General features: G+C 46.6%; 41 protein-coding genes and 1 pseudogene (1 of these 42 running past the window's edge). 18 read left to right on the plus strand and 24 right to left on the minus strand.

Annotation, left to right across the window (positions count from 1 at the left end; all coding sequences use genetic code 11):
* Positions 1-372 precede the first annotated feature (372 nt).
* Entirely contained in the window at positions 373-1569 is a 1197-nt protein-coding gene (locus QUB35_RS17025; protein WP_333142982.1) for a GNAT family N-acetyltransferase, read from the minus strand.
* 278 nt (positions 1570-1847) lie between these two features.
* A complete protein-coding gene (locus QUB35_RS39185; RefSeq protein WP_445252120.1) occupies positions 1848-2864 on the minus strand; it encodes a RibD family protein in 1017 nt (338 codons plus the stop codon).
* Between the two features lie 110 nt (positions 2865-2974).
* On the opposite strand from QUB35_RS39185, the gene QUB35_RS17040 reads away from it, so the two are divergent.
* On the plus strand, positions 2975-3130 hold the full coding sequence (locus QUB35_RS17040; RefSeq protein WP_333142983.1) for a hypothetical protein: 156 nt from the start codon (positions 2975-2977) through the stop codon (positions 3128-3130).
* Between the two features lie 10 nt (positions 3131-3140).
* Here the strand turns inward: QUB35_RS17040 and QUB35_RS17045 are convergent, their stop codons facing one another.
* From QUB35_RS17045 to QUB35_RS17060, 4 genes and pseudogenes are all read right to left on the minus strand, one after another.
* Positions 3141-3470 carry a XisI protein gene (locus tag QUB35_RS17045; protein ID WP_333142984.1) on the minus strand — a complete coding sequence of 110 codons (330 nt, stop codon included), beginning with the start codon at positions 3468-3470 and terminating at the stop codon, positions 3141-3143.
* Positions 3458-3880, minus strand: a pseudogene (locus QUB35_RS17050) (element excision factor XisH family protein). The gene QUB35_RS17045 and the pseudogene QUB35_RS17050 overlap by 13 nt, the downstream one beginning before the upstream one ends.
* 61 nt (positions 3881-3941) lie before the next feature.
* The gene (locus QUB35_RS17055) at positions 3942-5894 is read right to left on the minus strand and encodes a WD40 repeat domain-containing protein (protein ID WP_333142985.1); all 1953 of its coding nucleotides are present in this window, start codon (positions 5892-5894) and stop codon (positions 3942-3944) included.
* A complete protein-coding gene (locus tag QUB35_RS17060) occupies positions 5891-7939 on the minus strand; it encodes an ATP-binding protein (RefSeq protein WP_333142986.1) in 2049 nt (682 codons plus the stop codon). The genes QUB35_RS17055 and QUB35_RS17060 overlap by 4 nt, the downstream gene beginning before the upstream one ends.
* A 660-nt stretch (positions 7940-8599) precedes the next feature.
* Between QUB35_RS17060 and QUB35_RS17065 the strand changes: the two genes are divergently transcribed.
* The 4 genes from QUB35_RS17065 to mdh all read left to right on the plus strand — a co-directional run bounded on the left by QUB35_RS17065 (position 8600) and on the right by mdh (position 11425).
* A complete protein-coding gene (locus tag QUB35_RS17065; protein ID WP_333053993.1) occupies positions 8600-8980 on the plus strand; it encodes a photosystem I reaction center subunit IV in 381 nt (126 codons plus the stop codon).
* 2 nt (positions 8981-8982) lie between these two features.
* Positions 8983-9945 (plus strand): DNA-formamidopyrimidine glycosylase, encoded by a 963-nt coding sequence (locus tag QUB35_RS17070; protein WP_333142987.1) that lies wholly within the window; start codon positions 8983-8985, stop codon positions 9943-9945.
* Between the two features lie 187 nt (positions 9946-10132).
* Positions 10133-10348 (plus strand): NAD(P)H-quinone oxidoreductase subunit O, encoded by a 216-nt coding sequence (locus QUB35_RS17075; protein WP_015178120.1) that lies wholly within the window; start codon positions 10133-10135, stop codon positions 10346-10348.
* 123 nt (positions 10349-10471) lie between these two features.
* Complete coding sequence (gene mdh / locus QUB35_RS17080) at positions 10472-11425, plus strand: malate dehydrogenase (RefSeq protein WP_333142988.1); 954 nt, start codon at positions 10472-10474, stop codon at positions 11423-11425.
* A 128-nt stretch (positions 11426-11553) separates the two neighbouring features.
* Here mdh and QUB35_RS17085 read toward each other — a convergent pair whose 3' ends face one another.
* On the minus strand, positions 11554-11874 hold the full coding sequence (locus QUB35_RS17085; RefSeq protein ID WP_333142989.1) for a hypothetical protein: 321 nt from the start codon (positions 11872-11874) through the stop codon (positions 11554-11556).
* 1078 nt (positions 11875-12952) lie between these two features.
* Between QUB35_RS17085 and QUB35_RS17090 the strand changes: the two genes are divergently transcribed.
* From QUB35_RS17090 to QUB35_RS17100, 3 genes are all read left to right on the plus strand, one after another.
* On the plus strand, positions 12953-17512 hold the full coding sequence (locus QUB35_RS17090; protein ID WP_333142990.1) for a PAS domain S-box protein: 4560 nt from the start codon (positions 12953-12955) through the stop codon (positions 17510-17512).
* Between the two features lie 181 nt (positions 17513-17693).
* Positions 17694-17975, plus strand: a complete 282-nt coding sequence (locus QUB35_RS17095) for a DUF433 domain-containing protein (protein ID WP_333133610.1) — start codon at positions 17694-17696, stop codon at positions 17973-17975.
* Positions 17972-18319: a DUF5615 family PIN-like protein gene (locus QUB35_RS17100; protein WP_333142991.1), complete on the plus strand. Its 348-nt coding sequence runs from the start codon at positions 17972-17974 to the stop codon at positions 18317-18319. The genes QUB35_RS17095 and QUB35_RS17100 overlap by 4 nt, the downstream gene beginning before the upstream one ends.
* A 50-nt stretch (positions 18320-18369) precedes the next feature.
* On the opposite strand, the gene QUB35_RS17105 is transcribed toward QUB35_RS17100, so the two are convergent.
* The gene (locus tag QUB35_RS17105; RefSeq protein WP_333142992.1) at positions 18370-22482 is read right to left on the minus strand and encodes an EAL domain-containing protein; all 4113 of its coding nucleotides are present in this window, start codon (positions 22480-22482) and stop codon (positions 18370-18372) included.
* 464 nt (positions 22483-22946) lie between these two features.
* Between QUB35_RS17105 and acnB the strand changes: the two genes are divergently transcribed.
* From acnB to QUB35_RS17125, 4 genes are all read left to right on the plus strand, one after another.
* The gene (gene acnB / locus QUB35_RS17110; protein ID WP_333142993.1) at positions 22947-25562 is read left to right on the plus strand and encodes a bifunctional aconitate hydratase 2/2-methylisocitrate dehydratase; all 2616 of its coding nucleotides are present in this window, start codon (positions 22947-22949) and stop codon (positions 25560-25562) included.
* A gap of 70 nt (positions 25563-25632) precedes the next feature.
* Positions 25633-26046, plus strand: coding sequence for a hypothetical protein (locus QUB35_RS17115; RefSeq protein WP_333142994.1), 414 nt, complete (start codon positions 25633-25635; stop codon positions 26044-26046).
* Positions 26043-26498, plus strand: coding sequence for a nucleic acid-binding protein (locus QUB35_RS17120; RefSeq protein WP_333142995.1), 456 nt, complete (start codon positions 26043-26045; stop codon positions 26496-26498). Before QUB35_RS17115 ends, QUB35_RS17120 begins: the two co-directional genes overlap by 4 nt.
* Positions 26499-26583: 85 nt before the next feature.
* Positions 26584-26964 (plus strand): cupin domain-containing protein, encoded by a 381-nt coding sequence (locus tag QUB35_RS17125; RefSeq protein WP_445252002.1) that lies wholly within the window; start codon positions 26584-26586, stop codon positions 26962-26964.
* A gap of 413 nt (positions 26965-27377) precedes the next feature.
* On the opposite strand, the gene QUB35_RS17130 is transcribed toward QUB35_RS17125, so the two are convergent.
* From QUB35_RS17130 to QUB35_RS17145, 4 genes are all read right to left on the minus strand, one after another.
* Positions 27378-28037, minus strand: coding sequence for a pentapeptide repeat-containing protein (locus tag QUB35_RS17130; RefSeq protein WP_333142996.1), 660 nt, complete (start codon positions 28035-28037; stop codon positions 27378-27380).
* Between the two features lie 161 nt (positions 28038-28198).
* Positions 28199-29848 carry an ABC transporter substrate-binding protein gene (locus QUB35_RS17135; RefSeq protein ID WP_333142997.1) on the minus strand — a complete coding sequence of 550 codons (1650 nt, stop codon included), beginning with the start codon at positions 29846-29848 and terminating at the stop codon, positions 28199-28201.
* Positions 29849-30156: 308 nt separating this feature from the next.
* Positions 30157-34995 carry a PAS domain S-box protein gene (locus QUB35_RS17140; protein ID WP_333142998.1) on the minus strand — a complete coding sequence of 1613 codons (4839 nt, stop codon included), beginning with the start codon at positions 34993-34995 and terminating at the stop codon, positions 30157-30159.
* Positions 34996-35092: 97 nt separating this feature from the next.
* On the minus strand, positions 35093-35227 hold the full coding sequence (locus QUB35_RS17145; RefSeq protein WP_333104598.1) for a helix-turn-helix transcriptional regulator: 135 nt from the start codon (positions 35225-35227) through the stop codon (positions 35093-35095).
* A gap of 301 nt (positions 35228-35528) precedes the next feature.
* Here QUB35_RS17145 and QUB35_RS17150 point away from each other — a divergent pair, with 301 nt between their 5' ends.
* A complete protein-coding gene (locus QUB35_RS17150; protein ID WP_333142999.1) occupies positions 35529-36662 on the plus strand; it encodes a transposase in 1134 nt (377 codons plus the stop codon).
* A 328-nt stretch (positions 36663-36990) separates the two neighbouring features.
* Here QUB35_RS17150 and QUB35_RS17155 read toward each other — a convergent pair whose 3' ends face one another.
* The 4 genes from QUB35_RS17155 to QUB35_RS17170 all read right to left on the minus strand — a co-directional run bounded on the left by QUB35_RS17155 (position 36991) and on the right by QUB35_RS17170 (position 41860).
* Positions 36991-38466, minus strand: coding sequence for an adenylate/guanylate cyclase domain-containing protein (locus tag QUB35_RS17155; RefSeq protein ID WP_333143000.1), 1476 nt, complete (start codon positions 38464-38466; stop codon positions 36991-36993).
* Between the two features lie 70 nt (positions 38467-38536).
* Positions 38537-38881 (minus strand): slr1659 superfamily regulator, encoded by a 345-nt coding sequence (locus tag QUB35_RS17160; RefSeq protein WP_333143026.1) that lies wholly within the window; start codon positions 38879-38881, stop codon positions 38537-38539.
* A 349-nt stretch (positions 38882-39230) separates the two neighbouring features.
* Positions 39231-39809: a DUF6272 family protein gene (locus QUB35_RS17165; RefSeq protein ID WP_333143001.1), complete on the minus strand. Its 579-nt coding sequence runs from the start codon at positions 39807-39809 to the stop codon at positions 39231-39233.
* Positions 39810-39886: 77 nt separating this feature from the next.
* Positions 39887-41860 carry a SpoIIE family protein phosphatase gene (locus QUB35_RS17170; RefSeq protein WP_333143002.1) on the minus strand — a complete coding sequence of 658 codons (1974 nt, stop codon included), beginning with the start codon at positions 41858-41860 and terminating at the stop codon, positions 39887-39889.
* Positions 41861-42395: 535 nt separating this feature from the next.
* Between QUB35_RS17170 and QUB35_RS17175 the strand changes: the two genes are divergently transcribed.
* The gene (locus QUB35_RS17175) at positions 42396-42980 is read left to right on the plus strand and encodes a hypothetical protein (RefSeq protein WP_333143003.1); all 585 of its coding nucleotides are present in this window, start codon (positions 42396-42398) and stop codon (positions 42978-42980) included.
* A gap of 253 nt (positions 42981-43233) precedes the next feature.
* On the opposite strand, the gene mnmA is transcribed toward QUB35_RS17175, so the two are convergent.
* Entirely contained in the window at positions 43234-44325 is a 1092-nt protein-coding gene (gene mnmA, locus QUB35_RS17180; protein ID WP_333143004.1) for a tRNA 2-thiouridine(34) synthase MnmA, read from the minus strand.
* Positions 44326-44440: 115 nt separating this feature from the next.
* Here mnmA and QUB35_RS17185 point away from each other — a divergent pair, with 115 nt between their 5' ends.
* Entirely contained in the window at positions 44441-46093 is a 1653-nt protein-coding gene (locus QUB35_RS17185) for an NAD(P)H-hydrate dehydratase (RefSeq protein WP_333143005.1), read from the plus strand.
* Positions 46094-46499: 406 nt separating this feature from the next.
* Positions 46500-47030, plus strand: coding sequence for a peptidoglycan-binding protein (locus QUB35_RS17190; protein WP_333143006.1), 531 nt, complete (start codon positions 46500-46502; stop codon positions 47028-47030).
* 557 nt (positions 47031-47587) lie between these two features.
* Here the strand turns inward: QUB35_RS17190 and QUB35_RS17195 are convergent.
* The 5 genes from QUB35_RS17195 to QUB35_RS17215 all read right to left on the minus strand — a co-directional run bounded on the left by QUB35_RS17195 (position 47588) and on the right by QUB35_RS17215 (position 53756).
* Positions 47588-48061 carry a TerB family tellurite resistance protein gene (locus tag QUB35_RS17195; protein ID WP_333143007.1) on the minus strand — a complete coding sequence of 158 codons (474 nt, stop codon included), beginning with the start codon at positions 48059-48061 and terminating at the stop codon, positions 47588-47590.
* Positions 48062-48268: 207 nt separating this feature from the next.
* Positions 48269-50170, minus strand: coding sequence for a M61 family metallopeptidase (locus QUB35_RS17200; RefSeq protein WP_333143008.1), 1902 nt, complete (start codon positions 50168-50170; stop codon positions 48269-48271).
* Entirely contained in the window at positions 50167-50847 is a 681-nt protein-coding gene (locus QUB35_RS17205; protein ID WP_333104596.1) for a Crp/Fnr family transcriptional regulator, read from the minus strand. The genes QUB35_RS17200 and QUB35_RS17205 overlap by 4 nt, the downstream gene beginning before the upstream one ends.
* A gap of 566 nt (positions 50848-51413) precedes the next feature.
* Positions 51414-52274, minus strand: a complete 861-nt coding sequence (locus QUB35_RS17210; RefSeq protein WP_333143009.1) for an inositol monophosphatase family protein — start codon at positions 52272-52274, stop codon at positions 51414-51416.
* 93 nt (positions 52275-52367) lie between these two features.
* Entirely contained in the window at positions 52368-53756 is a 1389-nt protein-coding gene (locus QUB35_RS17215; RefSeq protein WP_333143010.1) for a transposase, read from the minus strand.
* A 398-nt stretch (positions 53757-54154) separates the two neighbouring features.
* Between QUB35_RS17215 and QUB35_RS17220 the strand changes: the two genes are divergently transcribed.
* Positions 54155-54289, plus strand: a complete 135-nt coding sequence (locus QUB35_RS17220; RefSeq protein WP_333143011.1) for a hypothetical protein — start codon at positions 54155-54157, stop codon at positions 54287-54289.
* Between the two features lie 27 nt (positions 54290-54316).
* Positions 54317-54448 (plus strand): hypothetical protein, encoded by a 132-nt coding sequence (locus QUB35_RS17225; RefSeq protein ID WP_333143012.1) that lies wholly within the window; start codon positions 54317-54319, stop codon positions 54446-54448.
* A gap of 359 nt (positions 54449-54807) precedes the next feature.
* Here QUB35_RS17225 and QUB35_RS17230 read toward each other — a convergent pair whose 3' ends face one another.
* Both QUB35_RS17230 and QUB35_RS17235 read right to left on the minus strand, forming a co-directional pair.
* A complete protein-coding gene (locus tag QUB35_RS17230; RefSeq protein WP_333143013.1) occupies positions 54808-56736 on the minus strand; it encodes an alpha-amylase family glycosyl hydrolase in 1929 nt (642 codons plus the stop codon).
* 288 nt (positions 56737-57024) lie between these two features.
* Positions 57025-57671, minus strand: partial view of an Rpn family recombination-promoting nuclease/putative transposase gene (locus QUB35_RS17235; RefSeq protein WP_333143014.1) — the 3' portion only. The gene runs 271 nt beyond the window's last position; only the last 647 of its 918 coding nucleotides appear in the window; the start codon falls outside the window, past its right edge — the gene reads right to left on this strand; the stop codon is at positions 57025-57027.

A 57671-nucleotide genomic window follows, 5' to 3' on the forward strand; every position in this document is an offset into this window, starting at 1 on the left:
ACTGTTGACTGTTGACTGTTGACTGTTGACTGTTGACTGTTGACTGTTGACTGTTGACTGTTGACTGTTGACTGTTACCATTCGTGTCAACTTAAGAATAAAATCCATAATAAATATCGTTTATAGTTGAGTTTCGATCCCCCCTAACCCCCCTTAATAAGGGGAGTAGGGGGTGGGACAAGAGTATTCTTACGTCCCCTCTAACTCCCATTAATAAAGGGGGAAGAGCATTCAAATTTCCCCTTCTTAAGGGGGATTTAGGGGGATCGAAACTTCGATACAAACGAGATAGACACAGGGTTTTAGTATTAGGTTGACACCGATGGGCTGTTACTAATTCCCAATTTCCAATTCCAAATTCCCAGTCAACCGTCACTCGCCGAGTAACAACGGAGGTAACTTAGTAAAAGGTAAATCCTCGTTGATTGCATCAATTTCTTCTTGTTCTCTTTCGTTGATTTGACCGATATAAGACTTGAGAATTTGGGCAAGACGGTTGTTATAAAATCGGTGCAAACTATAATTTGGCGTAGCTGGAAAGCCGCGCCGTTTTTTGTGCCGCCCGCCGGCACCGGGATCGAAGCTTTGGATGCCCCGATCGATCGCCCATTCGATCGGCGTATAGTAACAAGCATCGAAGTGCAAGCAGTCGATTTCCTGCAAACTGCCCCAATAACGCCCGTACAGTCGATCGCCCTTATACAAACAAAAAGACATACCCATCGGCTGTCTGTCATCTTCCTTGTCGTAGGCGGCTACAAATAAAACTCGATCGCGATAATTGTGGTGCAACTGTTCAAAAAATCGCTTAGTCAGATACTTGCTTCCCCACCAACCAAATTTGTCGCAAGTATTCTCATAAAAAGCATACATTTGACCAAACATGGCTTGGGGAATTTCATCGCCAGTCAGCGTTTTTACCAACAAACCAGCTTGGTCAACTGCTTTGCGTTCGCGCTTGATATTGCGGCGCTGGTTAGCATTAAATGCGCCTAAATAATTGTCAAAATTTTGATAGCCTTGATTTTGCCAAATATAGCTGTGGTGCAGCCAACTGCTGAAACCGTGGCGTTCCATTCTTTCGCGCCATTCGGGATCGACATAAAGGAAATTGCAGCCGGAGATATTATGGCGATCGCAAAAATGGTCGATCGCGCTTACCATTACTCCCGTTAATTCGTCTTCATCTTCCCCCTCGGCAATCAAAAACCGATAGCCTTCAGCCGGAGTAAACGGCGTCATTCCCATCAATTTGGGATAATATTGAACACCCAAACGTTGAGCTAAATCCGCCCACTGATTATCGAATACAAATTCGCCGTAACTGTGGCTTTTGACATAAAGTGGCGCGCAAGCAATCAACTGTTTGTCTCGCCACACAGTCAAGTGATGCGGTAGCCAACCGGTTTTACCTGTCGCACTGCCCGAGACTTCGAGATTGTTAAGCCAATCCCATTCCAGAAATGGAGTTTTTAGTGGCATCGCCAAGGCATCCCACGACGCTTGCGGGATTTCGCCTATTTTGCTAATCCAGGCTACAGAATATTGAGGCTTTGGCTGTTTCAGCATAGGGAGACTTGTGCGTAGAGCGATCGAACTTTATTTAACTTAATATAATTATTCGATCGCTGGGAAAGCTCAATGGCAACTGGTGTCAACTGAATGTTGAAACCTGACAAATCTCGCTTTTGTCCGAGACCCGATCCCCCTAAATCCCCCTTAAGAAGGGGGACTTTGAGTGCTTCCGGTTCCCCCCTTCGTAGGGGCGGTGCCCCCGTGCCCGCCCTTGGCTAGGGGGGATCGGAGGGCTTAATCGTCAAACCCTAGTCTCGGAGTACGTTTGAGCTTTAGTTAGTTCGATCGACCCGATAATGCAAAAATACCTCTTGTCCCACCTGTTTAACCGCCAAAAGCTCCAATTTCGGAGCTAAATCTGCCAAAAAACCCTCTCCCTCCACAGGTGTCGGTGCATCCGCCCCACCCAAAATTAACGGGCACACCGTCAGCCAAAGTTCGTCTACCAAGCCTGCAGCCAGCACAGACGCTACCAGTTTTCCCCCGCCCAGAATCGCCAAGCGTTTGATACCGAAGCTTGCTAGCTGTTGAAACGCATCAATCCAATCAATCTCTCCACCTGCGGTTTTCGCATAGATAATTCGATCGAATTGAGATGTTGCACCATTCTCAATAAGCTTTTTATGAACAGGCAAGATGCCTGTTCCACAAGAAAGTTCATCTCTTGTGGAACGGTCATCTCTTGTGGAACGGGCATCTCTTGTGGAACGGGCATCTTGCCCGTTATTGAGAATGGTGCCAGATGTGCGATCGAACTTACTGTTCTCAATAAGGCTTTGATTAACAGGCAAGATGCCTGTTCCACAAGAAATTTCATCTCTTGTGGAACGGGCATCTCTTGTGGAACGGGCATCTTGCCCGTTATTGAGAATGGTGCCAGATGTGCGATCGAACTTACTGTCTTTCGTCGGAACAGGTGACGGCAATGCCGTTTCCCTACTGTCTTGCCCCGTCAGCAGCCACCGAGGCACCGGTTGCTGGAAAAATCGCAAGTTTGGGTCAAATTGGGGCGATCGCGAACACACTATTTGCACAGGTTGTGGGGGCTTCCCTTGCAGTTCCCTCTGTTTGACCAATTCCGGCGAAATTACTCTCATCGTCGTTCCATAAGCCTGTAAAGTGCCGTTGCCGAACAAAACGGCGTCACTTGCTGCTACTTGCTGTTCGAGGTGGGCTTTGTCGTTGGCAGAACCGAATCTCGCGGGCGATCGTACTGCATCGGCAATTTTACCGTCGGCACTGATCGCGAGTATTACTGTTGCGTAAGGTCGATCGATTTTATCTGTCATTAATTTATCAGTCCTGGACGCACCGGTGCTCAGAAACCGGGTTTTTTAGCAAAATCTTTCGTTGTCGCCCACATATCAGGTAAAAAACCCGGTTTCTTTGGGAAAAATGCGTGAGTCCTGTTTCTCAAATTTTCAACATGATAACGGCAAAAGAGGACGCGGCGGTGCCGTTTCCCTATCCCAAAAGTGCGATCGGCCGTTTGCCCAAAAGTGCGCGCGATCGTAGCTATCCCGTAGGGAATCGCCCGTTTACCAAAATTTGCTAAAAATCTCAAATCAATTGACTGCGTATTCTGTAAACTTTCGGGTAAAAGGCGACTTAAAAGCAAGTACGATATCGGTTTTTGGCACTCCGAATTCTACTAATTCTTGAGCAATTCCTGTATCTGTTCTATCCTGCTGAATCCAGATTTTATCATTTTTGAGTTCGATGTGAACTGAAATGCCGTAGACTCTCGATCCGTCGTTCCAGCCTGCGAGAATCACCAGGGAATTTCCGCTTTCTCGATCGCGAATAATTTTTACTTCTGTTCCTTCTCGTACCACCATGTCACAGAAGCTGTTGAGAATTTTTTCGATCGCTTCAGTATAGTTTAATCTCTCCATAGCACAAATTCCTCCAAATCGGGACGAAAAATAATTAGCTTGATATCGTATTCTTCTACTCGTCTTTGAATGAATCTCAATCTAAATAATTCCTCGTAGGTTTCTAAAGGAACTGCTAAATATACTATAAAATCTGGCATAATATCTCTCAATGCCGATCGACAGTTGAGAAATTGACCGAGAGCAGCATGAAATTGATAGAAGTCCGATCGGTCTTGAAAGCTCTTAACTTCCACAGCTATTTTGCGACCTTCTTTTTCTACAGTGATTAATTTTTATGCTGTCATATCGATAAACATGGCTAGACCTTCGTCATCGACTTGCACCCGAAAGTTTTCACGAATAACTATCGATCCATCTTTTTGTAAAGCAGCTTTGACAGTATCGTGAAAAATATCTTTAGCAGGCATTTAAAAACTCCATTGCTCTCATTCTCTATTTGAGAGCGCCCCTACAAACACAAAAATTCGATTATCGCCCGCCGCTAACTCCCTCCAATCGCAGGAAATGCACCCGACCTGACTTATCGCCCGCTACAACTATCACTCCATCAGGCGCAAAAGCACAGCAATTAAACTCAGTTTCTCCCCTGAAACTAGCAATTTCTTTACCTGTGAGCAAATCCCAGACTTTCAGGGTTTCATCCTTGGAAGCCGAAATCGCTGTTTTACCGTCGGGCGCGATCGCCACTGCACTTACCGCGTCACTATGACCCGTGAGAGTTTTCAGTTGTGAGCCTGTCTCGGTGTCCCAGATTTTCAGGGTTCGATCATCGGAAGCCGAAATCGCTGTTTTACCGTCGGGCGCGATCGCCACTGCTAGTACCGCGCTACTATGACCCGTGAGAGTTTTGAGTTCAGAGCCTGTCTCGGTGTCCCAGATTTGCAGGGTATCATCGGAAGCCGAAATCGCTGTTTTACCATCGGGTGCGATCGCCACTGCTGTTACCCCGGAACTATGACCCGTGAGAGTTTTCAGTTGTGAGCCTGTCTCGGTGTCCCAGATTTTCAGGGTTTGATCCCATGAAGCCGAAATCGCTGTTTTACCGTCGGGTGCGATCGCCACTGCTGTTACCCAGGAACTATGATCCGTGAGAGTTTTCAGTTTCCGGCCTGTCTCGGTGTCCCAGATTTTCAGGGTATAATCCCCGGAATCGGAAATCGCTGTTTTACCGTCGGGCGCGATCGCCACTGCACTTACCGCGTCACTATGACTCGTGATAGTTTTCAGTTGTGAGCCTGTCTCGGTGTCCCAGATTTTCAGGGTTTGATCCCATGAAGCCGAAATCGCTGTTTTACCGTCGGGTGCGATCGCCACTGCTAGTACCGCGCTACTATGATCCGTGAGAGTTTTCAGTTCAGAGCCACTCTCGGTGTCCCAGATTTTCAGGGTTTGATCATCGGAAGCCGAAATCGCTGTTTTACCGTCTGGTGCGATCGCCACTGCTGTTACCCCGGAACTATGACCCGTGAGAGTTTTGAGTTCAGAGCCTGTCTCGGTGTCCCAGATTTTCAGGGTATCATCGGAAGCCGAAATCGCTGTTTTACCGTCTGGTGCGATCGCCACTGCTGTTACCCCGGAACTATGACCCATGAGAGTTTTCTGTTCAGAGCCACTCTCGGTGTCCCAGATTTTCAGGGTTGTATCCCATGAAGCCGAAATCGCTGTTTTACCGTCTGGTGCGATCGCCACTGCTGTTATCGCGAAACTAGAACCCGTGATAGTTTTCAGTTGTGAGCCTGTCTCGGTGTCCCAGATTTTCAGGGTTGTATCCCATGAAGCCGAAATCGCTGTTTTACCGTCTGGTGCGATCGCCACTGCTGTTACCCTGGAACTATGACCCGTGAGAGTTTTCTGTTCAGAGCCACTCTCGGTGTCCCAGATTTTCAGGGTTTCATCCTTGGAAGCGGAAATCGCTGTTTTACCGTCTGGTGCGATCGCCACTGCTGTTACCCTGGAACTATGACCGGCAAGCGTCCGCAGCGCACCCTCATTTGCCCTTTCCAGATTAGGCTTCAAAGGCCACAGGCAGGAACTATTTCTCGACTGCTTAGCTTGTTTCACGACCCCCTGAATTTCAGGTGTTTCAAAATCCACCAACCGACTCCACAAATGCCCTGCAAGCTGCGTTTTATCCTTCTCCAAAACGTGCGCCGACTTGCGAATTGCCCCTTGAATCAATCTCAGAGTTTCACCTTGCCCATCCGACAGCAACACATCAGAAATTTTCGCCAAATCGTAATCATCAATTAGCGCTTGTACCCCCAACAATTCCAGTTTCATCTCAATAAAACCGAAATCCGTCAACCAAGCACAATAACGGTCAACCTTCCCCCGTTTCGCAAATCTCTTCGGTTGGTATTTCAACAGCAAATCTCGATCTTCCTGACACTGCTGCGCCAACCACACACCTAAATCGCTCATATCGGCGCTCCTCCTGCAAAGTTATCGCTAATATCATCGTTAATATCTTCCAGTGTTATACCCGCCGACTGCACAGTTTCATCTGCTTCGAGAAACTGCCGAAAACTGTTGTGATAGATAGTGTATCGAGTTTCCTTTCCTACTTTCTCCTGTCGCAAAAACGAATTCCATTTTCCGAGTACCTGCTGTACTTTCATAACATTATTTTCGCCGGCCGATTTAGCCAACCAGCGACCAGAAACTGGTTCCTCTGCTTGCGACAGAAAGTAGATAATTCTAACCTTCAATTCCAGCAGAAGATCGTCTTCCCTGCCCATCATCTGTCCCCAGTGTTTTTGATAATATTCCTGCAAGCCCGCTGGTAAATCATTTAAACTCACATCATTGTAAGTACCGCCTTCAATCTCATCGAGGATGTAGCGGAGGTAGATAAATTTCTTTTCGCTTTTCTGGGCTACCGCCGTCACAAACTCTTCCCGCTGCAAACTCTGACGCTCAATCCAATTCTGAATAGACTCGCTTTTCTCGGTACGTTTTGCCAGATAAGCCTTGACATCAGCAAAACTTTCGGCGCTGTACTCCATCAAATCAAAAACTTTGCGGTTTCCTGTCGGCATCGGCAGAAATTCCGGCCGCTTGGAGACAATAAAATAAACGTTATCCGGCAAATCATTGGGTAAATATAGAACATTGCTGCCGCTACTTTGCAAATTTAAATCGACTTCATCCAGCGCATCCACCACAAAAATTAACTTTTTTTCTCTGCTCGACTTAGCGCTAACTTCCCCCAACAACCTCCCTAGAAAATTGCCGTTTTCCAGCGCATTTTCCGGCAAATACGGGTACTTTTCTTTGAGGTTAAAGCCTTCTATTAACTGAGTGCAGGCATTTTCCAAAAAAGTTTTAGCGCTGATAATCCCATCCGATCGCGAATTGAAATGAGTAACGCAGCGTCGTTTCAGCATCTCCACGCATTTTGCCATAATTGCGCTTTTCCCGACACCAGGTTCCGCTTCTAAAACAAAATAGCCCTTCGGATTCTTATCCAAAAACTCATTAATTTTTTCAAACACAAATTTGCGGCCGGTAAAGTCTTTAATTCTGTCCTGAATAATCGTCTCGGACTTAAAAGAAATCGGCAAACTCGGCGCAGCAGGATCGATATATCTTTGCAGCAAGGCCCGCACCTGCGCCAAATCGGATCGGATCTCACTTTGCATAGATTCCAATTTTACCATCACTTGACAAATCTGCTGCTTAGTTGCTACCGCCTCCAACTTATCGATAATCTCCCGATTTTGCAGCTTCAAATCCTTGAGATCCGCCAAAGCAATTTGGTGCAGATTCAACAGCATCGCCGCAAACTTTTCTCCTCCCTTGGCTGCATCTTGTTTCAGCACTTCCCGGTACGCCTTCGGAAATGTTTCGTACAGTCTTTGCGCCACAAATTCCACGATTTCTGCATCAAAGGATTTCCCCTCACTGGCCGCGAATTCCCCGATGAATCTTGCCCAATCTTCCGGTGTCAATCCCGTAACTCGATCGAACTCCGCAGCATCCGCCGAAAAAATCAGAGTCAGTTGGTCTTCAGAAATATTTAAACCCCTTGACAAATCAACCCCTTCTGTGTTAATATTCAGCCAATATTCAGGAGTTTTTTCGGCTAATCGATCTAAATCCCTGGCAGACGAATTTTTACTAAGGGCGATCGCAATTAATTCATCTGACGAAGCAACATCTTTCAAAAGATAGGCGATCGCCTCACCCGCCGCCTCAATCAAATCGCGATTGTCAAGAATATTCGGATTTTTTCCCAACTTTTCGGCGATCAGATTTCCCAAGTCGTTAGCCGCCATATTCCCCGCTATACCGCCCGCGATCGTTGCTAATATCGAAATGCCCCCAACGGTTGGATTGGCCATCATACCCAATGCTGCTGTCACTCCCGGATTGGCGATCGCGCTGGCAATCATTGGCGCAACACCCATCACCGCACTCCATCCAAGAACCCTAACTTTAGTATTAGCTAAATCAACTAACGACATACTGTAAATATTCCCCGCGCTTTGCAATACTTTAGCGCGACAATATAATTAAATACAAGGTTAATTAATCTCACCTCTTGCACCATTCTTAGGAACAGGCAAGATGCCTGTTCCACAATGATTCTTAAGAACAGGCAAGATGCCTGTTCCACAAAAACTAAATTTTCTTGTGGGGTGGGCGTCTCGCCCGCCCCAAAATACAATCAGCCCGCCCCAAAATACAATCAGCCCGCCCCAAAATACAATCAGCCCGCCCCAAAATACAATCAGCCCGCCCCAAAAATACAATTGTATATTCAGTCGTCTTTAGACGACTTTAGCTATGAGACAGGGGTTTAAAACCCCTGGCGACCCCCGCAACAACCTAACGGGCCCGACAACCTCCTCACACCCCCGTAACAAACTCGCCACCCCACAACAATTTGTAAATTTTTTTATAGATCCGATCGCACAGCTTGTATTTAACGGATAATGTCTGTTTATTTATTTTGCAACCCCAGCGATCGCCCTAGCAAAGTATTTACTTTTCTTTACAAACAGCAGCTCAAAAAACGGCGCGACAGGTAAAAATTTCGTTGCAGACTTCAAATGCGTCGCGCGATCGACTAGAGTAAAAAAAATGGCTTTATCCGTTTATTCATCGCAAAGGAAACAAAGCTCATGGTTCAACGCGGTTCTACAGTTCGGATTCTCCGCAAAGAATCCTTCTGGTATCAAGAAGTGGGCACCGTTGCTACGGTAGACCAAAGCGGCATTAAATACCCAGTTATCGTTCGCTTTAACAGCGTAAATTATGCAGGCGTCAACACCAACAACTTCGCCCAAAGCGAATTAGTGGAAGTGTCAGCACCCAAAGCAAAAGCGAAAACAGGGACTCCAGTAGCTTCCGGCGGCAAACAAACCACGCTGGACGAGAAAACCCGGAAAACCGGCAGCGGAGGAGCCCCCCAGCAGCCGAAAACTTCGACGGACAGCAAACCGGGCGCCGAAGTGACCGGCAGCGTCGAAGGTTCGCCAAATCAAGGAACAGAACAACGCTAATTGTGCCAGAACTGCCAGAAGTTGAAACTATTTGCCGGGGATTGAATCAAGCAACCCTCGATCGAGAAATGTTGGGCGGGGACGTGTTGTTAAACAGCACGATCGCCCGCTCAATCTCTGCGACCGATTTTTTGACACAACTCAAAGGAAAGTCGATCGCCCGCTGGTACAGACGCGGCAAATATCTACTGGCAGAACTATCTCAATTCCCAGAAGGAGAAAGGGAAAGGGGGAGAGAGGGAGAGGGGGAGAGGGGGAGAGTGGGAGAATTTCTTGCCCAAACTCCAAACTCTTCCCGAACGCCTTCTTTCTCCCCCTCCCTTTTGCCTTCAAAAGCCGGCTGGTTGGGCGTTCACTTGCGGATGACGGGACAACTGCTGTGGGTGAACCGATCCGAACCCCTGCAAAAACACGCGCGAGTACGGCTGTTTTTTGAGGGAAACCAAGAATTGCGGTTTGTAGACCAGCGCACCTTCGGGCAAATGTGGTATGTGCCGGCAGAAACCGAGGTTTCGGGCACAGTCATCGGTCTGAAACTCTTAGGCCCTGAACCGTTTTCAGACGAATTTACAACCGAATATTTTGCCCGCAAGCTGCATCGGCGGGCGCGACCCATAAAAACAGCTTTGCTAGACCAGGCACTGATAGCTGGTTTGGGCAATATTTACGCAGACGAAACTTTGTTTTTGTCGGGAGTGATGCCCACAACTCTGTGCGCGGATTTGACCGCAGAGCAAATTGGGCGCATCCATACAGCTATTATTCAAGTTTTACAGAAGGCGATCGCATCCGGTGGCACCACTTTTAGCAATTTTCTCAACGTCCAAGGTGTCAACGGCAACTACGGCGGCGTCGCTTGGGTGTACAATCGCGCCGGTCAACCCTGCCGCACTTGCTCGGCAACCATCGAACGTATAAAATTAGCAGGGCGATCGACTCATTTTTGCCCCATTTGTCAGACATAAAAAGCAGTCAATGGATTTTAGGCTTTAGATTTTAGATTTTAGATTTACCCCACGAATCGCACCCCTTTATTCCTTAGTCCGCGTAGGCGGACTTTGTTTGTTTAGTAGCGATTTCAATCGCCGAGTGACTTTGCAGCCAAATCTAGATTAAAATTTGTATAGTTTTTTAAACTAAACAAAGCAAGTTATGGCAATCAAGAAAGGCAGTATAGTTCGCGCTGTACGCGAAAAATTGGAAAACAGTCTAGAAGCCAAAGCCAGCGACCAGCGCTTTTCCTCCTATATATTTGAAACAAAGGGCGAAGTGATGGATGTTCGCGGCGACTATGCCTTCGTCAAATTTGGCAAAGTTCCCACCCCGAATATTTGGCTGCGGGTAGACCAACTCGAAGATTTTAAGTAACTCACCAAAACTCAACCTCACTGTTCTTAATGTAGCGAAGGGTGCACACCGCGCACCTTTCCCCAATTAAGCTGATTGCTAAAATCTAAAATCTAAAATCTAAAATCTAACATCTAAAATCAAATGAATTCTCCATCAACCCGCGTATCAATTATCGGTGCAGGCAAAGTCGGCAGCACCTTAGCCCAACGAATTGCCGAGAAAAATCTGGCAGATGTAGTATTGCTAGATATTGTGGAGGGTTGGCCGCAGGGCGTTGCTTTGGATTTGATGGAAGCTAGGGGAGTCGAACACCACGATCGCCAAATTGTCGGTACAAATGATTATACAGATACGGCAAACTCAAATATCATAGTAATTGCCGCCGGAGTGCCCCGCAAACCCGGTATCAATCGGGAAGATTTAATTAAAATCAATGCTGGAATTGTCACCGAAGCCACAAAACAGGCGATCGAGCATTCTCCAGAAGCAATCTTAATCACAGTCACAAATCCCCTAGATATCATGACTTATTTAGCGTGGGAAGCTGCAGATTTGCCCAAACACCGAGTCATGGGGATGGGGGGAGTTCTCGACTCCGCCCGCTTTCAAACTTTTATTGCAATGGAATTGGGCGTTTCAAATGCTCAAGTCAATGCCACTGTCATCGGTTCTCATGGCGATTTGATGGTTCCTTTGCCCCGCTATTCTACTGTCAACGGTATTCCCATCAATCAACTTATGGATGCTGGGGCGATCGATCGACTCGTACAGCGGACTCGCCACGGCGGCGCAGAAATTGTAGAATTGATGAAGACTGGTAGTGCTTATTTTGCACCCGCATCTGCTGTCTGTTTGATGGTAGAATCTATTTTATTTAATCAGTCGCGACTCTTGCCTTGCTGCGTTTATTTGCACGGCGAATACGGCGTGCAAGATATCTTTTTAGGAGCTCCCTGCCGCTTGGGATATCAGGGAGTGGAACAAATAGTGGAACTTGAACTCAGCGATACCGAAAGATCAGCCTTTATCAAGTCGGGCAAATTGGTTGCCCAAAATATTGAGGAAGCCAGGGCAATATTGAAAACGGCTTCTTAAGCTTGTAGCTGTTGGTTGAGCACAGCAGCCTGCTCGCCACTTCAATATAATAATTTATATTGAGTGTGACAGTGGGATAGCTCTTTCGGAAGTTGGCTTATCTGGTTTCAACCGCGCTTTGATAAATATCATTGATCGTGGTTGTTATGCTGTATTTCAAACGCCGAAAAATTGGTAGCAAGAAACCGATATATAAACATAAAATTTACTCTCAAAAACTTGCTAAAAACGCAAAAACTGGCAAAAGTAGTTGAACTTGGTTTGCGCGACAATACCATCAGAGTTTCTCTAGAAATTAAAGCCAAAATCTGCCATCTTCTTTTTACTACTATACCAACCGCATAAGCAGTCGGTTTTGGATTATCTCTCACTCGCGATCGGATTGCCCAACAACAAGGTGGCACTTTAAAGGTAGGAAGTGAAATGCGAGTTTCTACGGAATTTATCATTACTTCGCCCAAACTTTAATCCTCGCGATCGCCATTTCTATTGATCCAGCTTGAAATACCTTTACTTTCGCCAAAAATGTGATACCCTAAATATTTGTATTATCTAAAACTTTTACACTTCTCAAAAATGGCAAAAATCGGGCAAAAATTCTCCGCGCGTGCGAAGCTATCTCGAACGCGCGTGCCTTCGGTGAAGGGTAGGCAATAGCCCTTGAGTTGAGTCCATTTAACCATAGCCTGCAACTACCTCAACTGTTTGACCGAAAACTAACCTCTGATTCGGGGAATTTTAATCAGTTGAAAAGATTCAATCCCTCGCATGAAATAACGAGAAGGCAAGGAAAAATATCTAAAATTTCGGCTGACCCTAAAGATTGTAAAAAATCTAATTTAGGAGAGATAAATCGAGCATTACTTAAAACTCTAGAAAAGGCGATCGCCTCAATTTAAACAAATTTTAATAGATGCGATCCCAACAGGATATGCGATCGCCAAAACAAGGAAACCATTGAGGGAGTTTGGGGTAATAATAAAAAGGTGACAATTGCAACCGAAGGCGAGCCCAAAAAATGTCAAAATTAGTCAGAGACGCTCATCCCGATCTCGCAATGGAACCGGGTTTCTTGTTCCCACTTTCCGACATTCCCTGACCTAATTACGTTAATAAACCCGGTTTATGTGTAAGTTTTGTTAGCATTATTCTCAATAATTGAGAATAAAAGAAGTAGCAAATTCTGCCAATTTTTCAGTAAATATACGGGAGCTAAAATGGTCGATTGACCTCCAAATCTCGAAAAAATACGGAAATGCAGCGTAAGTAGCTGCTAAGTGCTAGCAGAAGGAGGAGAATAAGCTGTTACACATTTAAACCAATAACGATAGAGGTAGGGTGCGTCAGCTAGAACAGTGGCGGGATATGGGAAATACTTATGTACGCTCCGCACCCTACTATCCTCTTTTAAATGCCCAACAGCTTATGTTCTTTGCCTTTTTGAGTTACCAGGCTCAACTTGCAGAGCGCTATTGAGATGCCATCAACCTCGATAACAAACCGCAAAATAACTAAAGAAAAAGCATTATGTTTCAGGAATACCTGTATCACGAAGTAATCAACCTGCGCGAGAAACTAGCTCACCTAGAAAGAGAAACGCAGTCTCAAACCTGGTTCAAAAAGCTGCAAGCGCTGATGGGAGTTATTAGCAAAATTCGTGAATCCCTAGACTTAGAAACAATATTCAAAATCACAGCCACCGAAGTTCGGCAACTCCTAAATGCCGATCGAGTCGCCGTCTACCGCTTCTTTCCCGAATCCCAATTGAACGAGGGCGAAGTAGTGTCCGAAGACGTACTGCCCCAATACAGCCCATCTTTGGGAACCAAAATCCGCGACTACTGCTTCGGCGAACAATTTGCAGCCAAATACACCAAAGGATACGTTCAAGCAGTCACGGACATCTACAAAGCCCGCTTGAGCCCTTGTCACCTCAAAATCCTTAAGCGGTTTCAAATCCGAGCCAACTTAGTCGTACCGCTGCTGCAAGGGAAACATTTGTGGGGATTGCTGTGCATTCACTCCTGCGGTCAACCCCGCCAGTGGCAAGAAGACGAAATCGAATTTGCCAGACAAGTAGGCGACCATTTAGCAGTTGCCATCTACCAAGCCGAACTGCACTTGCAAACCCAGAGGCAAATAGCAGAAATCGAATCCGCCCAGCAGAAACTCCGCGACAGCGAGCAAAAATATCACCAAATTCTCGATTCGATCGCCGATATGGTATTAGTCAAAGGCCCCCAATCGAAAATCGTCTGGGCAAATCAAGCATTCCGCGATTATTACGGCATGACTCAAGAGGAACTTCAAGACATCGTAGACGCGCCTTTCGCCGATCCCGACAATACTCTCCAGTACGTCAGAGATGACGGCTTCGTATTTGACACCGGGCACACTCTGCAAATTTCTGAAGAACCGGTGACGCGGCACGACTCAGAAGTGCGACTGTTCAGCACCGTCAAAACACCGATCCGCAACGCAGACGGCCAAATCGTCATGACTGTCGGCGTCTCCCGCGACATGACGGAACGCAAAAAAACAGAAGAAGCCGTCAAAGCCAGCGAAAGCAAATACCGCAGCCTGGTAGAAACCTCCCAAGACATGATTTGGTCGGTCGATGCTTCAGGACGCTACACCTTCGTCAACCCAGCAGTTAAGTACATCTACGGTTACGAACCAGAAGAAATGATCGGTAGGCCGTTCTCCGACTTTGTGACACCAGAACAAAGCCAGAAAGATTTAGAAGTTTTCGCCCGCCTGTTGGCAGGAGAATCAATTTTCCAGTACGAAAGCACCCAAATCGCCAAAGACGGCAGCATGAAACATTTGATGTTTAACGCGATCGCCCTCTACGACGAAACCGGAAACTTCCTCGGCACCACCGGTACAGCCACCGACATTACCGATCGCAAGCGAGCAGAAGCAGCCTTGCAACACGCCAACGCAGAACTAGAGCGCAGAGTAGAAGCACGCACGGCCGAACTGCGCCAGACTTTTTCCGCACTCAGTGCCAGCGAAACCAAGTTTCGGACGATCGCAGCCACCATCCCCGGATCTCTGTTCCAATTTTGCAGCAGGCAGGGAGTGTGGAGAGTTGACTACATGAGCGATCGCATCTTCGATATCAGCGGCATCACAGCAGCAGAAATGATGCGAGACATGAATACATTCATTTCCCGCGTCCACCCCGAAGACTTGGAAAGCTACATCGCTTCCGTCAACGAAGCGGTAGAAAATCTCTCTCCCTGGCACTACGAAGGGCGGTTAGTCAAGCCCGACGGTGAGATTCGCTGGTGGCAGGGCGACTCCATGCCCACCCGCAACGAGAACGGCGAAATCGTATTTTCCGGCGTCGCGCTCGACATTACCGATCGCAAAGTTGCCGAAACCGCCATCCGCGAGAGCCAGCGGCAGCTCAAAGAAGCCCAGAGACTCGCCCACGTCGGCAATTGGGAACTCGACGCAGCTACCAAAACCGTCACTTGGTCGGAAGAACTCTTTCGCATCTTCGGACTCGAACCGACAGAAAGCGCGCCCAACCTAGCCGAACAAATCGCTCTGATCCATCCAGAAGATTTGGAATTGTGGCAGACTCAAGTGCAGCGGGGACTCGAAGCGGGCATCCCCTTCGATTTTGACTTGCGCCTTTACCGTCCCGACGGCACGCTGCGGCATCTCAACGCTTTGGGTCGTGCCGAAACCGATGCCAGTGGCAAGGTGGTAAAAATGTTCGGTACGGCGCTCGACATTACCGATCGCAAAGTCGCCGAAGCAGCACTGCGGCAAGCAGCAGTCGAGTTAGAAGACAGAGTGAGCGATCGCACGGCCGAACTGTCCGAAGCAGTCACGCAATTAGAACAAGAAATTGGCGATCGAAAACTTGCAGAAGCAGCCCTGCAAGTTTCCGAGCAAAGCCTGCGGACAATCTTTAACAATGTCTACGATGCTATCTTCATTCACGACTTAGAAGGCAACATTCTCGATGTCAATAATCGGATGTTAGAAATGTACGGAGTGAGCCAGGAACAAGCAACAAAATTATCATTTAAAAACGACTATTCAAGCGCCGACAATCCCATTGAACAAATGGGAGAACTTTGGGAAAGAGTATTAGCCGGCGAAACAGGTCGCGTGGAATGGAAAGCGAGGCGTCCCAACGACGGTTCAACCTTTGATGCAGAAATTGCCCTGTCCAGAATTCATCTCAACGGGAATCTCAGCGTCATTGCCAACGTCCGAGATATTAGCGATCGCAAACAGGCAGAAGCAGAACTGCAACACGCTCAAAATTTTATGGAATCCGTACTCAAAACCATACCCGTCGCAGTATTTGGCAAAGAAGCAGAAGAGTTGCGATTTGTACTGTGGAATCCAGTCGCCGAAGAGGTAATGGGTTTCCCCGCTGCTGAAGTTATGGGCAAAAATGATTACGACTTTTTCCCCAGAGAACAAGCCGACTTTTTCACCACCAAAGACCGGGAAGTGCTCGCCAGCGGGCAAATTTTAGACATTCCCGAAGAAGTGATTCAAACAAAAGAAGGCGAGAATCGCATATTTCATACCAAGAAAACCGCAATTCTCGATCGAGAAGGCAATCCCCAATATTTATTAGCAGTTACTGAAGACATTACTGAGCGCAAGCGGGGAGAAATTGCTTTGAAGCAATCGGAAGCCCGACTCAGACAGCAGGCCGAACGAGAAAAATTGCTCAACAACCTCACTACTCAAATCCGCAATTCCCTCGACTTCGACAGCATCGTTACAGTCGCAGTTAAGGAAATTCGCGCTTTCCTGCAGATCGATCGCTGCCAATTTGCCTGGTATCGCTGCGACGGAGAGGAACCTTACTGGGAAGTTATTCAAGAATCTCGCACAAGAGAACTTCCCGATTTAATAGGTCGCTATAAAGCTTCTGACTTCGGCCCTTTAGGAGAACCAGTATTGCGTCTAGAAACGCTGCAAGTCGATGATGTCGAAGCAATCGCAGACCCTGTTTGGAGAAAGTCTCTTAGTTCTATGGGCTACCAATCTATATTGGCAATTCCGATGCAGGCACTTTCGGGAGTCGTGAGTGTTGTTACCTGCACCCACTCCGCTTCTGTGCGGCCTTGGAGCGACAGCGAAGTAGAATTGTTGCAAGCGATTACAGTTCAATTGGCGATCGCCCTCAACCAAGCCGATCTTTACGCCCAAACTCGAAATAAAGCTCTCGAATTAGAACAAACATTACAGAAATTAACCAGCACTCAATCACAGTTAATTCAAAATGAAAAAATGTCAAGTCTCGGTCAACTTGTGGCAGGAGTAGCCCACGAAATCAACAACCCAGTTAACTTTATTTACGGCAACCTCACCCACGCCAACGACTATACCCAAGACTTGCTACACCTGATCGAACTTTACCAAAATCACTATCCCGATCCCGTCCCGGAAATTCAAGAAGAAGTAGACCATATTGAACTAGACTTTCTGATGGAAGACTTGCCAAAGTTGCTTTCTTCAATGAAAGTCGGTGCAGACAGAATTCAACAAATTGTTGCTTCTCTCCGCACATTTTCCCGCATGGACGAAGCGGAAATGAAAGCAGTCAACATCCACGAGGGCATAGATAGCACCCTGATGATTTTGCAGCACCGGCTCAAAGCTAAACACAATCATCCAGAAATTGAGGTGATTAAAGAATACGCTCAACTGCCCTTAGTAGAATGTTATGCCGGACAGTTAAATCAAGTATTTATGAACATCTTGAGCAATGCTTTGGATGCTTTGGAAGAACGGGATCTGCGCCGTTCTGCTGAGGAAATGCGGAAACACCCTAGCAACATCCGCATCCGCACTGAAATATCGCCAGCGGGCAAAGTAATCATTCGGATTGCTGACAACGGGCCGGGAATACCGGAGACTGTCGGCACTCGGCTTTTTGACCCGTTTTTTACCACTAAACCTGTGGGTAAAGGCACCGGGATGGGCTTGTCAATTAGCTATCAAATTGTTACAGACAGACACAACGGGTCGCTGAAATGCACTTCTTCGCCGGGACAGGGTACAGAATTGGCGATCGAGATTCCCCTCAAAGCTAATTGTTAATGGGGCATGGGGCATGGGGCATGGGGCATGGGACGCAAAAACCCGGTTTATTAACGTAATTGCGTCATTTTAGGTTGAGGACGATCGCCAGAAACCTGGTTTTTGAGGTAGAAGCGTGCGATCGCGAACTAATTGAGCTAAAATATTTATGGATTCTCCAAAATAGAGAAATCAAACTAATATGCTTCAATCAACAGAACACTGTCACATTGTCAGGAATGATGAAATTCTGAGTGGTGAACCGATTATCAAGGGTACTCGAACTCCGGTGCGGGCGATCGTGGAGATGTGGCGCATTGGAGTTTCGCCAGAAGAGATTCCTCACCGTTTGCCACACCTCACCCTAGCGCAAGTATTTGATGCCTTGAGCTACTATCTAGATTGCCAAGCAGAAATTAACAAGTATATTGAACTTAACCGCATTCCCGATGAGTTAATCGATCCGCGAGTCAAAGATCGATGAGTGAAATTTTTATTCATGTCTATTTAGATGAAGATGTCGATGTGCTTGTAGCTAGCTTGCTACATTCTCGCGGTTTTGAGGCAACAACTGCCAAACAAGCAGGGCAACTCGGAAAAACAGATGTCGAGCAGTTGGAGTATGCTATTAGCCAAAAAGCAGCTATTCTCACCCACAATCGAAATGATTTTGAAGCGCTTGCTCAAGAATATTTCAGTCGGGAGGGAAAACATTACGGAATTATCATTGCAGTCCGGCATCCGTATGGGAAAATCGTGGGTAGGCTGGTTTCAATCCTCAATACCACAACAGCCGACGAAATGGAAAACCAAATTCTTTACATTTAAACTGAAGTTCCCCCGCAGAGGAACTTCAAAAAATATGAAACTTTTATAAATCAATCGATTTTTGTAAGCATTTCAGTGATAGCATCACTATCCAAAGGTTTAGAAAACCAATATCCCTGAGCTAATTCGCAGTCGAGTTCTCGAAGCTGTGATAATTGTTCGGCTGTCTCTACACCTTCGGCGATCGCATTCAATCCCAAATTGTGAGCCAAAGTTACGATCGCCCGCACAATCTGCAAAGGCTGACCCCCGTCGTCACCATTTTCCACAGCCCCCAAGCGACTTACAAAAGATCGATCGATCTTCAGTGTATCCAGCGGAAAACGGTGCAAGTAACTTAAAGACGAATAGCCAGTACCGAAATCGTCGATCGACAATCGAATATTTCTACCTTTTAATTCGGCTAGCACAATATTGGCTTTCTTGACATTTTCTACGATCGCGCTTTCAGTAATCTCCAATTTTAAACAGCTCGGATTGCAGCCCGTTTCTGCTAAAATTTCATCAATTTCCTCGATTAAATGCGGGAAACCTAACTGTTTAGGAGAAAGATTGACGCTCATTGTTAATTGCGAAGGAGCAATAATTGGTAATTTAAAATTCGGAATGGGTACCTGGGAAGTTGTACTTAACGTAGCCGAACTATTGGTAATTGGGAATTGGGAATTGGTAATAGATGAGTGGAAATCGCTAATCGGGAATTGGTAACTGGGAATTGGTAATTTTTTACCGATTATTTCTTCCCTGTGACCAATACTGGGGCTACGCTCAGTAAAAGTTGCGTGTTCCTCATTCCCTGTATCTGTTACATCAGTTAAATCCCCTACATTGCCCGTTGCCATCTTCCCTGTTGTTACCCTGAGCGAAGTCGAAGCGCCTTCTTGCTTCTTGTTACCCTGAGCGACTTGCCCTGAGTGCAGCCGAAGGGAGTCGAAGGGCCTGGTTCCGACTTCCATTGGACTTCTTCCCTGTTCCTCGGTTAACATTTCTTGCCAAATCCGCAATTGCTGACAAGCTTCCCGCAACACCCAGGCTCCCAGAGGCACGATCAAACCTGTTTCTTCAGCTACAGGGATAAAAGTAGACGGCGGAACTAAACCCCGAACTGGGTGGTGCCAGCGCACCAAGGCCTCAAAACCTTCGAGCGCACCGCTGGCGAGCGAAACAATCGGTTGGTAGTGCACAATAAAGTGCGAACGTTGATCCTTGCTCTCTCCTAATTCCTCCTTGCCCAAAATAGCCAACCGCAGGTCAGTTTCTAACTGCAACAGCGACATTGTTTGGTCGTGCATCGCCAAATTAAACACTTCGTGGCGGGCCTTACCCAAAGCTTTAGCGCGGTACATAGCGATGTCAGCATCGCGTAGGAATTCTTCCGGGTGAGTGTACGAATTCGATTCGCCACTGTCGGTGGCTTCGCCTCGACTGAAAACAATGCCAATGCTAGCGGTGGTAAATACTTCGTGTCCTTCGAGATGAAACGGCTTCGTCAGTTCTGTTTGTATCTTTTTAGCTGCGAGGGTGGCGTCGCTGAGGCTCTGAATGTGGTCTAGCAGGATGGTGAATTCGTCTCCCCCCAGTCGGGCGACGGTATCAGAAACCCGGACGCAGGTTTGCAGTCGCTGCGCCAGGGCAATTAGCAGTTTGTCTCCTAAAACGTGTCCTAAAGAATCATTAACTACTTTGAAGCGGTCTAAATCTAGGAAAAGTAAACCAAATTTGTAATCGGGGGACTGATTGGATCGGCGGATGGCTTGTCCTAGCCTGTCTAGGAACAAAACGCGGTTGGGCAAACCTGTCAGCGCATCGTGAAAAGCGCCGTGCAGCAGTTCCCGTTCTACTCGCTTGCGCTCGGTGACATCTCGGATAATAATCTGGGCGGCGGTTGAGCCTTGATAAGTAGCGGGGATGCCGGCAACTTCAACGTCTATTATTTGTCCATCGAACCGAATCAGTTTTTGTTCGGCAAGGTCGAGCGGCTGATTTTCTGTCTCGACTAGCCGGATGCGCTCTCTGGCTGTTTCCACATAGTTTGGATGGACGAAATGCAATACGGGAAAGCCGATGAGCGCTTCGGGAGAGTTCGCACCGAGGAGTTTAGCGCCGGCAGCATTGATGTAGGCGATTTTCCCTTGACTGTGAACGGCGATCGCTTCGGGAGATAGTTCTACTAAACGGCGATAGCGTTCTTCACTTTCTTTGAGAGATACTATCAACTCGCATCGCTCTTTTTCAGCCTGCTGGCGTTCGACTTCCATTTGGTGAACCGCCAGAATTTTGCCAATACTTTGAGCCATCAATTCTATAATTTCTATTTCCTCGTACTTGAATTTTCTTTTCTTTATTTCCGGCGAACTAAAACTTAAAGTTCCGTAGGTTTTATTGTTAACAAATATCGGGGTTCCGATGTAAGATTCTGATTTGCAGCTTTGATAAGCTGGATGTTCGCGCATCTCAATATCGGCTCCTATATGAGAATACGCAACTGTTTTGTTAAGTTTAATGACTGCCGCGCAGTAAGTATCGCTGAGGTTCAATTCTAAGCCTCGCACGAAGTATTCTAAATCGCTTTTCGCGGCTCTGACAATAAAAGTCTCGTTGTCAACTTCAGCCATGATGCCCATAGAAAGTCCAAACATCAAACAGCCTGCTGTTAGATAATCGTCAACCAGTTCTTCAAAGTTTTGATAATGATAAGTTGTAATCCGGTGCAAGTGTTTGAGATTAGCGCTAAAAGCTGCTAAAGCTTGAGAATTTAAAAATAATTCTTCTTCCGATCGCTGGCGGTCGGTAATGTCTGTTTGTACTCCAATAAAGTGGGTTAAGTGTCGCCGCGAGTTGTAAACCGGAGCGATCGACAGTTCGTGCCAAAAAGGCGTGCCGTCTTTCCGAAAGTTGCGTAATATAACTTGAGATTCTCTGCCTTCTTCAATCGCAATTCGCAATTGTTGGGCAGCGGGGCCGTCAGTGTCTGTGCCCTGCAAAAATCGGCAATTTTTGCCCATTAACTCGTCTCTGCTATAACCAGTAATCCGCTCAAAACTCGGATTGACATAAATAATCGGATTATCTGCAACAGTCGCGTCGGTGATTGCAATGCCGTTACTGCAACTTTCGATCGCCCGTTCCATCATTTGCAAACGCTCTTGCGATCGAATCCGCTCGATCGCCGCAGCTAACACGTTGGCGATCGCTTCTACAAAATAAACGTCATCTTGAGTGAAAACCCGCCCTTGGCAGGTATGAACCCCCAAAATGCCCCAGGCCTGCGAGGAGGAACTGTTGGCTGGTTCTGCTTGTCCCCAGTTGCTCCCCAGTCCCCGATTGCCGGGAATAATTACAGTAACGCCGCTGACAGCCCGGTGGTTGTGCAGCAGCGGCAACTCGCTAAAGCGCGTTTCCACCCGCAAATCTTCGACGATTGTCGGTTCGCCCACTAGCAATGTGTAACCTGCTTGCGATCGGGCAGAAGCGGCAACAGTAGCACTGCCGACGAGGCCCGGCTGCCAGCCAACCCCCGCTCGCAGCATAAAAGCATGACCAGAGGGCAACAGTTCTAACACCTGGCAATAATCAACGTCCAGGGTTTGAGCAATTAAAACCGCAGCTTTGTCCATCAGTGCGGACAAATCTGTTTCGGCCAGGGCCTGCTGCCCCAAGTAAGCGACAGCCGCTTGCTGGCGGGCCCGCGAGTGGATTGACGTGAGCAATTCCTGCTCCTTGGCGGCCACTCGTTTCCGATCCGTAATGTCGCTGAACACCGACAGAACAGCTTTCCCCGACACCAATGTCAGATACCGCATCGATACACTTGCCCAAAACAGCGTGCCGTCAGCTTTTTTAAGCCGGATTTCTGCCTCGCGGACCAGTCCGTTGCGGGCGAGCCGTAACAGCAATTCCTGGCGCTCTGCAGGTTTGTGGTAGAGCGTTTCGGCTTTTTGGCGGTCGATCGACTTGAATCCTGTGAACCCGAAAGCCTGACGACATAAATCGTTACTATAAAGAATTGTGCCATCCGCCAGACTGCTGACGATCAGGGGTATTGGCATCGAGTTGGCGATCGTCAGCAATAATTCTTTGGTTCCTTGCAGCTCTTTGTACAAGTCGGGCTTGGAGGCCCAGCCGTGACAGTCTTCAGAGTTTTCAGGGATAAAACTTTCCATTGTTTAATCGATCCATTAGCAGACAACTTTTTTAAACTTGTGGTCAATCAATACTGCGGACGGTTTTTAATTAGCATTCGTAGAATATAAAGTTTCAAGTCGATTCGCCAATCGAGCTACCAACGGAAAATCAAGGGTTTCAAACTACGAACTAAAAACAGTCCAGACTATTGGTAAATGACGATTTCAGATGCAGAGGAGGATCTACAGTAGCCGACAACACATTAATCTTAACCAGAACTATGCAACGGAACGCCCCTAAACTGCTCGGCTGAAGTTTGATATGCTGCTTTCCCGTCAAAGACCACATCTGTCTTTGGTATGACAATCTACTGTTTTTAAAGTTGCGTTAAGTTTTGATGTATGGCGAGGTACTTTACCCAATGTGCAGCGGAAGCTCCTAATCTAAAAAGTAAAGTCACCTACTTGCCAACCACCGAATACTATCCGAGGAGAGAGGAGAAATGCTTGAATCTTACCGCCGTACCGCTGCCGAACGGGCCCATGAGGGAATTCCACCCCTGCCGCTAGATGCCCAGCAAACGTCGGAACTGTGTGAACTGCTGAAAAATCCGCCGGCACAAGAAGAAGAAACCTTAATAGAATTATTGCGCGATCGCGTCCCCCCAGGCGTAGACAGCGCCGCCTACGTCAAAGCTGGTTTTCTAACTGGCATTGCTAAAGGCGAAATCCACAGCCCCCTAATTGCTCCCAAATGGGCAGTTTACCTGCTGGGGACAATGATGGGCGGTTACAACGTCCAATCTTTAATCGATTTGCTCAATCCTACTGCGGAAATTGCCATTCCCGCCACCGCAGCCCGGGCACTGAGCAAAACGTTGTTAGTATTCGACGCTTTCCACGATATTCTGACTTTATCCGATACCAATCCCTACGCCAAGCAGGTAGTCGATTCTTGGGCGGATGCCGAGTGGTTTACCAGCCGCCCCCAACTGCCAGAAGCGATTACCGTTACAGTCTTCAAAGTTCCTGGAGAAACCAATACTGACGACTTGTCGCCAGCACCTCATGCTACCACGCGGCCGGACATTCCCCTACACGCTTTGGCGATGCTCGAAAGTAAGATGCCTGGGGCTTTGCAAACCATTGCAGACTTGAAGCAAAAAGGTTATCCCGTAGCTTATGTTGGTGATGTTGTCGGTACCGGTTCGTCGCGGAAATCGGCGATTAATTCCGTGCTCTGGCATATTGGCAATGATATTCCGTTTGTGCCGAACAAGCGCAGTGGCGGTTATATTTTAGGAAGTGCGATCGCCCCGATATTCTTCAATACCGCTGAAGATTCCGGCGCATTGCCGATCGAATGTGATGTCTCCCAAATGGAAACAGGAATGGTAATTACCATCCATCCCTACAAAGGCGAAATCACCAACGAAGCCGGAGAAATCATCTCCACCTTCACCCTCAAACCCGACACAATTCTAGACGAAGTTCGCGCCGGTGGCCGAATTCCGCTATTAATTGGACGAACTTTAACCGACAAAACCCGCGCAGCTTTAGGACTAAAACCAAGCACTATTTTTACCCGCCCTACAATCCCAGTAGATACGGGCAAAGGCTTCACTTTAGCACAAAAAATGGTAGGCAAAGCTTGCGGTTTGTCCGGCGTTCGTCCCGGTACATCTTGCGAACCAGTCATGACAACAGTCGGATCGCAAGATACCACCGGGCCAATGACTCGCGACGAATTGAAAGAACTTGCTTGTTTGGGATTTAGCGCCGATTTGGTGATTCAAAGTTTCTGCCACACCGCCGCTTATCCAAAACCAGTTGATGTCAAAACTCACCACGAATTGCCCGATTTCATGGCAGAGCGCGCCGGCATAGCTTTGCGCCCCGGAGACGGCATTATTCACTCTTGGCTGAACCGGATGTTATTGCCAGATACAGTGGGAACGGGCGGCGATTCTCACACTCGTTTTCCTTTGGGAATTTCCTTTCCTGCGGGTTCGGGATTGGTCGCATTTGCTGCAGCCTTGGGCGTCATGCCTTTGGATATGCCAGAATCGGTTTTAGTACGGTTTAAAGGTGAATTGCAGCCCGGAGTAACGCTGCGGGATGTTGTGAATGCAATTCCCTATGTGGCCATTCAAAAAGGTTTGCTAACCGTCGAGAAACAGAACAAGAAAAACATCTTTTCTGGACGGATTATGGAGATTGAAGGTTTGCCCGATTTGAAGGTCGAGCAGGCTTTTGAATTGACCGATGCGACGGCCGAGCGTTCTTGCGCTGGATGCACGATTAAATTGAGCGTGGAGACTGTTTCTGAGTACATTCGTTCCAATGTCGCGCTGCTGAAAAACATGGTGGCGCGGGGCTATCAAGATGCGCGGACGATGATGCGCCGGGTGGCTAAGATGGAGGAATGGCTGGCAAATCCGGTGCTGATGGAGGCGGATGCTGATGCGGAATACGTTGAAATCATCGAAATCGATCTGAACGAGATTACAGAGCCAATTGTGGCTGCTCCCAATGACCCGGATAATGTTAAGTTGTTGAGTGAGGTTGCGGGCGATCGGGTTGACGAAGTATTTGTCGGTTCCTGCATGACAAATATCGGTCACTACCGCGCCACAGCGAAGGTGTTGGAAGGTGCAGGGGAAGTGAAAACTCGCCTGTGGATTTGTCCGCCAACTCGGATGGACGAACAGCAACTCAAAGAAGAAGGTTATTACAGCATTTTTGGATCTGCTGGAGCGCGTACAGAAATGCCCGGATGCAGTCTTTGTATGGGCAATCAAGCGCGGGTTAAAGATGCGACAACGGTGTTTTCAACTTCTACTCGTAACTTTAACAACCGCATGGGCAAAGATGCACAAGTTTATCTGGGTTCAGCGGAATTGGCGGCCGTTTGTTCGCTGTTAGGTCGCATTCCCACAGTCCAAGAATACAATGACATTGTGTCGAAGAGAATCGATCCTTTTGCTGGTGATTTGTATCGGTATTTGAATTTCGATCAAATTGCTGGTTTTGAGGATGAAGGACGAGTGATTGCTTTGGAAGATATGCCTCGAATTGAGGATATTTTGGGGATTCCCGATGGTGTGTTGAGCAAGTAAAAAGTGGGGCGGGCAATTGCCCGCCCTTTGTTTATAATATGAGTAAATGAGAGAAAGGAAAAAAGTAATTATGTCCGAACAAGTTTTAAGCAGCGAAAGCCAAGGGACAGTAGAATCAGCGCCCGAAACTCCTACGGTTGAAGACAAAGAAAGCGATCGCCCATTAAGCCAGCCGATCGCGGAATTCCTCCGCGTAATTCAGCAAACTCCCAGAGAATATTGGCCAAACTTACTTCAGATGATGCGCTTATTTCTGGAAACGGTGACAGTAAAGCCCGTATTGTCCGAGCCTCCCCAGACATCTGAGAAAATAGACATTACTAAACTGTCGCTGGAGGAACGGATACAAAGAAATAAAGGTGCAATTGAATTAATCAATTCATGGATTGAGGAGGGAGATGAACAAGAACAAACAGAAACCGCTGAATATCTCCGTAAAGCTTTAGATGAAGACCGCCTTTCTAATCGGCCATTATTCCCATGAGTAGAGTAATAATTCTCGACTCTGGCCCATTAGGAATGGTAACAAACCCTAAAGCATCCTCTGCTGAAATTCAAGAGTGCAAAGTTTGGCTAAACTCTTTAATGCGGAGGGGCGAAATAATAATTCTGCCTGAAATTGCTGACTACGAAGTGCGACGGGAGTTGATCCGCGCAGGTAAATTAGCAGGTATTCAACGGCTTGATGAATTGAAATTACAACTTACATACCGTCCTTTGACTACAGAGGTAATGCTTTTAGCCACTCAGTTGTGGGCTGACGCGAGAAGGAGAGGAAGACCAACAGCCGAACCTAATGCACTTGACGGGGATGTGATTTTGGCGGCTCAAGCAATATTGGAGGCAAGTGAAGGCAATGATGTGGTAATTGCTACAACAAATGTGGGGCATTTGTCGCAATTTGTTGATGCTCGCGAGTGGCGACTAATTCAGTAATCTTTAAATCGATCGCACTTACCCTATCCCTGCTATACTTTGAACTACAGATATTTTTGCAGACACCGTTGGCGAGATAAACAGGATGGTGGAAACAGTGGACATAATCGAAAAAATTGACGATCGCACACAAACCCGCTACTGGGGTCAAGTTACAGTCATAGACGCGGGCGATCGTTATAAGATCAATCGCATTGAAGTCAAGCCGGGGCATCACATCAGCACCCAAATGCACTATCACCGCAGCGAGCACTGGGTTGTCGTCTCCGGTACCGCTAAAGTTATCTGCGACGACAAAGAGACGATTCTCATGCAGAAACAGTCAACCTACGTTCCCATGAATACTGCTCACCGCGTAGAAAATCCAGGCGTTATTCCCTTGGTGATGATTGAAATCCAAAATGGTGAATACCTCGGCGATGATGACATTATCCGCTTCGCCCAAGATGCTCACGAGCAAGATTGATCCTAGAACCCCAAATATGAAGCAATCGCAGACACCGGGGAAAAGCTTCGCACACCGAACAATGACCGAAAGCATCCAGGATACAAGCCCCCGGATTCATCTCGCGCAAGTCAATGCTTTAATCTAAAATCTAAAATCTAAAATCTAAAATCGATTGACCTACGCAGCGACAGGAAACCAGATAATATCATGTCCGCTCGATTGACCATAATATCCCGGCCGGGCGGGTTTTTGAGATTGTCAATTATTGGCAGATATTGTTAGTGAACCCGCCCCTACCTGATGAAGGGTAATCGACCGGACATGATATAAATCCTACCATTAAAACTGTAGGGGCAATTTCAGAATTGCCCCTACCTTATTATATTAACTTTGTTAAGCACCAGAATTTGATATAGCAATTGGCGATCGTCCTACGGCAAAGAAGCGTTTTTCAAATCTACATTTGCCATATTGGCATTCTTTAAATTAGCACCTGTCAAGTCCGAACCGTTCAAATTTGCACCGTTCAAATTTGCATTGGTCAAATTTGCATCCCGCAAGTTGACTCCCTGTACGTCTATTCCCGACAAACTGCCACCTCTGAGGCTGACATTAGATAAATTCGCTAAAGACTGGCGAGCATTTCTCAAGTTTGCACCTGCCAAATTGGCGCTTTCTAAATTAGCGCCGATTAAATTAGCGCTGGTGAGGTTGCTATTTTTCAAACTCGCAATCACTAAACCAGCCAAACTCAGATTAGCGCGGCTCAAATCAGCACCCTCCAAATTAGCCCCGTGCATTTTAGCCGCAATTAAACTCGCACCTTGCAATTTAGCTTGTTTCAGATTTGCTTCATTCAGTTTGGCTTCGTTCAAATTTGCACCGTTCAAATTTGCACCGCTCAGATTCGCACCGCTCAAATCTGCGCCCGTCAAATCAATACCAGCAAGCTCCGCTCCTGTCAAGTCACATTGGGTACATTTTTTAGTTTCTAATAATTGTTTGACGTGTGATACGTTTTCTGCCTTTACTCCCGAGGCACAACCGATCGCAATCAGCAGCCCTGTTGTTGTTAAAATTCCAAGTTTCATATACCCACCCTCAGCAATATCTCTCTCTTAATAATATCCCACATTATTAAAGAGGGTCGGGTGATCAGTCTCTTTGATAAACTGTGACAATCATCACCCTGTTGTGCACAAAATATGCAATAATTATTGACGTTTCAACTCCCCCAAATTATTGTAACGAATTATTGCTTTTTCAGGAACCAAAAAGGAAAAGATTGCGTCGGTTCGAGACGGACGCCGGTAATGCTGTTCTGAGCAAACGTATAGTCCTTATCCTGCCAAAGAGGGATGAAAGGTACATCTTTACCCAGTATGTCTTGAATTTCGGCAAATAGGGCTTTGCGGGTTTCAGGGTTTGTTTCTTTGCGCTGCTTGTCGATCAGTTGATTTACCCGATCGTTATAATAAAACGATCCCTGACTTTGACTTGCACCCTTGGAGCAGCCCCCAGCCTCCGAACCTGTGGCACAATCTAAAAACGGCTGAATGTAATTGTCAGCGTCAAAAAAGTCGGCGGACCAATCCACTAAAACCGCTGGATAAATGCCCTTCTCTATGTTTTGAAACAAAGTCGGAGATTCAACGCTGTTAATTTCTACCTGCATTATCCCGTCCATTTTGAGTTTAGTTTGGGCCTCGATCGTACTCGCGACTAAAGCTCTTTTTCTGGAAGCCGAAGCATGCCAAATTTGCAGAACAAAAGGATTTGTGGCCGAGTATCCCGCTTTCGTTAAAAGTTCCTTGGCTTTGGCCGTGTTGGCGTCGCCGTACAGTTCTTTGAAAACCGGTTTTTGAACGTCCAAGGTTGTAGGAATCAGACTGTAAAGCGGTTGTGCTTGTCCCAGCAGTACGCGCTCGTTAATCAGCGGGCGATCCATCACTGCTGCGATGGCCTGTCTCACTTCTAACTTGTCCAGCGGTTTAGACTGCATATTCAGCGTCATGTAATTAACCGTACTGCTTTCCCCCGCGATTTCCTGCCATTTCCCTTTTTTTGCTCCCTCATCCAAGCTGCGAACTTGGTCTGCATCCAGAGACAAATAAGCCACATCAACAGCACCAGTCTGAAAAGTATTGAACAAATTTGACGAACTAGAAAGCAGCAAAATGTCAATTCCTTGATTAACCGGCTTTTCCCCCCAATACTTGTCAAACACGTCAAACTTGAGAGAATCGCTGCCGTACTTCGCCAGCTTGTAACGTCCAGTTCCCACAAAGGTATCGGGTTTAAATTTACCGGGCCCAATCTCGTAAGCTTTCGGAGAAACTGCACACATACCCGAAAATGTCAACAGGGAAGGAAAAGCAGCAAAAGGCTTTTTGAGTTGAAAAGTTAATTCGTATTCGCCCGTCGCTTTCACCGATTCTACTGCATCGCTCAACAACAAAGCCGGACTGCCGCCATTTTGGATAAACCGTTGCAAGGAAAATTCCATTGCGGCGGCGTTAAACGGTGTGTCGTCGTGAAAAATAACGCCTTGACGCAAGGGGATTGTATATGTCAATCCGTCTTGGCTAACTTTTGGCATCGCTGTCGCTAAGTGGGGGATTAACTCTGTAGTTCCCGACTTGTAGGCGTAGAGAGTGTCGCCCAAATTGCGTAGCAATTGTCCAGATAAGGTTTCGTAACCGTCCGCAGGGTCGATCGTCCGCAATTTCAAAGTTGTGCCAATAGTAACGCGGTTATTAGCATTTTCGCCGCTCGCAGTGACCGATGGACGTGTTCTTTGTCCACAACTTGCAGTTAACAAGCAGCAAAGAAAGAACAGAGCTATCGCTTTAATCACTGAAGGTTTTATATGTATTCTAGGCTGCTGCTTGTTAATTCTCATCGTCTTTTTTTGACACTCCAAATTACTGATTATATTATCAGGACTTACGCACTGTTAGACTAGAAACCGGATTTATTGATAGATTCTCCTGTAATATCACGTCCGAGCGATTGACCATAATATCCCGGCCGGGCGGGTTTTTGAGATTGTCAATTATTCGCAGATATTGTTGTTGAACCCGCCCCTACCTGATTTCGGTCGAAGCGAAGCGGAGGGAATCGACCGGACAGAAGATAATACAAATATCGCTCCCTAACCTGAGCAACTTAAAAGCTTGGTGATGTTCGATCGGTTTGAACTCCTTCGGATCAATTTTTATAGCTAGCTGGGTCATGAGTATTCTTGCTAAGAAGTGCGACGATCGTTTTAATTAATTTATCCGGTTCGATCGGCTTTGCCAGATGTCGGTGAAATCCAGCTTGCAAAGCTTGCTGTTGATTAACCTCGCCCGCATAGGCAGTCAGGGCGATCGCGGGAATCAGCCCGCCTTGTTCTGGCTGCAGGGCTCGCACTTGCCGCAACAGCATATAGCCATCCATCCCCGGCATTCCAATGTCGCTCACCAGGACATCTGGCTGGAAATTAGTCAACGCCGTGAGGGCTTCTTGAGGGACAGCAACAGTCAGTACCTCTGCACCTGCATCTTCTAGCAAAAAGGAAATCAACTCTCGCATATCCGGCTCATCATCTACCACAAGTACCCGCATCCCGGATAACGGTTCCTCCGCAGTCGATCGTTCCGAAAGTCCTGCAAGAGAGTTTTCTTGTCTTACCTTCCCTGATAGAGGCAGTCTTACAGTAAAGGTAGCTCCTAACCCTTCACCCTGGCTCTGGGCCCCAACGGTGCCCCCGTGCAGTTCGACTAGATGCCGCACGATCGCCAGCCCCAATCCCAAGCCACCAAACTTGCGGGTTGTAGCGCCATCTTTTTGGCGGAAGTAGTCAAACACGTAGGGTAAAAACTCCGGTGCGATGCCAATCCCTGTATCCGCCACCGTAATTTGAGCCTGATTGCCAACACGAGTCAAATTCACCTCAACGCGCCCCCCGGCTGAAGTAAATTTGACCGCATTGGAAACAAGATTCCAGACAATCTGCTGCAAACGGCCCGAATCCCCCAAAATTTGTCCGATCTGAGGATCTAACACAGTCCGAATATCAATGGATTTAGCAACAGCAGCCAAATTGACAGTTTCGATCGCCGATTCCACAGTTAAAGCTAAATCGACTGGACGAATATTAAGACTGAGCTTGCCTTGGAGAATTTTCGAGACATCAAGCAAATCTTCAATCAATTCAGTTTGCAGCTTGGCATTCCGTTCGATCGTCGCTAACGCCTGTGCAGTTTTGGCCGCATCCAGCTTGCCAGTTTGCAGCAGCTTTGACCAGCCCAGGATGGGATTGAGGGGCGATCGCAATTCATGGGATAGTACCGCTAAAAACTCATCCTTGATCCGATTTGCCTGTTTTAGCTGTTCCGCTTGCTGCTGCAGTGAATCGTTCAGATTTGCCCGTTCCAGAGCGATCGCGATCTGGTCACAAGTAGATCGCAGCAGATCGATTTCTGCAGGCGTGAAGTCCGTCCGAGTCAGACTGGCAAAGGAGAGCGTTCCTAATAACTGCCCTTGAGCGATTAACGGTTGACCCGCGTAAGCCATGATGCCCATTTCACAGGCGGCTTTACCATTCGGATGAGTGGAAAGTTCGACTTGATTCAAGACAAGTTGCTGCTGCGTTTGGGCAACCAGTCCACAGAGATATTCCCCTAAATCGATCCATGCGATCGCCTGCGCCCTTTCTTCAGAGATGCCCTCATAGTTTGTCAAATGCAACATCCGGCGGTTGTCTTTTTCTTCCACCATGAAGTTGTAGTAAGAGTGCAGATCGAGTTGCACTGCAAGTTTGCGGAATAGCGTGTGCATCAAAGCCAGAGGCTGTTCTGTCTGCATCAGATCGCGGGTAGTTTCATACAGAAATTGCAGTCGCTCACTTGCTTGCCGTTGTGCAGTCTTGTCCTGCATGATTTTGACCAATCCCTGCGGACAATCCGCTTCGTTAAGCAGGGGCATCATCAATCCACTAGCCCAAAAGCGATTCCCATCTTTGCGGACGTGCCAGCGTTCGTCTTCGGCCCGTCCTTGCAGTAGAGCCGTTTGCTTCTCGTACTCGGCTTGTCCTTGTTCGTTATCTTCGGGCGTGAAGATCATCCGAACCGAGCAACCAATTGCTTCTGTCTCGGTATAGCCCAACAGCCTTTCGGCCCCTGAGTTCCAACTGGCAATGATGCCGTTAAGGTCGAGGGTGAAGATGGCATAATCTTTGGCGCTTTCAATGATCAGACGGAGGCGGGATTCACTCTCGCGTAGGGCTTCCTCAGCTTGTTTGTGGTCTTCAATATCAACACAGGAGCCGATGTAGCCCAAGAACTCACCTTCCAATCCGTAGCGAGGAACAGCTTCATCCATAATCCAACGGTATATGCCATCACAGCGTTTCAAGCGATAGTCCATCTTGAACGGTTGACGGGCATCAAAGGCAGTCACATACGTGTCTAAACAGCGATCGAAGTCGTCGGGGTGGACTCCTTCTGCCCAACCATTGCCCCTTTCTTGCTCGATCGTCCGTCCCGTAAAGTTTAGCCACGGGAGGTTGAAGTAATAACAGAGTTTATCGGTGCCCGACATCCAAATCAGCACAGGGGCGGCATCTGCCATCAGCCGGAACCGTGCCTCACTCTCCCGTAGTGTGGCTTCGGCTTGTTTGCGATCGGTGATATCGTTGACCAGTGCTACGAACCCTTCAACTTTTCCCTGGCTATTGAAGCGGGGAACATAGGTCGCATTGATATAACGGGTTCGACCGTCTTTGTAGGGAATTTGGGTTTCAAAGGTCACTTCCTCTCCTGCCAAGACTTGCTCAACATAAGGACGAATCTCTTCATAGGCAGTTTCGCCTAAAACCTCTTGAAGGTGCTTGCCATAGATGTCCGTTGCCGGATGTCCAAACCATTCTTCATATGCTCGATTGTTGAAGCGATAGCGCTGGTCTGAGTCTACAAAGGAAATCAAGGCAGGCACGGCATTGGTGACTAAACTAAGTTCTGCTTCTCGTTGTTGCAATACCTCCTCGGCCTGTTTTTGAGCGGTGACATTTCGGAAATAAATCGTAATCCCGTTCGCGGCAGGGTAGGTGCGAACGTCATACCAACGATCGTGATCGGGATAAAACGCCGTGACTGAAAAAGCCACGCGCTCGTTTGCCACGCGCCGATGAACCCGCTCAAACTCGGTGCCATTGAGTCCTGGGAATTCTTCCCACAAATTCTTCCCAATCAGAGCGCCCGGAGTGCGGTCTAGCAGAATTTCCGCTGACCGATTCACGTAAGTGAAACGCCAATTCTCATCAAGGGAAAAGAATCCATCATCAATACTTTCTAGAATGTTGCGACTCTGCTCTTCGCTTTGACGCAACGCTTCTTCGACTTGTTTGCGATCGCTGATGTCGATTAATACGCCGCGCATCGAAATTCTGACGCCATCAGCGTTGTAGGCGCAATCGCCCTTTGCCAAAATCCAACGAACGGTGCCATCTGCCCACAGCGTCCGATACTCAATTTCAGTATGCGGTTGATTCGCTTTTAGCTCAGTGAGGACGCTGTGAACGAATGGGCGATCGTCGTGATGCACCGCTTCTAAAAACACCTGCATGGACATTGCGGTATTGACGGGTAAACCAAACATCGCTTTGGCTATGTCCGTCAAACTCAGCGTGTCAGTTTCCATATCCCAATACCACAAACCCAAATTGCCGCCTTCGCAAGCCAGTCGGAGCTGTTCTTCGCTCTCGCGCAACGCTTGGAACGATCGATCGCGCTCGAAGGCGATGCTGGCAAGTTGGGTGCCGAACTCGGCGAGTTTATGTTGCCAATCAGTGGGCATCCGCGCCTCGCTAAAGCACAGCATCAGCGACCCCATAGGTACATTGTCCTGCCTGAACACGGGCTGAGAATGACAGGCTAGAATGCCATGAGCCACGCATAAATTTCGCCATGCTTGCGACCAGCGATCGTCGTTGGCAATGTCGGCGCAGGTCACGGGCTGACCGCTATACACTGCTTCGCCGCAGGTTCCAATACACAAATCGTTAATCGGAGCATCTTGGAGTCCTTCACCAAAAGACGGTGAAAAGTCTGGAGTAATGGATCTCTTAAACATCAGCCGCTGAGCATCGGCTAGCAGGAAGCAGGCGCGGGTACCCGGATTCAGCCTGGATACTGAGTCACACACGGCTGCCAGACAGTCGTCTAGTGGCTGCCCGAATGCGATCGACTCCAGCAGTCGTTTCTGCTCGATTAGGAGGAGTTCCGTCTGTTTGCGATCGGTAATGTCAGCAAGCAAAACGGTCAGTCCACTGGGCGAAGGGTAAATTCGATGGTCATGCCAACGCTTGCAAGGTGAGTAGAGATAATCAAACTGGAGCGGTGTTTGTTCGCGCATTGCCCGATGAAACTGCACATAAGCATCGGTGTTAACGGCAGCCGGAAATAGCTCCCAAACGTTCTGACCCAGAATCGCTGACCGCGACATTCCAACCATTTCACAGTAGCGATCGTTGGCATAGGTGTAGCGCCAATCGCGATCGAGGATGTAAAACCCATCGTTGATGGTAGAAAGTACCGTTTCTAGCTGTTCTTTTGCCGCAGTCGCCGCAGTTTGTGCTACTTGGCCCCGAACCTGGGCTTTTTGTTCTAGGAACCTTGCCTCCTGTAAAGTTTGCAAGGCTGCTTTCGCGTTTTTTAGAGCAGTGCGCCACGATAGATTGAGTGCAGCGATGAATCCTGCCGCGATCGAAAACATACCCAGCCGAACAATTGTCTCTACATTAACTATCTGTAAGGAATAGAACGGCTCAATAAAAAAATAGTTGATTGCCAGCGTGGATAAAATTGTTGCCAGTAACCCAGCCCCGAAACTGCCATACCAGGAACTCACTATCACCGCGATGAAAAACAGGGGCGTCGTGGTTGGGTAAAGCCACGGTAAAAGCGATCGGGTTAGCGCCAGTGCCACAGCCACGGAGAGGATCGCCACACCATAGGGAAGTAGTCGAATATCTCTGAAAATGCTGTTGATTCCCTCTAAACTCACCGTTTGTACTCCTTATCCGAAAAATATCTTGCTCGCAGCGCCTTACTGCATTCGCGAAGCGTTGCATCTGGCAAATTATCAACTCATCCAGCAATATCTAAATTTGCTTGACTGCCAACCCAGAAGGCGTAGCGTGTCCATTTTCCCAACGATTAATCGTGGGAAAGGTCATCCCTAATTCATCCGCCAACTTTTTCTGAGACAGGTGCAGCGCTTGCCGCTGTTCTCGCACCAAATTACCGATCGCTGGTTGTTCCGCCCTCAGCCGTTCTCTTTTGAGATCCCTCAGAAGTAACAGGTATAAAGCTGTTTATATTTTACCAAAGAACTGGGTCTAAAGCCCCGTCCTTCGCTTGACGGCTTTTCCTCTTTAAGTGTATCAATCCAGTCCTCTACAAGCTGGGTCATTGTTTTTTCTTTCTGTTTGGCAATTCTCCGTAACTTTTTTAACCGACTCACGGCAATGCGAATACTTAATCTTTCTTTAATCATTTTGCTACCCAATCGCTACCCGTTATGAGATCATGGTTAGCATGAAAACATTGAAGTTTAAGCTATATCAAAGCAAGCGAAATAGACATCTCAAGCGAAGTATCAATGCTGCCGGGGTGATCTACAACCATTGCATTGCACTCCATAAACGGTACTACCGGATGTGGGGCAAGCATTTGAATTGCAGCAAGCTTCAAAGTCATATTGCTAAAATCAGAAAGCGTAAAGCGTTCTGGCAGCAGGTTGGATCTCAGGCTGTACAGGATATCTGCCAGCGAATCGAGAAAGCCTACCAACTGTTTTTTAAGCATCACCAGAAAGGAGTTAGACCTCCCGGTTTCAAGAAAGTTCGCAAATACAAATCGTTCACTCTCAAGCAAGCTGGCTATAAATTTTTAGGTGGTAATCGAATTAAAATTGGGAATCGCGTTTATCAGTATTGGAATTCCAGAGAGATAGCGGGGAAGGTCAAAACCTTAACCATTAAGCGCACTCCATTGGGAGAGTTATTCATGGTTGTGGTCGTTGACAGCGTTGAACAACCTGAAACCAAAGTCGAGACGAGTAGAATCGCTGGCTTTGATTTCGGCTTGAAAACGTTTCTCACCTGCTCAGATGGAACGAAAATCGAATCACCACAATTCCTGAAACAATCCCTCGGCGCTATTAAGAAAGCGAATCGTCAACATTCCAAAAAACGGAAAGGCTCAGCTAACCGGGAAAGAGCAAGACTCAATCTAGTTCGCAAGCACGAGGACGTAGTAAATCGTCGCTCTGATTGGTTCTGGAAATTGGCTCACGAATTAACTGATAAGTTTGACGTGCTGTGTTTTGAAACGTTGAATCTAAAAGGAATGCAACGGCTTTGGGGACGTAAAATCTCAGACCTTGCATTTGGCGATTTCCTCCAAATTCTCAAATGGGTTGCCAAAAAGAAAGGAAAACAATTAGTTTTTATCGACCGCTGGTATCCATCTAGTAAAACTTGTTCCCACTGTGGACACGTTCTGAAAGAATTGGATTTATCAGTTCGTGAATGGCGATGTCCGTCCTGCCAGAAGGTGAACAGCAGAGACGAGAACGCTGCAATAAATAACTTGCTTGTTTTCCTTGGTGGGGCGTCAACCGTTAAGTTAGGCGATGTTAGACAGGCTGTGCCTGCAATTGCTGTTTGAGCTTAGAATCCCCTCGCCTTTAGGCAGGGGAGTATGTCAAACCTTTGACAGATTCCAGAGGTTAGTCATCACTCTTAAGATATATATCAATCCTTACAGGAGTCGTAAATTTTTTATCCCACCCCAACCCTCCCCGAACCTGCGGGGAGAAAGTAAGAAATTCACAAGTGATGCGAGAATTGCTATATGGAGTCAATCTAAAATCTAAAATCGAGTAATACCAATTCACTATGAAGATACACTAAATGAGGCTGATGTCTTTCTGGTTGGAACTATATCCTTAGCGTTATATTAAATGCAGCTTCATAGTGAATTGGTATAAGCTGCTTTAAATTCCTTTGAGGAGCGATCGCCAATCCCGACAGCGTTTCAGGTAAATGCGAGCTACCTGATCGCTCGGATTTGTTCGCAAACACTCTTCAAATAATTTTCCTGCTTCTCGGAATTCCTTGCGATCGCACAGTAACATAGCTTCATTATATACAGGCAAATTTGCTAGCTTTGCCGACATAATTTCCGGCATATCTGCATCAAATACCTCATAGACTACGACATATTGAGATTTTCCTTTAACCTGTACTTTATCCACAATCCTAATAGCATAATCGTTCGGATTTCGCAACCTTTCTAAAGTTTGCTGAGAAATTAACAGAGGTACGCCGTAATCTTTGGTCAATCCTTCAATGCGAGATGCTAAATTAACAGCATCGCTAATCACAGTGCTGTCCATTCGGCTTTTCCCTCCGACTGTCCCCAGCATCAAAGAACCCGAATTGATGCCAATGCCAATTCGGATCGGGACGTAGCCGACCTCTAGACGGTATTCGTTGTAATTTTTGAGGGTATTTAGCATTGCAATACCCGCTTTCACTGCATCATCGGCAAAGTCACTAAACAAAGCCATAATTGCATCGCCGATGTATTTGTCAATAAACCCATTATTGCTAGTAATGGCAGGCTCCATCCGCGAAAGGTAAGCATTTATAAATTTAAAATTTTCTTGGGGAGTCATAGTTTCTGAAAGCGTCGTGAAGTCGCGAATATCCGAAAATAGCACCGACATTTCCTGCTGCACTTGGTCGCCTAAATGGACATCTATAATACTTTCATATCCCAACAAATTTAGAAATTGGTGCGGCACAAATCTACCGTAGGCATCAGTTAAGTCTGATTCGGCATCCAGGGATTTTTCTAAATTTTGGTTGAGGTCAAATAGTTTCTTAATAAATAACTGGCGATCTGCTTCAGCTTCTTTGCGTTCCGTGACATCTTGAAAAACTGCGATCGCAAAAGCAACTTTGCCACCATCGTCAAAAATGGGCCTTCCCCAAATTTCTAGGGGAACTTTCTTGTCGGTTCGATGAATTTCCAGATCGTCAGCAGTCGCGTTTTCGCCCCTCAAAGCTCGGACGAGCGGCAAATTCTCGAAAGGATAAATGGTCTCAGTTCCCGCGATATAAATTTGATAACTTTCTGCCAAATCCTCAACAGAATTTAAGGGCAAAACTCCTTGACCGAGTAACTGGTGTCCGGCGTGATTTACGTAGTAAGGTTTGCCTTGAGAATCGAGCACTACCACGCCTACCGGAATCGCTTCGAGAAATTGAGCCAGCTTGATTTCGCCTTCGCGCACCGCCTCGAATGCGCGAGAGCGCAACTCAGTTTCAACCGTATCGGAATGTTCAGCAGTAGTTTCCAGCAAGATTTCTAGATCCGCTTTTTCCTCCTTCAAGTCTTCCACTTGCTGGCGCAGTCTTTCTATCTCTAAAAGTAGCTGTTCTCTAGATGGTTGTTCTTCCAGCATAACTCTAGAATTTGCGCCTCGACTAACAAAAAATTGCTCAATAGCTCGCACCCAAAAAGTAAGCGTGTTTCTATAGAAATTCCAACTCTAAACCAGGCATCAGGCGCTGGAAATTCCTCAAAGATCTACTGTGCCAAGCTATGCTGTGAGAGCCTTGTACCGCCATTTGCACCCTGGCTGTTTTGCGGATCTCGATAATAAACTTCGATAGCATATTGATGCCAGAACTGTTCAAAAATTCTAACTGCTGCAAATTGAGGATAATTTTCGTCGGTTCCAAGTCGGCAACCTGGGCCAGCAACTGCGCTATCGGCGCGTACTCTGCAGGCCCGCTCAGTCTTAGAGATCCAATCAAACTCACGGTTGCCGTTGCTGGATCGTAACAGATCCGGTAATCTTCTGTATTAATTTCCATAGCCACAAAAAAAAGTACCTTAGATATTATCGATCGCTAGCGTTGCTTATCAAAGAAATGGGTCTAAAACCCCGTCGTTCTACGAGGGCTTTGAGCTAGAATAGAGAAGTCTACAGGCTCAAGACGCGTTGAAATAGCTACGATGAGAGCGCACCTAGACAGTTCGGAGGGGCAATGCTTAACTGCAACCCTGAAGACACCAAGCTTTTTGCTTGAGTAAAACGAAACATAGTCGCCTAGCGGGCATTGGGAGACTCTAAACGGACGTGGAGCGACGGTAAGACTACTTTGGTAGCGCGTTGCTGTGAAGCGTTAAGGAATCCTCGCTCCTTGAGGACGAGGAGGTATGTCAAACTGTTAATTGCACCATCGTTGTCACCGCAATTAATTCCGGGTCTTGGTGCACGGTCTGGAATTTCCAGCCAAGTTTGGCGGTATAATCGGTGAGCATGGTCAACAAACCCAATCCAGAATTGGTACAGTTGTCGTCAGCAGCATTTTTTTCCAACCGCTGAAGGTAAAGTTCGCTTGGCTCCGAGGCCAGCAACTCCTGAATATAAGCCTGAAACTTGTCCACAGCTTGCGGAGAGATGCTGTTAGCCACTGAGACAATCACTCCGTCGCTCTCTAATTGCAGTTTAATATCGATCGGGTACTCTGAGGTTTCATCATTAAACTTCATGGCATTTTCCAATAACTCGTTGGCAATGTAGCTAACAGCGCTTTTTATTTCAGCTTGTCTTTCAATTGTCGAGGGTTCATCTTGGTTGCCCGGAAAAAAAGTCGTCAGATAGTCAGCCAGAAAATCCGCCGACAAACCGTTGTTCCGCCACCGCTGCTTCAGAGGAACCGAACTCGGAGAAAATCCAATTATTAAGTATTCTTGGCTAGCGGGCTGCTCGATGAAATCGCCGAAAATCTGAGTCATACCGAGGTGAGAGCTAAAGTTTGAGATGAGGGGCATCACTGAATATATTTTAAACTTTAGAAGGGATATGCAAGTAGTTATTTTTGTTTGAGTACCAGCAATGTGATGTCATCAAAAACTTTTTGTTCGCCGATGTGCGATCGCACGTCCTTAATTACAGCGTGCCTGATTTCCGCAGCCGAACGCTGCCAATTAATCTCTATTACCTCAATTAACCTATCTAAACCATAAAGCACTTTATCCATATTTTTAGCTTCCGTAATCCCGTCAGTGTACAGCACAACCACATCTCCTGAACGCAAATGCACAATTTTCTCAGCAACAAATTCAGCAATATCTACATCCAGCCCGATCGGGAAACCCAAATCGATCGTATCAAACCGCTCGACAGAACCGTTACACCGCACAACAATCATTTCTTCATGCTGGCCACTCAATTTCAGCATCCCCTCCTCATAGTCTAGCAAAGCAAGGCTGGCGTTTTTATCGGATTTCATGCGCTGCACATTATCGTAAATTACACTGTTAATAGCACTTAAAAATCTTACTGGGTCTGGTTCATTGTAGGCGAGCAAGGTTCGCACTGCCGTTTGAACCATAATCATTAAAACCCCGCTCTCCAATCCGTGTCCCGTCACATCCCCAATGCCGATTTTTACTCTACCTTTGTGCTGGAGTACGTCGTAATAGTCGCCGCCTACTTCCTCAGCAGCTTCCATAAATCCCGCAATATCTAAGCCGATAACTTCGTTGAGCTCTCGGTCTTTGGGCAGCAGCATCTGCTGAATCTTGCGAGTAACGTCTAGTTCGGCGCTCATTCGCATATTTTCAGCTTTTAGGCGATCGTTGAGAACAGTAATTTTTTGATTTGCACCAACTAAGGCATCGGCAATTTTGTTGAACGCACCCACAACTTGCCCGAGTTCATCTCTGTTATCCAAAATAATTTTGTGGTTAAGATTGCCGTTTGCCATCTTTTTTGCAGCTTCGTCAAGGACAAATACAGTTTGCATAACGCTTCTGTAAAAACTTACAAATAAATAAATAACTATGGCTAAGGTTATTAACACCACAATAGAAATTATGCGTTTCTTAGCAACAAAACTATCAATGCGTTTTTGCAGGAGAAAGTCTAATTCCTTGATAGTTTCGTCCCACAGTTCAAAACTCGAATTCATAACTCTATCGCTGCCATCGAGATAGGCATAATATTCCACTAAGGCTGTGGGATAAATCAGTTTATCTATTTGCCCAGTTAGCTGCTCTACTACGGAGTTGAATTTGGTCACATCCTCGCTTAATTTCTGTCGCAGATTCCCGTGAGGATTATTGCTAGCTCCTACCTCCATATTGATTGCTAAATCCTGATTAAGTTCTCTCAACTTGCCTGCCCAAGTAATCAGTTTCGCTCTTTCTTTAGGTGTGGCATAGGAACGCAAGCTGTTTTTTTGAGAAATAAGCCTAATCTCTGACAAGATTTTTTGGATTTCTGGAATCTTCAGTAAGGTAGCATCCATCAGATAATAGGTATCTAGATCGGGGTCTAAAATTAGATTAGAAGTATCGCCGACGTGAGCGCTCAGTCTATCAATGTCGGCAGCTAAACGTTGATATAGCAAATCGCAAGTTTCTACACTCCACTGGCTGCGGCGAAGTTTGAAGTTTTGCCAATCTTGATAAAGATTATTAAATTTTTCACTGGACATTAATATGTTTCCAAGCTGGCGATCTGTATTAGCTAGGGATTGAAAGTTCGCGTCCATCTTAGCTTCTAAATCGGCTCTCGTATCTGGCAGGCTTAAATTTGTATTTAAAGGCTGATAATTTAAGAGTTGCAGTTGAGGTATGTATTCCCTCAACTGGCGCAGTGGGCGCAGGTATTGATTACCGTAGATTTCTTTTTGGGAAAAATCAACCCTGCTGTTAATTTCGGAAATCAGCAGGTACATGACCAAGGTTAACGGTATTGCAAATAGAAAACCGATTAAGGTAAATTTTTGAGGATAGCTCAGCCGATTCATTAAATGGATTCCCAGAGATTTTCTGTTCATAATCGATAGATTTCAACAATATTCTACTAAAAAAGTAGCGATCGCTACTTTTTTAGTAGTTTCGGGGACGATCGCTCTAGAAAACCACAACGCTAATATAATTAATCAGCGATAGCTGATTTAATTTCTAATGCGTTTTCGTCCTGTTGCAACCCAATTTGAGGCATCCCTGTGATATCCTTGGCTCAGCTCGCTTCCCCCAGTCTAAAACACGTTTAGCAGTTTTGGGACGCAGAATAGTAATTTGTACTGAGATTCGGGCGCAAGATGAGAGGCTTTTAAGAATATTTACTTAAGCATAAATTTTTCTTAATACCCGGAGACAAAAAGTAAAAATTAAGTAATAACTGGGTAGTGCAAGTTTCCTGAAACACAACAGCCGGCAGCGAGTAGGAAATACTTGCGCCGCACGCACCAGCAGTCAAGTCGGTTCTGCACAAAGGAACCAATAGCACCAGCAATAGTGTCTAAGTAAGTATCTGCAGTTGAGTGTTCAGGAGCGATCGCGCATTGTGTAAAGTGAGGCAGAGGGCGTATGATGAAAAGAATCTCCACAAATAAATTTCAAAAAAATAAAAACCGAGACCAAAAGCAGCCCAATCCTGTAATCTTGGCTTTGGTGCTGACAGGAATTCTGGTATGGGAAATGTATCCGGCGCTAAGACACACCGCAGCAGCTAACGCGGGCGCTCTCAAAGATTCCCTTGCTCAGTTGGAAAGGCAACCGCCGCAAACCGCGCAGCAATTTTCCTCAGCAGCGGTGCCCCAAAAAATCAGCTATTCGGTATTGGCACTCAATACTCTAATTTCCGAACCGGGAAATTTGGCGGAGACGACTCCCCCAAATCCCCCGAACAAATTGCCCGCAACCGTAGCAGCAGCAGTTCGCCGAGAGTTGTCGGACTCCACTGGCATTGCTGCTGACAAGTTGAAAGTAACTGAATCGAGCGGACAAAGTTGGCCGAATACTTGTTTAGGACTCTCGAAAGCGGATGAAATGTGCGGTCAAATGATTGTCGAAGGTTGGCGGGTTGTGGTTTCTGATGGTAGGCAAACTTGGGTTTACCGTACTAATGCTAGGGGAAATATCTTGCGTTTGGAAAAAAAGTTAGCTAGGTAAATGTACCCTGTGAAATGAAATATAAGTTTCCTTTTGGAACAGGCAAGATGCCTGTTCCACAAAGAGTGAATTTTTTTGGGGGTGGGGATCACAAACAGGCAAGATGCCTGTTCCACACAGAGTGAATTTTCTTGTGGGAGGTTTCTTGTCGGCTTCTGGGAACAGGCAAGATGCCTGTTCCACAAAGAGTGAGTTTTTTTGTGGGTGGTTTGTTGTGGGGAGTAGGGGTTGGGCTTCTAGCCCGCCCCTTGCTTTAATTTGGGAGTTGGTTTCTTTCGATGATGCCGCCGCCCAATAGCACATCGCCGTCATACCAAACAGCCGCTTGTCCGGGGGTAATGCTCAACTGCGGTTCGTCAAAAATCAACTTAACTCTTGTACCGCCGACTTTTTCCTCTGCTTGGGAGGATTCTACAGGAATAATTGTAGCGGGGACTGGTTGCGATCGATATCGAATCTGTACCTGAGCCCGAATCGGAGCCGTCGGCGCAGCCACAGAAACCCAATTCACTTTCTGGACTGTACATTCAGATTCTACTGCCAACTGGCGATCGCCCACAACTACCCGATTACCAGCAGCATCAAGTTCAATCACATACAGCGGTTCGGGCGCAGCAATTCCGAGTCCCTTCCGTTGGCCGATGGTGTAGTGGTGCACGCCGTCATGCTGTCCGAGTACCCGCCCTGACTTGTCCACGATGTCACCCTTTTGTGGCGCAATGTACTTATCCAGAAAAGCCCGCATCGAACCGTTACTTTCCACCAAGCACAAATCCTGACTTTCCGGCTTATCAGCAGTTGTCAAGCCAAATTCCGCCGCAATTTTGCGAGTTTCTGTCTTGGTAATTTCCCCCAAAGGAAATTCCGTACCCGCCAACAAATCCTGTGTTAGATCGTACAGGAAATAAGACTGATCTTTCGCAGGGTCGATCGCCCGCAGCAACTGATAGCGACCCGTAGCAGCATCGTAAGTAATCCGAGCGTAGTGCCCTGTAGCGATTTTTTCAATTCCGAGTTCTTCGCGAGCATACTTAAGCATTGGCCCGAACTTCACAGTTTTATTGCACTGCGAACAAGGCAGAGGCGTAATTCCTGCACTGTAACCCTCCACCAAATAATCGACAATACTTGCCTGAAAGACCTCGCGGCTGTCAACAATGTGGTGGGGAACGCCCAAATCTTCGCAAATTTTAGCGGCATCGACCATTCCCTCAGAGCAGCACTGGCCTTTGCCCTTCATCAACCACAGCGTTAAACCCACCACTTCATATCCCTGATGGTGTAAAATTGCGGCTGCTGCGGAACTATCGACCCCGCCGGAGAGGCCTACAACAATCTTGTTCATGATTCTGAGAGAAATTGCTATTTTACTGTTACTTTGTTCGATCGAGCTAATTTATTATACCACAAGTATACTACAACTTGCCACTGCTGCTGTTAGCTGAAATTTTAGCATTAATATGACCATTCAAAAATTTGTTGTCACCGCCGACCAAATGCGGCAAATAGAAACGAGAATTTTTGCTGCTGGAATGCCAGTCGCAGCTTTAATGGAAAAAGTCGCGGGACTGATTGCTAGACGCATTCAGGAGCTTTTGAAAGCGGAAGGAAGTTCGGCAACTAGCAGTGTACGGGATTTAACGGATAGAAGGAAAAGGGAAGAAGGGAAAAATCTTGTTAATTCTAAATTGCCAGTTATCGGCGTATTGGTTGGGCCCGGACACAACGGCGGCGATGCTTTGGTTGTTGCCCGCGAATTGCACTTTCAAGGGTTCCAAGTAGTTATTTACTGTCCGTTTTCTAAACTAAAAGAACTCACGAAAAGTCACGCTGATTATGCGCGTTCTTTAAATATTCCATTTCTTGATAAAATTGAACTGCTGACAAACTGCGAGTTGCTCGTAGATGGTTTATTTGGATTTGGATTAGAACGAGAAATTACTAATTCCACAGCCGCCGCAATTGACGAAATAAATAATTTAAATATACCCATTTTAAGTATAGACATTCCATCGGGAATACATACAGATACCGGAGAAATTTTGGGAACGGCAATTAGGGCAAAACATACATTATGTTTGGGTTTGTGGAAAATGGCATTTCTGCAAGACAGAGCCTTAGAATATATCGGGAGTTCCGAATTAATTGATTTTGATATTCCCACAGCAGATATTGCAGCAATATTGGGCGAAACGCCAGCAATACAACGCATTACAAAAGCATCGGCAACTCAGCATTTGCCGTTACCCCGATCGCCAATTTCGCACAAATACACCAATGGTCACTTACTAATTATTGCAGGTTCCCGCCGCTACAGCGGAGCCGCAATTTTGGCAGCATTGGGAGCAAGAGCTAGCGGCATCGGAATGCTGTCAATTGCTGTTCCTGAGTCGATTAAATCGATGTTGAGCAGCCAGTTACCAGAGGCATTAGTTATAGGATGTCCCGAAACCCAAAGCGGTGCAATTAGCCAATTGCCAATAGCAATTGATTTGGACACCTATGATGCGATCGCCGCAGGGCCAGGTCTGACATTGGAAGCGGCAATAGCTGTAGAATCTGTACTGGAGAGCGATCGACCTCTGGTTTTAGATGCTGACGGTTTAAATATCCTCGCTCAACTCGGCACAGTCCCGATTTTGTCCGAACGCTGTGCACTGACAATTATCACGCCTCATCCGGGCGAATTCAAGCGTTTATTTCCCGAATTAGGCGAGCAAACCGGCGATGATCGAATTGCCGCAACTCAAGCAGCGGCTCAGCTTTGCGGCGCAACGATATTGCTCAAAGGAGCCAAAGTTTGCATAAGTTGGAAGGATGAGGGCGATTCCCTACGGGATAGCTACGTTTCACGTACCATCACCTACCTCAATCCCGAAAGCACCCCTGCCCTCGCCAGAGGCGGCAGCGGCGACGTTCTCACAGGCTTGTTAGGGGGACTATTAGCAAGTGCGATCGCCCGCAAATCCCCCCCCAAATCAGTTGCTGCAACAGCAGCTTGGTGGCACGCTCAAGCCGGAATCATGGCTGCCAAAGATCGGACGGAATTAGGAGTAGATGCCTTTACTTTGACACAGTATTTAATTCCAGCTTTGCGAGAATTTGCTGAGTAAACAATCAACATGAGTTGGTAGAGTGCGTACCCCGCATCTTTGTATTGGGTAGGTGTGCACCGCGCACCTTAGCCCTTGGTTTGTATTGACAACGGAAGTCCTCATAAAGATATTACAACTTGCATTCCTTACGACTGACATCTTGGAGCAATATCAATAAGAGGATTTTTCGTGGGGTCGGGCGGGTTTATAGAACCTATTTGCAAGCTTTAAGGCTGTTGGCGAACCCGCCCCTACGGCTAATTGAGAATGCTGCAAGATCTCAGTTACGACAAACCAACGGGTAACTCAAACGAGTGACACTCACATGAGTGACACTCTAAAAAGTGACTGTGCATCCACAAATCCCACCAGTTATACCTGAAATATCAAAGACAAAAACTTAAATGTTGAGAGGAACCACATTATGTACACCGAAGAAAGAAGCTTGAACAATGAAACTATGGCTCTCGTCGCCGATACTACTGCTCAATCAAGTCTTGCATTTGCTGCAACCACTGGAGTAAACAAACCCACTTTACAAATGGGTTCAACAGGTCAAGCTGTCAAGGAACTACAACAGCTTCTATATCATTGGGCATATTATTTTGGCGCCATTGACGGTATCTTCGGCGTCCAAGTTCAAAACGCCGTCAAAGGCTATCAACACCGCGTCTTTTTAAAAGAAGATGGGATTGTCGGCCCTATCACTTGGGAAGCACTATACTCTGGTGCACCTGTGAATATGCCGATCGTCATGAAGGGCAGTTCTGGTAATGCTGTTAAAATTGTTCAGAATGTCTTGAAAATCAATGGATACTATTTCGGCTCCATTGACGGATTCTTCGGGCCGATGACAGATGTAGCCGTGCGACAATTGCAACTGAGCAAGGCTTTACCGCAAGATGGTATTGTCGGCTACAGAACTTGGCACGCCCTCAGCAAGTTACCGCACTAATGACGGGTTGGATTAATATTTATTCCGGTTGTACGAGCGAAATGATTGTTGACTGTTGACTGTTGACTGTTGAAGGAGGGGTGGAGAAACTGAATGGTTGAGTGTTGACTGTTTACTCGATTTTATTATTCGGATGCAACCGGAAACGATACCACTTTCAGTCATCGCCAAAAATCGGTAGCTCAATTAGGGATTTAGGCTTTGCCTAAGTCCCTAATTATCGTTAAGGGGAAGGCAGCGCGCGGGAAGGGCAATTCCCTGCGGGATAGCTTCGCTTCACGCAAATTCTGTTACCGTTCTCGGCGATGAAAAATCTTCTCAACTTTTCCGTGTTTATTTGTTACTATATCTTTGGAAATTGGGAGTCACAATCCGCTTTATTTCCCTTCAGCTTTAGTTGTAAATAGTTGCACTCATAAAAATATTATTCCGATACTTAGATAACAAGACTTACCGATGGGGGGCTTATTCCCGGTTTCTACGAAAAATTCCAGGTTGAGTAACGAGAAATCTAGGAAGAAACCGGGTTTCTAAGCAAAGCGCGCACAAGTCCTAAATTAACCTTTGATGAACTTTTCTAATTTGTGAGCCATCTTCTCGACAATTCCCTCCGAAGTATCTCCCGCCGATGATTCAGCTTCAATACGCTTGACCGCATCCTCTGGAAGATTGAGCAACTGCACTAATTTTTGATAAGCTGCGGCTTCTTCAGCGTTAATTTTTGGTTCGTCAGGAGTGCGAGAACTAGATGAAATCACTTCATAGCCGAGTTGCAGGACTAATTCCTTTTCATCTTGAGTTTCTAGTTGGCCGATCAACTCGTCAAGGGGGATATTTTGCATGACGTAATCCCGCAGTTCTTGTTGCATTTGTTGTGCGTCGGTATCTGGGGCAAACAAACCGCAAAAGCGATCGAGCATTAAATTAACTTCTTCTGTCGCGAGTTGGCCGTCAGCCCAGGCCATAGAAGCAACAATCCTCAGCAGATTCATCTGGCGGGGCGTAATTGATGGAGGAGGTGGGGTTTGCATAATCAAAATTGGTAATTGGTAATATTAATTCCGGTGCAACCGGAATTATGGTTGACTGTTGACTGTTGACTGTTAACTGTCAGTCGAAAAACTGAATGATAGTTGAGTATTTACGGGTGATTCAATTTTACCAGGAGGATGCTAGCGGAATTGGGAATTGAGCTTGATTTCTTCTGGTCTTTTCTTTCCCGTTCACCTTCTGTTAGGTCACAATTTCGATAAAGGAACTCCCAGCCATCCAGTAAAGTTTTGTTTCTGAATAGCGGTGGGCTGTTCCACCGGCACGATCGAGTAACGCATCGGGCGCGGCGGGGCAAGAGTAACAGGACAAGTCCGCAGTTCGTCTTGGTGAAAAACCGTCACCGAGACGATATCCCCAGGCTTGAAATCTTTTAGTCTCTCGCCCGCTTGTTCTGCATTTACCCGAAAACCTTCGATCGCCAGCAACTCGTCTCCAGCATCAATTCCGGCCAATTGTGCCGGAGATCCTACTTCGACAAATTTAACCATTTCCCGCCCGTTTTCCGTTCCCAACGTCCAACCGATGCGAGGTGTTTCGCTAGTTTCACCTGCGGTGAGTTCCAGCCCGAAAGGTTGCAGATACTTGTTGTAAGGCAACTCTTCTGTGCCGTCTATATAGCGCGCAAAAAAGTCGCTCAAATCGATGCCGGCGACGGACTCGATCGCACTTTGCAACTCTTCGGGAGTAAAGCCTATTTCTGCTGGCAGCGAAGGAGAATTTAACTGTCCGTTTGAGGTCAAATGCGCCGATTTGCCGTCGGTTCCCGACTTCAGGTCAAAATCGTCGTTTTGGGCAGAATTAGCATTGCCAAACTGCTGCCACATCAAACGCATCACATCGTCGAGCGATCGCTCATTGCCGTGTTTGGCTCGAATCAACAAATCGAGCAAAAACGAAACAACTTCCCCTTTCAAATAATAGGAAATCTGCGAGTTGTCGCTGTTAGCATCCCTACGATAAAGTTTAATCCAAGCATCCCAGCTCGACTCGCTCAGAGGCTGCACGCTCCGCCCCGGAGTCGTCTGCAAGCGAGTAATTTCCTTAGCCATACCTTGGAAAAAACCTTTCACACTGTAGATACCCGCTCGAAAAGGAATGACCAAATCGTAATAACTGGTAGTGCCTTCAGAGAACCATAAAGAAGGAGTGTAATTCTCTTTTTCGTAGTCAAATACTTCGAGAGCTTTCGGTCGAATGCGCTTGACATTCCACAGGTGAAAAAACTCGTGAGCTACCAACTGAATAAAGCGTTCATACTTTTCCTTAGCCCGAAAACCAAAACGCGGATAGTTGAGAGTGCAGCTCTCCTTGTGCTCCAAACCACCAAAACCAGAGCCGGACAAATGCAGGAAAAACACATAGCGTTCGTAAGGCAAACCGCCGAACATTTTTGCCTCGACTTCGATCACTTTTTGGATGTCTCGAATCGTGCGTTCTGGTTCTAAGTTGCCTTTTCCCCAAACAACTAGCTGGTGGGCTTTTCCCATCACTTCAAAATCGTATACTTCGTGACAGCCAATCTCAAAAGGACTGTCTACGAGAGTGTCAAAATCCGCCGCAGCGAAAGTAAGATTTTGGCCAGAAACAGGTGGCAAAGTCGTAACGGTGCGCCATTCGGGCTGCGGTGGCACAACGGTTACGGTGTAGCAGTTGCTTTCAAAACCGGGCAAGAAAAAGCACAAAGCCGCCGGATTGAAATAACCGTGCGTCGAGTCTAAATGATTGGTTCGCACTGTCAGTTCGTTGGCAAAAATGCGGTAGAAAACCGTGACATCTGACACCGAATCGGTCTCGATTTGCCAGTGATTTTTGCTGAGCTTGCGCCAAGGTAAAGCTCGATCGCCCGCCTGGGAGCTAAAATCTTGCAGGTGGCGGGCGTACTCTCGAACCAAGTAAGAACCGGGAGTCCAGACAGGCATTTTTAAATCCAGAACCGGCTCCGACCAACCTTGCACGCGCAAAGTTACTTCAAAGAGATGGGATTCAGGATTGGGCATCGCCACCGAATATTGAATTGTCGGTGCTGTTAGTTGCCCCTCACGGTTGCCGGCAGCGGACGAGGTATCCAAAGAAGTAACATCAGTCATTGACTTGCCAAATTAATCAAGTGCTTGAGGTTGATCAAATGGATAGTTTCGCGGTCTGGATCGATATTGATCCAACCTTTACTATCGAGTTTTTCCATAATTTTGCTGGTTTCATCTAGGGTGATATCTGTCACATCCGCTAAGTCTTCATAAGGGATATTGAAGATATCTTTGCCCTCAGCAGTTTTCTGACCGTAGTTTTCTGCCAGCTCGACTAAAGTATTTGCTAGTTTAACCGCTGGCTGGCGGTTTCGGAGTTGATAGCGGAGATTGGTTTGGCGGAGCCGCCGCACCATCAGTTGCAGCATCCGGTGGTGCAATTGCGGGTCTTTAAACAGCGTTTGGATAAATCGCTGAGCTGTGACGCTGAGAAGTCGCACGGGCGATAGAGCAAGTACGTCATTCGATCGGGGAGATTCGTCCAGAATGGCCATTTCGCCGAAGAAGGCACCCCGTCCTAAAATAGCCATTGATACAGCTCGATCGTTTGACAAGCGCCGGACTTTTACCCAGCCAGACACGACAAAGTAAATCGCGTTGCCCCAAGAATCCTCCATCACCACAGCTCGGCCCGGGGGATACTCATGCTTGACGGCATTTGATAGCAGCCCTCCCAAGGTTTCTGGGTTAGCACCCTTAAATAGAGGGAATAGCTCACTGAAAGCTTCTGTCTTCATCAAAAAAATGGGTAGAAACTCCGTCCTTCTAGGACGGCTTTATATTGTCTTTTTTTGATTACTACCGCCTTGGGACTGGTTGGCTCGGTGTGCTTTTGTGTTGCACTTTCAGCGGGACAATTACCGCCTCAAACTTCCCGGCCCTGTACGCATAGTGTTTTGCTCTTTCGAGCCTCCCTTTCGGGGTGATGTTAGCCTCGCCAAGGTTTTAAGAGCTTGTTGGGCCCAAAGCACTGCCCCAGTGACCTTAGAGCTGTTTAACCTTCAGCGACAGAGCGAAAAACTGGCTTCGCATTCAAGGAGTGTCGTGACTCAAAAAACGTAGTCAGTTAAGACTTAGGCCCGTCAGAATGGCTTGTCAGATTACTCTTCCAAGCCTCACGCCGTCGGGGCTGAGGTTCCTGACGCAAACTCGCGGAGGTGGGAAATATGATTAGGCGATACCCAACAGCTAGGGAACGATCGATGTTTGGGAACACAAACAATCCGTTGCTCCTTTAATTGATGATAAGGGTGCAGAGGCCCGGTTCACGTAAAATTGACAGATTCTTTAATCTTAAACGGGTTTACAAGCCTGCCACTGCCTGTTGAACTTTGTCCAACAGAGGTTCTATGTATTCTGGCCAGCCGATCGCGATTGACTGCGTGTGGGCCAGAGTCTCCGGCTCGATCGCATCTTTAGTCCACCTCAGCGGTTGACCTTGCAAGTCGCAGCAAACCAATCCGGCTGCTTTTGCTAGCGCCAGAGGGCCGGCGGTATCCCACACTTTAACTCTGCCGTTGAGATACAGGTACAAACCAGCTCGACCGAATATAACTTCCATCACTTTTAAGCCAAAGCTGCCCAGCGAGTAAAATTCTGCTCCGGGGATGCTTTGGGCGATCGCCCGGGCGTAGTTTTTTTGGTCTTTGTCTCCGAGAACAATTTTACAATTTTCCGCTGTCGGGGCCGGGGGTTTGCATAGCGCGATCGGCTGCGACGCTTGGGTTCCCACACTTTGGAACAATCCCCAATCTTTGCCACCAAAATACATTTGGTCAAAAGCCGGGGCGTAGAGCCAGCCGGCCACCGGTTCCCCTTCCAGCAGCAGCCCCACCATCGAAGCGTAGTGCAGCTTTCCCCGAATAAATTCTTCAGTCCCGTCGAGGGGATCGATGCACCAGAGGCGCTGGTAATTGGCCCCGTAAGCTGTTCTGGAGGCGACGTTTTCCTCGGTGATCCTGCCGTCTTCAGGAAACAAAGCGCTAAATGCTGCCGATAGTTGTCGGTCTAGGTATTGATCTATACTCGTCACGTAGTCGTTGGGCCCTTTCTCGGACACTTCAAAAGGTTCGGCTGCGAGTTTGTAAGCTTCTTGACCGCACTCGCGCAGGGTGTAGCGAATTTTTTGGTCTTGCTCTGGAGAAATATACATGAGGTTAAACATAAATTCTTTAGCTAACTTCAGCATAAAAGCGTGAACGAACCTGACGGTCAACGGAGTACCGTTAGACCGCAGGCTTCTTTTTCCTTTTTTTTCTCATGCTTTTTTGAGTGACGGAGTTCCCCCGCCACTTTCGTAACTCAATCCAATCTTCTTTATGAGTTTGGCTGAATTTTTATCTCGCTCCAAGGATTCTCCACACTGACAACAATGCCACCGCTCTGATAATTCTTTCGGCACTTTTTTGAGGCAGTTCCAGCAATGTTGATAAGTTCCTTTGGGGTCAACAAATAGAACAGTTTTACCTAACTTCCAAGCAACATATTTGAGAACGCTGGCGAATTGTCCATGAGCCGCATCAAGAATGGATTTATTCAAGCCACTTTTTGCTGACTGGCTGTTCGGTAAATAAACCAAATTACCATTCTCAATACCAGTCTTGGGCTTGGCACGTCTAGTCAGATTTTTGACGCTCAAATCTTCAACAACTAAAACATCACATTTACCGAATAGCTCATGTGCAGTTTTGAATTGAAAATCTAATCTAGCTCTCGCTACAAACTGATGGAGTTTGGAAATCTTGTCCTTGATAACTTTCCAAGGCTTAGAACCCTTAACTCTATTAGCTAACTTCGCTTGAAGTCTTGCTAATTTCTGGGCCGACTTCCTCAAGAATCTAGGATTTTCTACCCTTTTGCCACTGGAAAGATAAACGTAATTAGTGACTCCCAAGTCGATACCAATAGTATTTTCGACCGTCGGTTGAATTTCTGCAACCGTTACGGGAACCCTTTTATCTTCTAGCGTCAGGGAAATATACCACCCATCCGCTTCTTTGATAACTGTGCCCGTCTTAACTTTGAAGTTTGTTGGTATTGGACGGTGGAAAACCATAGGCACTTGACCTATTTTGGCGAGGCTAATACAAATCCTATCTTGCTCGTCCTTGACAATATCTAAGTTGTCTAATTGAGGATAAGTGAAAGATTTGTAGTAGTGAAGCTCTTTGAATCTGGGCCTCCCTCGACGAGTGCCGTTTTTGTCGGGGGTGGTGAAATTTGAAAAGGAAGTTTCAACTCTGTTGACGACATCTTGCAAAACCTGAGAATCCAGCACTTTGTAATCAGGAAATAGCTTTTTAGTGTTTTTCAGATCAGCCAGTTGTATTGTCTGCCACTGTACATATCCGCCTTCAATGTTTGAGAAAACATCACCTTTCCTGGTCAAAGGATTGCCTGACTCATCCTTTTTTCTGCCGTCCCTGGTTTGCACTCTAGTCAAGGGAATATTTTGATAAATTTCCTCAATCGGGACTATCGAAACAATCAAGGGACAGGCGTTGATAGGTGTTCTCGTGGCTTCCCACCACCTAAATCTTTCGCCGAGTCGGTAGTTGTACTGCCGACGGCAGAGTTCTAAATGAGCCACAATAGTTGTTAGTTGGGCTTTCGTGGGTTTGAGGCGGTATTTGTACGTGAGTTGCATTTTTTAACTTCTTTTTTTCGACCTACCTTAATGTACCATTTCTTTTGATTTAATGTTTAGAAAGTACATCAAAGTTAAAGGTACTCGCAATGTCTAATTGTCGGTTTCCGTACCTACACCCGACGCTTCTGGACATCCCTGCGGTAATTCCCAACGGGGTACTTCGCGCAGCGCTCAGATTAATCCCCTCTAAATATACCGAGGGACTTCTCGGCTGGTAGTTAAGTCCTTGCAATCGATCGGCGTGTGTCACTGTTTTTGATTCGTACAGGATTTGCGCGCAGGTGTCGATCAACGCGGTTTCCTAACCATCAGCAGCGTTTTCGGTAAAAATTAGCGGTTTTTCTAAAGATGCTAAGGCTTTATCGCAAGCTTTCCCCGATACTATGCCAGAAAATATGTCGCGCAAATTCTATGAATGGCCAGATTTAGTGCAGCTTTACCGCGATGCAGACGTAATTGCAGTTTGTTTGATGGACAATAAATATGCTGCTGGAGGTACGGCTTTACTGGAAGCAATGGCTTGCAAGTGACCCGTTGTCATTACTCGGACTCAAGGTATGGTCGATTATTTAGCGGCCCCGGATATTGCTAAAGTGGTAAATGTGCCAGATGCAGCAGGTTTGCGCGAGGCGATCGTCCCTTTGCTAAAAAATCCTCAAGAAGCTGAATCTCAAGCGCAGCGGGGCTAAGAAATGGTTGTGAACCCGCACAGTAGCGAACGTTATGTCGATGTTTTAGCCCACAAGTTGCGATCGCTTTAATAAAACTGTAGGGTGCGCCTCGGCGCACCATAAATAACGTCCGCAGGATGCACAATGCACACCTTACTGATATAGATAAAAAGCCCCACTATTTATTACCTAAGTCATATTTAAAAAGTAATGAATTATGAGTTGCAGTTCCTAATTAAATCTCACAGCCGTTACGTACCTAGTAAATAAACCGGGTTTCAAAAAGATAATCGAAAGCCTTAAGGAAGTATTTTCTTTCATCAAACCCGGTTTCTGTGCCTAAAACGGTTTCACCCAAAACTCCGAAATCAAAACTATTAAGACTCCCGTCCACTCGCCCACTTATCCCGCCATTTCACCGTCCCTTCCGAAACTAAAACCCAGCGGCGACAAACCAGATTTTCTCGCAGCGGCGAGAGTCCTTCCCGTAGCAGCGCATACTTATAAGAAATCAACTTCCCGGCACTTTCATTAAAAGGAATTTCCCCAAACCAAGTATTAGTATTGATATACTCCAACGGGAAACCCTTACTAATATCCCAATTCCCCAGTTCAGGACAATCTCCAATCACCACAATTCTTTCCCCAGGCTGAGTTCTAACGCTGTTAAGTTGCGCGCGCACAATAGTTTTTGCCTTAACTCGCTCTCCGACGCGGCTAAAAATCATTACTTCCCGCGAACCCAACTCTAAGTTGTACAGCATCCCATCTTTAACTTCAAACTTGCGGCGCGATAAAACCTCCGTATGCTCTCCATCAGGCAGCTCAGTATCAACCTCTTCAATTGTTGTAACAGAATTGCCACGATTCATCGCTACAAACACCACGGAATCGCGATAGCGGCGCACGTAACAATAAACATCAGGAGTTAGATATTTTTGCCACTGACTCCCCATCGAAATAGCTGGATTCAGCCGCCGCAATCCCGACAGCAAACGCACAGCTCGGTAAATCGGCGAATCACTATCCCACTTTTCCATCATCGGGCGGTTGTAGGGGTCATTTCCCCCATCTGTATCATCGTGCAGATACTGTTCGGTGCCGTAATAAATGCAGGGAATGCCGCGAGTCGTCATAATTAAACCTATCGCCAACAGCAGCATTTCTGGATCGGGATTCAACGACTGAAACCTCGGCATATCGTGGTTGTCAATAAAAGTAATCAACTCCGTCGCCCCGTAGTAGCGGTGATCCAAATTCAGGACATCTTGGACTAACTTAAATCCCGCCTCCGCACCCTTCCCCAATACTTCTCGAATTGCCACGCACAGACCAAAATCTAAAATAGTCATCCCCGACTCGTTGACAAATTCCACAGAACGATCGTTTCTAGGGTCGCTGTAAATCCATTCGCCAAAAATGAAAACATCAGGTCTGTGTGTTAAAATGTCAGCATTAAATTCCTGCCAAAACCAAATAGGCATATGCTTGACTGTATCAACCCGCAAAGCATCAACACCTCTGTCCAGCCATTGTTTAATTGCTGACTTAATGTAATTGCGGTAGGCAATATTGTTTTCGTTGAAAGTTGCTAAACCCGACAGTTCGCAGTTTTGGACTTGCCATTCATCTTCCCAGTTTTTGACTTCGCCGTAGTGGTGATACCAGTTATCTTCATCGTCGTTAAAGTCAGCTATTTTTACGCCGTCGTCGTAGAGTTCTCCTTTTTTCCCGCTAAAATCAGGGTTGCTATGATTGCAGACAATATCGAGCACGAGTTTCATGTTTCGCTGGTGCAACTCGTGTACTAATTTGTCAAATACCGTATCTTTACTTTCTTGTGTTTGGTTAATAGAAGGATTGTCGCCTGTGGCAATAAAGCGGGGATTTAGTCGCTTGAAATCTTTAGTCCAGTAGCCGTGAATTGCAGCTTGTTCGACAAATAATGCTTCAACTTGCTCGAACAGTGGAGTCAGCCAAACGGCGGTAACTCCCATATCTTTTAAGTAATCGAGTTTGTCGATAACTCCCTGCAAGTCGCCGCCCCAATATTTGCCCCAATCTTTCCCTTCTGGATCGTAAAGTTCTGGGTTTGGGCCTTCGTTATTTTCGGGGTCGCCGTCGTAAAAGCGATCGACTACAATGAAATAAATTGTTTCTTGTCGGAATTCAATGTCTCTGGTGTAGAGGAATTCTAAATCGATTTCGCTTTCTGGCTTAACTTCTGCTACCAGAGACTCAATTTTTTCTTCTGATTCTGTAACTTCGTATTGAGACGAAGTTTGATTGGGAGTGACTGATGTCATGAGATGTATTTTTTGATTATAGTAAGATTTGTCAGTTATGCGGAGCTAGAGTCGGAGATAGCTTTCCCCTCTGACTGACTTTTACAGCATCATACGGAATTTACTCGTTTAATGAAATCTTCCTTTAGACAGAGGGCAGACTCATCCTTGAGCATTAAGTGGATGAGAGTTAATATTTAGCGTCATTCTCAATCCAAGAGGCAGAACCTCAAAAACCTACGCTACCAGGCTGAGCCTAGTAGCGAGAAAAGGTTTACTAATCGTGCGATCGCACTTTTTCCCTTCCTTCTATTCCTCCCGCAAGTTTTGGATATCTTCAACGCTCAAACCAGTAGTTTGACTAATGGTTTGATTGTCAAGGACATTGAGAAGTTGCCTAGCAATTTCCAGAGCTTTTTCTCGCATTCCTAGTGCGAGCCCTTCTTCTCTGCCTTCTTCTCTGCCTTCTTCTCTGCCTTCTGCGATGCCTTGTTCTCTGCCTTGTGCAATGCCTTTTTCAATTCCCTTGAGCAAGACACCCTGCTGATCGAGAATAAACATTTCACGTTCTTCTAAATCTGCCAACTCCTCTGGATTCAAATTAGTTTCATTGGCAATCGCAAAGGCTTGCTGTATTTCCGATACTGTTTCCATTGTTGACGGCACTATTTCCAAGCTGGGAGCATTTTTCATAAAATAAATCCACTTGTCAGTCAAAGTTTCTAACTCATCCAATTGTTTATTGAATTTGGGCAATTCGATAAAGATCAGTTCAATCTCTGGATCGACATAATCAAATAAACGCTTTTTCTCCTTGAACACAAAGTGAGAAATTACTTCTCCGTCATTGTCAAACATTTCAAAATCAGTAATTGTCAAAGCAATTACAGGTTTTAACTTAAAGTAACCTTCACCGCGAATCAGTTGTGTCGAGTAAGTTTTCGCAGTATTGTAAA

This window comes from Microcoleus sp. B13-B6 (assembly GCF_036705405.1).
In the GTDB taxonomy this organism is placed as follows: domain Bacteria; phylum Cyanobacteriota; class Cyanobacteriia; order Cyanobacteriales; family Microcoleaceae; genus Microcoleus.

Excerpts from the sequence above, each read along its gene's own strand:
- QUB35_RS17155 (WP_333143000.1), bottom strand. The coding sequence starts at position 38,466 with ATGCTGGAAGAACAACCATCTAGAGAACAGCTACTTTTAGAGATAGAA.
- mdh (WP_333142988.1), top strand. The coding sequence starts at position 10,472 with ATGAATTCTCCATCAACCCGCGTATCAATTATCGGTGCAGGCAAAGTC.
- QUB35_RS17220 (WP_333143011.1), top strand. The coding sequence starts at position 54,155 with ATGTCGCGCAAATTCTATGAATGGCCAGATTTAGTGCAGCTTTACCGC.
- QUB35_RS17215 (WP_333143010.1), bottom strand. The coding sequence starts at position 53,756 with ATGCAACTCACGTACAAATACCGCCTCAAACCCACGAAAGCCCAACTA.
- QUB35_RS17130 (WP_333142996.1), bottom strand. The coding sequence starts at position 28,037 with ATGAAACTTGGAATTTTAACAACAACAGGGCTGCTGATTGCGATCGGT.
- mnmA (WP_333143004.1), bottom strand. The coding sequence starts at position 44,325 with ATGAACAAGATTGTTGTAGGCCTCTCCGGCGGGGTCGATAGTTCCGCA.
- QUB35_RS17205 (WP_333104596.1), bottom strand. The coding sequence starts at position 50,847 with ATGAAGACAGAAGCTTTCAGTGAGCTATTCCCTCTATTTAAGGGTGCT.
- QUB35_RS17025 (WP_333142982.1), bottom strand. The coding sequence starts at position 1,569 with ATGCTGAAACAGCCAAAGCCTCAATATTCTGTAGCCTGGATTAGCAAA.
- QUB35_RS17060 (WP_333142986.1), bottom strand. The coding sequence starts at position 7,939 with ATGTCGTTAGTTGATTTAGCTAATACTAAAGTTAGGGTTCTTGGATGG.
- QUB35_RS17175 (WP_333143003.1), top strand. The coding sequence starts at position 42,396 with ATGATGAAAAGAATCTCCACAAATAAATTTCAAAAAAATAAAAACCGA.
- QUB35_RS17115 (WP_333142994.1), top strand. The coding sequence starts at position 25,633 with ATGTCCGAACAAGTTTTAAGCAGCGAAAGCCAAGGGACAGTAGAATCA.
- QUB35_RS17225 (WP_333143012.1), top strand. The coding sequence starts at position 54,317 with ATGGTCGATTATTTAGCGGCCCCGGATATTGCTAAAGTGGTAAATGTG.
- QUB35_RS39185 (WP_445252120.1), bottom strand. The coding sequence starts at position 2,864 with ATGACAGATAAAATCGATCGACCTTACGCAACAGTAATACTCGCGATC.
- QUB35_RS17190 (WP_333143006.1), top strand. The coding sequence starts at position 46,500 with ATGTACACCGAAGAAAGAAGCTTGAACAATGAAACTATGGCTCTCGTC.
- QUB35_RS17195 (WP_333143007.1), bottom strand. The coding sequence starts at position 48,061 with ATGCAAACCCCACCTCCTCCATCAATTACGCCCCGCCAGATGAATCTG.
- QUB35_RS17200 (WP_333143008.1), bottom strand. The coding sequence starts at position 50,170 with ATGACTGATGTTACTTCTTTGGATACCTCGTCCGCTGCCGGCAACCGT.
- QUB35_RS17090 (WP_333142990.1), top strand. The coding sequence starts at position 12,953 with ATGTTTCAGGAATACCTGTATCACGAAGTAATCAACCTGCGCGAGAAA.
- QUB35_RS17105 (WP_333142992.1), bottom strand. The coding sequence starts at position 22,482 with ATGGAAAGTTTTATCCCTGAAAACTCTGAAGACTGTCACGGCTGGGCC.
- QUB35_RS17165 (WP_333143001.1), bottom strand. The coding sequence starts at position 39,809 with ATGACTCAGATTTTCGGCGATTTCATCGAGCAGCCCGCTAGCCAAGAA.
- QUB35_RS17185 (WP_333143005.1), top strand. The coding sequence starts at position 44,441 with ATGACCATTCAAAAATTTGTTGTCACCGCCGACCAAATGCGGCAAATA.
- QUB35_RS17075 (WP_015178120.1), top strand. The coding sequence starts at position 10,133 with ATGGCAATCAAGAAAGGCAGTATAGTTCGCGCTGTACGCGAAAAATTG.
- QUB35_RS17125 (WP_445252002.1), top strand. The coding sequence starts at position 26,584 with ATGGTGGAAACAGTGGACATAATCGAAAAAATTGACGATCGCACACAA.
- QUB35_RS17120 (WP_333142995.1), top strand. The coding sequence starts at position 26,043 with ATGAGTAGAGTAATAATTCTCGACTCTGGCCCATTAGGAATGGTAACA.
- QUB35_RS17230 (WP_333143013.1), bottom strand. The coding sequence starts at position 56,736 with ATGACATCAGTCACTCCCAATCAAACTTCGTCTCAATACGAAGTTACA.
- QUB35_RS17100 (WP_333142991.1), top strand. The coding sequence starts at position 17,972 with ATGAGTGAAATTTTTATTCATGTCTATTTAGATGAAGATGTCGATGTG.
- acnB (WP_333142993.1), top strand. The coding sequence starts at position 22,947 with ATGCTTGAATCTTACCGCCGTACCGCTGCCGAACGGGCCCATGAGGGA.
- QUB35_RS17135 (WP_333142997.1), bottom strand. The coding sequence starts at position 29,848 with ATGAGAATTAACAAGCAGCAGCCTAGAATACATATAAAACCTTCAGTG.
- QUB35_RS17170 (WP_333143002.1), bottom strand. The coding sequence starts at position 41,860 with ATGAACAGAAAATCTCTGGGAATCCATTTAATGAATCGGCTGAGCTAT.
- QUB35_RS17095 (WP_333133610.1), top strand. The coding sequence starts at position 17,694 with ATGCTTCAATCAACAGAACACTGTCACATTGTCAGGAATGATGAAATT.
- QUB35_RS17160 (WP_333143026.1), bottom strand. The coding sequence starts at position 38,881 with ATGGAAATTAATACAGAAGATTACCGGATCTGTTACGATCCAGCAACG.
- QUB35_RS17210 (WP_333143009.1), bottom strand. The coding sequence starts at position 52,274 with ATGTTTAACCTCATGTATATTTCTCCAGAGCAAGACCAAAAAATTCGC.
- QUB35_RS17065 (WP_333053993.1), top strand. The coding sequence starts at position 8,600 with ATGGTTCAACGCGGTTCTACAGTTCGGATTCTCCGCAAAGAATCCTTC.
- QUB35_RS17045 (WP_333142984.1), bottom strand. The coding sequence starts at position 3,470 with ATGGAGAGATTAAACTATACTGAAGCGATCGAAAAAATTCTCAACAGC.
- QUB35_RS17085 (WP_333142989.1), bottom strand. The coding sequence starts at position 11,874 with ATGATAAATTCCGTAGAAACTCGCATTTCACTTCCTACCTTTAAAGTG.
- QUB35_RS17150 (WP_333142999.1), top strand. The coding sequence starts at position 35,529 with ATGAAAACATTGAAGTTTAAGCTATATCAAAGCAAGCGAAATAGACAT.
- QUB35_RS17055 (WP_333142985.1), bottom strand. The coding sequence starts at position 5,894 with ATGAGCGATTTAGGTGTGTGGTTGGCGCAGCAGTGTCAGGAAGATCGA.